Source organism: Mesorhizobium hawassense, assembly GCF_003289945.1.
GTDB classification, from domain to species: Bacteria; Pseudomonadota; Alphaproteobacteria; order Rhizobiales; family Rhizobiaceae; genus Mesorhizobium; species Mesorhizobium hawassense.
The window spans coordinates 170,968-227,389 of sequence record NZ_QMBP01000010.1 but is presented as its reverse complement, the minus strand read 5'-3'; the positions used below and the strand labels follow the sequence as shown (position 1 = coordinate 227,389).

The following is a 56,422-nucleotide window of genomic DNA, read 5'->3' as shown; positions in this document are numbered from 1 at the left end:
CTCCGGCGCCGACGACGGCGGCCATGCCGGTGGCTACATAGAGAAAATCGCGACGGTTGGGATCGTGGATGTCGGTTGCGCTCACGGGTGCCTGATCCTTTCGCCTCTTCCTAACCGGAGGCCGAGCCTTGTCCCCGCTCGATCGCACCTGCCCGACAGCGCATGGCGAACAGGCTAGCGAATTCCTCCGGCATTTGGATTTTCGGTTTATGCGTGAAGCCCGTTTTTGTCCAGCGGGGTGAGGCCACAAGGGCAGATTGTCGCGGGGATGCGCGGCAGCGGTCGCCGGCGCGTCCTTGCTCGACCGGCTGGCGGGGTGAAACGGCGCGAAATCCGGGGGAAATCGGGGCCGCGCTCGCCTCGACATCGGCTCCTAGCCCGGTCTATTCTGCCGCCATGGCGCATGTCATTGAACGCGAAAGCTGGGCCGAGGCCGCCGATCACTGGAAAGGCGAGCTGCAATGCGGCCAGTTCGGCGCCAATTCCTGCTTGATCTTCAACTATCAGCCGACCGTCGGCGGCGGCCCGCGCCTGCACAAGCATCCCTATTCGGAGATCTTCGTCATCCGTTCCGGCACCGGCCTGTTCACGATCGGCGACCGGGAAATCACGGCCACCGCCGGCCAGATCCTGATCGTGCCGCCCACCACGCCGCACAAATTCACCAATCTCGGCCCGGGTCCGCTCGAAAGCACCGACATCCACGAGAACGGCCACTTCATCACCGAGTGGCTCGAGTAGACCATTATTTGAAGAGCTCCTAGCTGGCACCAAGTCTAGCCAGCACCGCGCGCGGAATGTCGTATTCGCGGATCACGGCATCGTGCTTGCGCAAGCCGCAAAGCTCGCGCTGGATGAAATAGCCGTGGACGGCAGCCGCTGCTTCCTTGAGCAGCCGATTGCGATGCTCGCCGTCGCCGCCCTCGCGCAATTTGGCGAGGGTTTCCTCCACACGCTGGCCGGCGCGGCCGAGCGCCGCGGCTTTTTCGGCGAGGATTTCGTGGCCGAGCAGGTCGAGTGCGCCCTCCTGCGCGCCTGACCGTCCGAAATTCGTCGGCATTCTGAAGGACATAGTCTTGTTCTACTCCGCCGGCCGCGTCTCTTCCAGCGCGCTTTCCTCGTTGAACAGGAAGCCGCCGGACTGCCGTTTCCAGAGCCGCGCATAGAGCCCGTCGAGCGCCACCAGCTCGTCATGCGTGCCCTGTTCGACGATGCGGCCGCCGTCGAGCACCACCAGCCGGTCGAGCGCCGCGATCGTCGACAACCGGTGCGCGATGGCGATCACGGTCTTGTTTTCCATCAGCCTGGTCAGGTTCTCCTGGATCGCCGCCTCGATGTCCGAATCGAGCGCCGAGGTCGCTTCGTCGAGGATCAGGATCGGCGCATCCTTGAGGAAGACGCGGGCGATGGCGACACGCTGCCGCTGGCCGCCGGAGAGTTTGACGCCACGCTCGCCGACATAGGCCTCGTAGCCGCCGCGATCCCGGCTGTCGCGCAGTCCGAGGATGAAGTCATGCGCCTCGGCCTTCTTCGCCGCCGCGATCACTTGCGCATCGGTAGCATCCGGCATGCCGAGCTTGATGTTGTCGCGCAGCGAACGGTGGAACAGCGCCGTATCCTGGCTGACCACGCCGATATTGCCGCGCAGCGAATTCTGCGTCACTCCGGCGATATCCTGGCCGTCGATCAGGATCTGGCCGCCTTCCAGGTCGTAAAGGCGCAGGATCAGGTTGGCCAGGGTCGTCTTGCCGGCGCCGGACGGGCCGACCAGCCCCACCTTCTCGCCCTGACGCACGACGAGGTCGATGCCGTCGAGCACACCCCCGCCCTTGCCGTAGTGGAAAGTGACGTTCTTGACGTCGATGCGGCCGCCGGTGACGGCGAGTTCCCCGGCGCCCGGCGCATCGGTGAGGCCGAGCGGTTGCGTGATCAGCGCCTTGGAATTCTCCAGTACGCCGAGGTTCCTCAGAATGCCGTTGAGCTGCATCATCACCCGTCCAAGCAGCATGTTGAGCCTGAGGACGAGAGAGAGCGTGAAGGCGACGGCGCCGACCGTGATCGAGCCCTCGACCCACAGATAGATGGCGAAGCCGGCGATCACGGTGATCATGACGCCCGACAGCGTCGTCAGCGCCATGCGCACGCCGGTCAGCCGGCGCGTGAACGGACGAAGCGCATCGAGATAGATGTCGAAGCCGTTCCTGATGTAGCGGTCGTCGCCATCCGCCGAGAACAGCTTCAGAGTCTGCACGTTGGAGTAGGAATCGACGATCCGGCCAGTGATCATCGACCCGGCTTCGGCCGTCGCCTCGGCATGCTTGCGGATCTCCGGCAGATAGAGTTTGGCCAGCCAGCCGAAGATGGCGATCCAGATTACCACCAGCACCGCCAGCCTGAGGTCCAGGCCCGCGACCAGCGCCAGCGTCGTCACGGTATAGATGATCATGAACCAGATGACCTCGATGAAACTTTCCATCAGGTCGCCGGTCGCCTGCCCCGCCTGCCAGACCTTGGTGGCGATGCGGCCGGCGAAATCGTTCTGGAAGAAGGCGTAGGACTGGCGCGAGACATGCCGGTGCGCCTGCCAGCGCACCAGATTGTAGAAACCCGGCGTGATCGTCTGCTCGTCGACCAGCGCAGCGAGACCGACCACCAGGGTGCGGATGACAAGCACCACCGCGCCCATGAACACGAGCTCCGGACCGGCGGCGGCCCACAGCGCGTGCCAGCTGCGCTCTCCCGGCAACTGGTCGAGTATATCGACCAGCCTTCCGACGAAATAGAAGAGCCCGGCTTCGACCAGCGGCGCGATGCCGCCGATGATCAGCATGGCGAAGAAGGCGAATTTCGCCTGCCCGACATAGTGCCACAGGAAGCCACCGACGCTGGCGGGCGGCCGCAGATTCACCGGCTCGCGGAATGGGTAGACCCAGCGCTCGAACCAGCGATAGACGGCTTGCATCATTCCGCGGCTTCACCTTTTGTCGACAGATCCGCGGCGACCTGTTTTTCCTCAAGCAGGAAGCCACCCGACTGGCGCCGCCAGAGCTGGGCATAGAGCCCGCCCTTGGCGATCAGCGCCTCATGCGAGCCTTCCTCGATGATGCGGCCTTTGTCCATGACGACGAGCCGGTCCATCGCCGCGATGGTCGACAGGCGGTGGGCGATGGCGATGACGGTCTTGCCCTGCATGAGCTTGTAGAGGTTCTCCTGGATGGCCGCCTCCACCTCCGAATCGAGCGCGGACGTGGCCTCGTCGAGAATGAGGATCGGCGCGTCCTTCAGCATAACGCGGGCAATGGCGATGCGTTGCCGCTGGCCGCCGGACAGCTTTACGCCGCGCTCGCCGACCAGCGCCTCATAGCCGCTCCGCCCATGCGGATCGGTCAGTCCCGCGATCACATCGTCGATCTGCGCGGCTTTCGCGGCGCTGACCATGGCCTCGTCGCTGGCGGACTGGCGTCCATATTTGAGGTTCTCGCGAACGGATCGGTGCAGCAGCGACGTATCCTGGTTGACGAAGCCGATCGCCGCGCGGACGCTCTCTTGCGAGACGTTGCGGATATCCTGCCCGTCGATCAGCACCTTGCCGTCCTGCACGTCGAACAGCCGCAGCACGAGATTGACCAGCGTCGACTTGCCGGCTCCGGAACGCCCGATCAGGCCGACCCGCTCGCCCGGCGCGATTGTCAGCGACAGATTGTCGATGACGCCGCCTTTGCCGTCCTTGCGCCAGTAGTTGAAGTTCACCCGGTCGAACTCGATGCCGCCGGCGCTGACGACGAGAGCGGGCGCGCCAGGCTGGTCCTGCATGGTGATCGGCCGCGCGATCGTCGTCATCGAGTTGCTGGCGACGCCGATCTGTCGGAAGACGTTGGCCCCGACATCGAGGATCCGGCCGGAGATGTTGGCGATCTGCAGCGCGAACGGTATCGCCGTCGCCACGGCGGCGGTGGTCATGGCGCCGGCATTCCAGCCGGCGAGCGCCAGCCAGCTTATGGCGATAAGCAGCGCCGCGTTGAGCACGAACAAGGCCGACCACATCAGCGTGAAAACGCGCATCAGATGGTAGAACGTGTCCGCATGCTCGATCACCGCTTGCGAGACATATTTGTCTTCATGCTCGCCGGTCGAGAATGTCTTCAGCGTCAGGATGTTGGTGTAGCTGTCGACCATGCGGCCGCTCACCTGCGACCAGCGCTCCGACAATGCCGACGAGCGCCGCGTGATCCTGGGCATTGCGGACCAGAAGATCAGGCAATAGAACACCAGCCATACCGCCACGACCGCCAGCAGAAGCGGGTCGAGCCGCGCCAGCACCACGATCGCCACGGCGACGAAGACCAGCGCATACCAGACGGCATCGACGGTGAGATTGACGCTCATCTCTACCGAATCGCCGCTCTGCATGACCTTGGTTCCGATGCGGCCGGCGAAGTCGTTCTGGAAGAACGACCAGTCCTGGCGCACCACGTGCCAGTGGCTCTGCCAGCGGATGAGGTCGATGAGATTGGGCGCAATGGCGTGGTTGCGGATGAGCGCATCGACGACCATCGACAGCGGACGCAACAGCACCACGAACACCATCAAGGCGAGCAACGGCCCACGTGCCGCGAAGAAATCGCCGGGCTTGGCGTCGGTCAGCGCGCCGACGATCAGGCCGACGAAGATCGGCAGCATCGCGTCCGAAATGGCGGCGACGGCAACGATGACCATGCGCAATCGATAGGCGGCACGAAACTGGCTTATGAAATACCAGTAGAACCGCCAAAGCCCCATTGGCGGCTGCCGGTCGTCTGCCAGCGCCACCGGCGAATAGCGGCTTTCGAACCAGGTGAAGATGCGGTCGAACATTTTTCTCTCGTATGCGCCGGAAACCTGCCGGTCTGGGAGCTGGTCGGCCTCCGACCATGCCGTGGTTACGCCCGGGATCGATTCCTCGCAATCGTCGTAGCCACGGGTACCAATCGCGATCGCGTTACTCCGCCGCCATTCCGGTTTCAGGCGCCTTGGCATCGGACTCGGCCGGACCGTCATCGAGCAGGAAGCCGCCCGACTGACGCTGCCAGAGCTGGGCATAAAGCCCGCCCTTGGCGACGAGCTCCTCATGCGAGCCCTCTTCGATGATGCGGCCCTTGTCCATGACGACGAGCCGGTCCATCGCCGCGATCGTCGACAGCCGGTGCGCGATGGCGATCACGGTCTTGCCCTGCATCAGCTTGTAGAGGTTCTCCTGGATCGCCGCCTCTGCTTCCGAATCGAGCGCCGAGGTTGCCTCGTCGAGGATCAGGATCGGCGCGTCCTTCAGCATGACGCGGGCAATCGCAATGCGCTGCCGCTGACCGCCGGACAGTTTGACGCCGCGGTCGCCGACATAGGCATCGAAACTCTTACGCCCTTCGGAATCGGAAAGCTCGGAGATGAAGTCGAGCGCCTCGGCGCGCTTCGCCGCCTCCACCAGCATCTCGTCGGTCGCATCGGGCCGGCCATAGAGGATGTTCTCGCGCACGGAACGGTGCAGCAGCGAGGTATCCTGCGTCACCATGCCGATCCGCGCGCGCAGCGAATCCTGCGTCACCGCCGCGATCTCCTGGCCGTCGACGACTATCCTGCCGCTTTCCAGATCGTAGAAGCGCAGCAAAAGGTTGACCAGCGTCGACTTGCCAGCGCCGGATCGGCCGACAATACCGACCTTCTCGCCGGGCTTCACGGTCAGCGACAGGTTCTCGATGACGCCCTTCTGCTTGCCGTAATGGAAGCGTATGTCCTCGAAGCGGATCTCGCCATGGGCAATGGTGATGTCCCTCGCGCCAGGCCTATCCTCGACCAGCCGCGGCAGCGAAATCGACTGGATGCCGTCCTGCACCGTGCCGATGTTCTCGAACAGGCCCGACATTTCCCACATGATCCACTGCGACATGCCCCACATGCGCAGCACCAGGCCGATGACCACGGCGACGGCGCCGATCGTCACCGCATCGCCGAGCCACAGCCACAGCGACAGCGCGGTGACCGAAAACAGCAGCAGCGCGTTCAGGATATAGAGCAGGCCGTAGAGCACCGTCACCAGTCGCATCGAGCGGTAGACCGTCTCGAGGAAGCCCGCCATGCCTTCCCTCGCGAAGCCCGCCTCGCGGCGCGCGTGGGAAAACAGCTTCACCGTCTGGATGTTGGCGTAGCTGTCGACGACGCGACCCGTCATGGTCGAGCGCGCATTGGCTTGCTCCTCGCCAACCTTGCCGAGCCTCGGAATAAAATAGCGCAGCAGCGCGATATAGCCGAGCAGCCACACGCCCAAGGGCGCGGCCAGCCGCAAGTCCGCCGAGCCGACGATGAGCAGCATGCCGAGGAAGTAGACGATGACGTAGTTGAGGACGTCTATGACCTTCATGACGCAGTCACGCACGGCAAGTGCCGTCTGCATCAGCTTGGTGGCGATACGGCCGGCGAACTCGTCCTGGTAGAAAGCCATCGACTGTTTCAGCAGGTAGCGATGCACCTGCCAGCGGATGCGCATCGGATAATTGCCCATCGTCGTCTGCTGGTTGACCAGCGAACGCAACCAGACCGTGCCGGGCAGCGCAAACAGCACGATGAAAGCCATGCCGGCCAGCTTCCAGCTCTCGGTCTGCAGGAAGGTCTCGCGGTTCTGCGCCGACAGCCAGTCGACGATGCGGCCCATGAAACCGAACATCCACACTTCGGCGACGGCGATCGCCGCCACCAGCACTGCGTCGATGGCGATATAGGGCCAGGCGCCGCGCGTGTAATGCACGCAGAAGGCGATCAGCGTCTTCGGCGGTTCGACCGGCTCCTCGGCGGGGAACGGATCGAGCCTCTTTTCAAACCAGTGGAACATTCCGGGCACTCACAATGCTATGCGCGCTTCACGCGGCGCGGGATTGATGGGCTAGGCTTTGCGGCCGCGCGACGCCGCGGGCCGGCGATACGGAATCGTCCGCATCGCCGGCCCTGCTTCGCGCAATATAGGGTGTCGCGGGCTTTTCGCCGACAGGCTCGCTCGACGATCCGGACGGCACGCTCGAGCCGGCCCGGTTCTTGTCCCCGGGCCGGATCCAACGGATGATCCGGCGCACCAGCGTCGGCCGGCTGTGGTCGGGCACGGCGCGCGAGAAATCGACGTCCGGCAGCATGCCGCGATGCGGCCGGCGCCGTTCCTCGGCATGCACCGCCGACGAATAGGTCTCGCCGATCAGCAGCGCCCAGGTCGCCACCTTGCGCTCGTGCAGGCTTCTTGAACCGGGTATTTTGTAGGGATCGAACATCGGTCCGTCCTCCATGTGCAAATGCGTGAAAAAGGGTGATGCGACCTCGACCCCTGGCATTCGGCCGGAGGCGCGGATCGAATCGGTCGGGACGTGACGACAAACGTCGGTTGGGACACGACAAGTGTCGGTCCTGACACGTACGGCTGGAGCGCGGAGCCCCTTTGGCAGTTTGAAAAACATCGCAAGATTCCTTCGAAGGCCGAAAACTGGGTTCGGCGGGAATCGGTGCGATGAAGACTTAAAGTGTCAGAAGAATCGTCGTACCGAAACCGCCTGCGGGCATACGTGAGCCCCGGAGAGGAGCTGGAAGTGCATGGTGATCATGTGGTCCCCCTCCTGCGGTTTGGGTTGACGATGATGAGCATATACTCGACTTCGCAGAAAATGGCCACCCGCCAGTCCAGAAATCGCCGAAAGCCGGAGATGCCTGTGCCCGATCTGCCACTTATTAGCAGGACGCGGAAATGAACGATCGTCTCCGCATCGCGCTCTACCAGCCGGATATCGCCGGCAACACCGGGACAATCCTGCGCTTCGCCGCCTGCCTCGACCTTGGCGTCGACATCGTCGAACCGGCTGGCTTCCCGCTCTCCGACCGGGCGCTGAAACGAGCCGGCATGGATTATCTCGAAATGGCGGCGCTCACCCGTCATGCCGACTGGCACGCCTTCGAGGCGTGGCGCAAGGCGCATGCTCGCCGCCTGGTGCTGCTCACGACCAAGGCCACGACCGCCTATACCGACTTCGCTTTCGCCGCCGGCGACATTCTTCTGTTCGGCCGCGAATCCGCCGGCGTGACGCAGGAAGTCCACCAGGCGACGGATGCGCGACTGACCATTCCGATGCGGCCGGGCGCGCGCAGCATCAACGTCGCGCTCTCGGTCGCCATGGTCGCGGGCGAAGCGCTTCGCCAGCTCGGCTAGAACGCTCCACGCTTGCTCACTATCCCGAATTACCGCCCCGTTCGCCGTCATTCTTGCCCAGGCGCACATCGCCTTCTCCTGCATTTGCCATATCGTCCCCCTTTCGCTACAAGCTCAACTTAACTTGAGGTCAAGCGGGAATTCGAGTATGGCTCCGGTAAGGGAATTGACGGTCGGCCAGGTGGCGGCGCGCAGCGGCGTGGCGGTGTCGGCGCTGCATTTCTACGAGGCGCGCGGGCTGATCCGCAGTCACCGCACGTCGGGCAACCAGCGGCGCTACAGCCGTGATGTGCTGCGGCGCGTGGCAATCATCCGCGTCGCCCAGGAGGTCGGCATTTCGCTGGCCGGGATCGCCCAGGCGTTCCAGTCCCTGCCTGAAGAACGGACGCCGACGCGCGCGGACTGGAACCTGCTTTCGACGGCCTGGCGCGACGAGCTCGACCACAAGATCGCGCAAATGAAGAAATTGCGCGATGGCCTGACCGACTGCATCGGCTGCGGCTGCATGTCGATCGACAAGTGCCCGCTCCGGAACAAAGAAGATCGGCTGGCGCGGGAGGGAACGGGCGCGAGGCGGCTGGTGGTGAGCTGACGATCTAGCTCCAAGGCACCTCAATCGGCGGCAGGCAACCGCCGCATGGTGAACTCGATCACGTCGCCCGGGCGTTCGAACCAGCTTTCGATCTCGGTCCAGTAGGCCTGCTTGGGGAAGCGCTCGAACCACTCCTTGGCCTTGAGGCGCGCGGCGGGCCTCGGCAACACGAAGGTCTCGCGCAGGAATCCATCGCGCGGCTGGCCTGCGCGCTCGGCCCGCGAGCGTTCCAGCCTCTTCTTCAAGCCATCCAGCGGCGGTCTCGCCGGGGTGCGCACGAAGGGAGCTCCTTTGCACCTTGGTCAGACAGGACTTGACCCTTGCCCTCAAGAGATTAGGGATCGCGCGCAGAAAAAACTAGTGGTCCGATTCCAACACTCGCCCGCGTATCCGTAAAGCCGTTGCAAGTGTTGGAATCACAAGGGCCACTAGCAAGTTTATGTTTCTAGTGGAGTTTTCGAATTCGACATTTTCATCGTGCCCTGCGCCATGCGGTGTGCAAATGTCAAATTCACTCCACTAGGTCATTTGTCGGGCAAGTGCGCCTGTGGCTGGAGACTGAATTGGAAAGACCTGACCTTCCCGTGGGGCTGCCGGCCGACATCGAGCAGAAGAAGATGAAGGCCCGCCTCTGGTTCGAGGCTTTGCGCGAGCGCATCTGCGCCACCTTCGAGCAGATCGAGCAGGAACTCGCCGGACCGCAATCCGCATGGTCGCCCGGCCATTTCGAGAAGACTCCGTGGGAGCGCGATGAAGGCCGCGGTGGCGGCGGCACCATGTCGATGATGCGCGGCCGCGTCTTCGAGAAGGTCGGCGTGCACACCTCCACCGTCCATGGTGAATTCTCGCCCGAGTTCAGGAAGCAGATCCCCGGCGCCGAGCAGGACCCCCGCTTCTGGGCGAGCGGCATCTCGCTGATCGCCCATCCCTGGAACCCCAACGTGCCGGCCGTGCACATGAACACGCGCATGGTGGTCACCACCAGTCAGTGGTTCGGCGGCGGCGCCGATCTGACGCCGGTGCTCGATCGCCGCCGCGTCCAGGACGACCCCGACACGATCGCCTTTCACCGCGCCATGCAGTTCGCCTGCGAGAAGAACGCCGCGGTCGCCGACTATCCGAAATTCAAGGCCTGGTGCGATGAGTATTTCTTCCTGCCGCACCGCGATGAGGCGCGCGGCATCGGCGGCATCTTCTTCGACTGGCTGCATTCGGACGAGGACAAAGGCGGCTGGGACGCCGATCTCAATTTCGTCCAGGACGTCGGACGGTCTTTCCTCGTCGTCTATGCCCATCTGGTGCGGGGCAACTTCGACCATAACTGGACCGATGGCGAGCGCGACGAACAGCTCATCCGGCGCGGCCGCTACGTCGAATTCAACTTGCTTCACGATCGCGGCACCATCTTCGGCCTTAGGACCGGCGGCAATGTCGCCTCGATCCTGTCCAGCCTGCCGCCCGAGGTCAAATGGCCGTAACGATCCGGTGATCGCGGCCATGGTCGCATTGCCGTCCCATTCGCCGAATCTTGGCCGGCAATGTGGCGGGTCGGATTTCTTTTTCGTCTAATATCCTTTTGAAAAAATTGAGCTATTTAGGATCGTCGGGTCGGGAAGCGTCGGCGGTTCGTTATCGCTGCGAGCCGTGATCCGACGCGACTTGACGGCCCTGATCGAGAGGGGCGCCTTGCCTGACGGGCGCCCGCATTTCCAGGAGAGCATGCCATGCGCAAGCTTATCGTGACCGCGGCAGCCGCCGCCTTTCTCGCCTCCGGTGGCGCCGCGTTCGCGGCGGTCAAGCACACCACCGGCACCGTGAAGAACTTTGACGGAACGGCAATGAGCCTTGTTCTGGATGATGGATCGACCTTCACCCTGTCCAAGGCCTTCAAGGATCCCGGCATCCAGGCCGGCGAGAAGGTCCGCGTGTCCTGGGACATGAGCGGCAAGAACAAGATTGCCGAGGCCGTCAAGATCATGAAGTAACGGCCCTGCTCTGAAGGTCCAGTTCTCAGGCAGCAGGGAAAGGCGGGGCATCGTGCTCCGCCTTTCCTTTCCATTCCGAGACTGGACTTTCGATGCAACCGAACCGTCGGGCGCGTGTTATGGTAGTCCGGCAGAGCAACCGGAAGAGGCGCGTCGCCGTTTCTATTCCGGACTGCCAAGACAAAACATCAGGGGCCGGTCGGCCAAGGCCGAACCACCTGCGCTAGGAAAGGAAGGGCCATGAAGGAATTCCAATGCGGATCGCTGGTTCCCGGCTGTGATTGGCACACGCGCGCCGACGAGGAAGCGGAGGTCATGCGCCGGGCCGTCGAGCATATGCGCGAGACCCATGGCGAGACCGTCATCCGCGAGACGATGATCGAGGCGATCCGCTCGCGCATCCAGAAGGTCCGCGACGCCGCCTGAGCGGCTACGTCGCGGAATTCGAACCAGGCAAGCCGACAGGCAAGAGCGGAACGTTGCTTCCGGCACATGCGCTCTCTTTGCAGGTGGTCCTTTGGATCGCCGGCAGAGGCACTTTTTCCGCATAATCAAGCAAATTCTTATATTCGTAACGGCTTGGATAACCTCCCGGTAACGGTGCGCGTGCGACTCTGCCGCGTATGATCCGGCCAGAGGCGGCTGCCCGAGGAGCCCTTCGCCATCAAGGCGCTGTCCGGAATGGTGGGGCGAGGTGCTTCGCGCATGCGCGAGCGATCCAACATCCGGGGTGGTCTCTGCACGGCGGCACTGTTGTCGTGCACTCTGCTGTGCGCGTCCACGGCAGCCGCCCAGGAGTGGACCACCTCGCTCGTCGACGTTCATCAGGGCTCTCCGCTCAGCGACCGCGCCAGGGGCCTCGGCAACGGCGGCTACGAACTGCAGAGCGGAAGCTGGGTATCGTTCACTCGCTGGTACCATGCGAACTGGGTCGACATGCATATCGATCTTCTCACCCAGATCACGCCCGATACCGGCATTCTCTGGGGGTTTGGCACCGGAGAGCAAGCCGAGAAATACCGCATCGAGCCCAGCTTCAAGCTTGGTTTTCTCACGCAGATCCATCCGAATCCGAACAGCACCTTGTCGCTTTCGGTCACCTCGGTCATCGGCGGCAATCTCACGGAAAAGCCCTGCGAGGCCGACTATGGCGACCTGGGAACCTACAGCGTCAACTGCCGGCTGGCGGCGGGCGAGACCGCGCCCGAGGAAACGTTGAAATATCTGGTTAGCGCCAAGCCGGAGACCATGCATCTGTGGCTGAACTACCGTCTCACTTTCTGATCGGAGGCTCGAATGAAGAATCATTTCGCTCCGAAGTCGTCCGCCCTGGTTCTTTTCTGATTGGAGTATGAACATGTCGGCTAATTCCCTGAAGTTCGGCCTCGCTGCTGCCTTGGCCATCCTTTCGGCACCGATCGCGTCGGCGCAGGACGCTCTGAGCCCGGACGAGATGGCCGCGCTCTGCCATGGCGGCGGATCGATATGCGTGAGCGCAACGATCCCGGTCTCGCGGACGACACAGGCCGTCCAGAGCTGGATGAGCCCGGACGTCGGCGCCGCGTGGGCTGCCGGCTACAAGGGCAAGGGCGTCACCATCACCATGGTCGACGACTTCAGCAGCACATCACGCTTCTCCGGCAATTTCGGCATCGGCGTGCAGACGCAGCGGCATGGTGAATGGACGCGCGAGGAGGCAAGCATGATCGCTCCCTCTGCAACCATCCGCTCCAAGGATTTCTCGACGGGCTCGTACGTCCCGCTGGCGGGTGGCCTCAACGTGCTCAACCTCAGCTATGGCATGTATACGACCGCGGGCTACAGCGTGAACCAGATCGGCTGGGCCCCGGAAGAGGCGTCGATCATCTCTTACGCCACCAAAGGCTCTGCCATCGTCTCGAAGGCGGCCGGCAACGACGCCGTCGCCGTCGGCGCGGCCATCAACGGCCAACAGGACTATCTCGACCTCGCTTTGATCGGCAAATCGACGGCGATCTTCGCCGGCGCGCTGTCGACGAACGGCACCACGACCAACAAGGCTCAGCTTGCCTGGTATTCCGACTACGCCGGCTCCAATACGCAGGTGCAGAGCCACTTCCTCGTGGTTGGCGTCGAAGGCGACAAGACCGGTCTTTACGGAACGTCCTTCGCCGCGCCGATCATTTCCGGCTACGCCGCGATCATCGGCAGCAAGTTCACCAAGGCGACGCCGGTGCAGATAACCAACGACCTGCTCAACACGGCTCGCACCGATACGCTGGCCAATTACGACCCGTCCATCTACGGCAAGGGCGAGGCAAGCCTTTCGCGGGCGCTGGCTCCCGTCGCGATCCATTGACGGGCGACGGTCGCCTGACCGACTAAATCTCCAGGGCTTGCGCGGCGCGCTGCATCAGCGCGTCGCGTTCAAGGGTGAAGCCTGACCCGACCCACTCCTTCTCGAGGTTCTTCAGCGTGGCGCCGAGCTTCGGCCCCGGCGCCGCGCCAAGCCCGGTGAGGTCGGCGCCTTTGATCGGAAACACCGGCTTTTCCCATTTCAGCGTGAAATTGAGCAGGCGCGAAAAACCGCCGGCTTCCATCATCGCCTGATTGTCCTCGACCGCGCGCGTCCGCGCCGCGGCGAGCGCCAGCCGGATGCGATCGAGATAGCCATCGCGATCGCCATAATAGAGTTTTTTGGCCAGTTCGGTCTCGGTTACCTTCGCTTCCGGCGCGGCGGTGAGCGCCCAATGCCGCAGGCGACCCGCCTCTTCATTCGAAAGCCGCAGCCGTTCGCCAAGCGTCTTCATCCGCACGGCGTCGGGCGGGACGATCGCCTCCAGCCTCAGTATTGGATCGACGGCCCAGCCGAGATCCTTCCCGGTCCTGATCAGGCCGTGAATGGCATCGATGCCCCATTTCTCGCTTTCCGGCAGCGCCGCGGAAAGCACGCCCGCCTGACGCATCCACAGCAGCGCGCGCGAGGGATCCGGAGCCGACAGCAGCTTCTTCAGCTCGGACCAGACGCGTTCGGCCGAAAGCTGGGCAAGCCCTTCCTTCAATCTCGCGCAAGCCTTCAGCCCTTCCGCGTCAGGCCGTCCGTCGCCATACCAGGCAAAGAAGCGGAAAAAGCGCAGGATGCGCAGATAATCCTCGCGGATGCGCGCTTCGGCGCCGCCGATGAAACGCAGTCGCCGCGCCTCGATATCGGCGACGCCGCCGACGAGGTCGACGACCGTGCCATCGGCTTCGGCATAGAGCGCGTTGATGGTGAAGTCGCGCCGTTCGGCGTCGGCTTTCCAGTCGCGGCCGAAAATCACCTTTGCCCGCCGGCCGTCGGTCTCCACGTCGGCGCGCAGCGTCGTCACTTCATAAGGCTTGCCGCCCGCCACCACGGTGATGGTGCCATGCTCGATACCGGTCGGCGCCGTCTTGAAGCCGGCCGCCTCGGCGCGACGGATGATCTCGTCGGGCAAGGTCGTGGCGGCGATGTCGATGTCGGCAACGGGCTGGTCGAGCAACGTGTTGCGCACCGCGCCGCCGGCGACGCGCGCTTCCTCGCCGCCTTCCTTCAGCACGGCCAGAAGCCGCTGCAGATGCTCGTCGTGCAGCCAGTCGGCCTTGCCCAAAAGAGTGATGACGGCGCTCAAGCGTAGAGTCTCTCGTAAAGGGTGCGTACGATGCCTGCGGTGACGCCCCAGATGCGCTGGTCGCCATAGGGCATATCGTAGAAGAACCATTCGAGGTCGTTCCAGAAGCGGCTGTCGCGCTTGTGGTTGAAGGGGTCCATCAGGAAGCTCAGGGGCACCTCGAAGGCCGCGTCGACCTCATCGGTATTGAGCGTCAGCGAAAAGCCGGGACGCACCACCGAAAGCACCGGCACGATGCGATAGCCGCTGCCTGCAACATAATCAGGCATACGCCCTATGATCTCGATATGGTCGCGATCGAGACCGATCTCCTCGAAGGTCTCGCGCAGCGCCGTTCCTTCGGGGCCCGGATCGGTCGGGTCGATGGTGCCGCCTGGAAAAGCCACCTGGCCGGAATGGCTGCGCAATTTCTCGGCGCGCTTGGTGAGCAGCACCATGGCGCCCTCGGCACGGTCGATCACCGGTATCAGCACCGCGGCGTCGCGCAGCGGCTTGACGTGTTGGAGCCTCGGGTGGCCGGGGTTGAAGCGATGATCGCCGAAATCGTCGCCCGGGACGATCGCCGCCTGCGCCGCGACGCGGGCGCGAAAGTCAGCGATCGAGAACGGTGCCGGCGTCACCTGGTCCATCACAGGCTCAGCCGTTTCAGTTTCTCGGCCGGCATGATCGGAAAGACCTCGCCGCCCGAGCGGACGGCGAACATAGTCTTGCCGTCGATATCGATTTCCTCGCCATGCTCGACCAGTTCATACATCACCGGCCGCGCCACCAGTGCCTCCAGCCGGCCGCGCACCAGGAGATAGGGTTTCAGGCCGCCGGTTTCCTCTTCGTCGACGAAACGCAGCGGATGGCCGGGTCCGGCGGCGACGACATCGCCGACATTGGTGCGGAAGGTGATGACCTGGTCATGGCCGCTCCCGGAAACATTCATTTCGACGGCGATGAAGGGCGCATCGGCCACACGGATGCCGACCCGCTCGACCGGTGTCACCAGGTAGGTCTTGCCGTCCGCATCCTTGCGCAGCACGCTCGAAAACAGCTGCACCAGCGGCAAGCGGCCGATCGGCGTGCCGAGATAGAACCAGGTGCCGTCGGCCTTGATCTCCATATCGAGGTCGCCACAGAACTCCGGGTTCCAGCGCTCGACCGGCGCCGGCCCCTTGCCGGCGCGCGCAGCCCGCGAGATCAGCGCCTCCAGGCCCCGAGCCTCGGTGGCGCTGGTTAGGCTTTGTTCGCCCAGGCTTTGTTCACGATGTTCGCTGCGTTCGGCCATGGTCACGAAATAGTCACTGTTGTCCCGATTGTCAGCCTTGTCCGCCTAAGTCTGTGATTTAAGTTCGAATAGAGGCGCCAGGCGGGGGCGAATCGCGGCATTCTGCGACATTGAGAATGCAGGCCGGTATTTCCAACCACAAGGATCGAAACGGCATGAGCGTGATGATCAAGGAAAGCCCGATCAGCGAAACCGCGATGATCGAGGAAGCCGAAAAGGCGCTGGCCGATATCTCCAGGGTCCGCGACGCGGTCGGCCGGGTTATCTTCGGCCAGGAAGCCGTTGTCGAACGCACGCTGGTGGCGCTGCTCGCGGGCGGCCACGCGCTGCTGGTCGGCGTGCCGGGCCTCGCCAAGACCAAGCTGGTCGAAACGCTCGGCATCGTGCTCGGCCTCGATTCGCGCCGCGTCCAGTTCACGCCCGACCTGATGCCGTCGGACATCCTCGGCTCCGAAGTGATGGAGCAGGACGAATTCGGCAAGCGCTCCTTCCGCTTCATTTCCGGGCCGATCTTCACGCAATTGCTGATGGCGGACGAGATCAACCGCGCCTCGCCGCGCACGCAATCGGCGCTGCTGCAGGCGATGCAGGAATATCACGTCACCATCGCCGGCGCCCGCCATGACCTGCCCTCGCCTTTCCATGTGCTGGCGACGCAGAACCCGCTGGAACAGGAAGGCACCTATCCGCTCCCCGAAGCGCAGCTCGACCGCTTCCTGATGCAGGTCGACATCCTCTATCCGGAAATCGAGGCGGAGCGCCGCATCCTGCTTGAGACGACTGGCGTCGACGAGGCCAAGGCCGACAACGTGCTGCAGCCGGCCAGACTGAGGGAAATCCAGACGCTGATCCGCCGCATGCCGGTGCCGGAAAGCGTCGTCGAGGCGATCCTCAGGCTGGTGCGCTCGGCCCGGCCCGGCCAGGGCAACGCCGAGACCGACAAGCATGTCGCCTGGGGACCGGGTCCGCGCGCCAGCCAGGCGCTGACCCTGTGCGCCCGTGCCCGCGCCCTATATGATGGCCGGTTGGCGCCTTCGGTCGACGACGTTCGCGCCCTGGCCGAACCGGTGCTGCAGCATCGCATGGCGCTGACTTTCGCCGCCCGCGCCGAAGGCACTTCTGTGCGCGACGTGGTGGCGAAACTGGCAAAAGGCATCTGATGGGTCGAATAGGCGAGGTCCAGGCTCCGGTTGCGACGCGCGACGCGCTCGCCCGTGGCCGGTTGCGGGCTTCACTGGTGCCAGATCTGCTGGTCGAGGCGCGCCGCATCGTCAACACGGTGATCGCCGGCTGGCACGGCCGCCGCAAGCGCGGCATCGGCGAGAATTTCTGGCAGTTCCGGCCCTATGTCGAAGGCGATTCCTCGCGCATCGACTGGCGCCGCTCGGCCAGGGACGACCACACCTATGTGCGCGACCGCGAATGGGAAGCGGCTCACACCGTCTGGCTCTGGGCCGACCCTTCGCCTTCCATGCTCTATAAATCTGCCGGAGCCGGCGTTTCCAAGGAATCGCGCGCGCTGGTGCTGGCCCTGGCCCTGGCGGAGCTTTTGTCGCGCAGCGGCGAGCGCATCGCCTGGCCGGGCCTGACCGACCCGTTCACCGCCCGCAACGGCGCCGAGCGCATCGCCGCCCAGCTCAGCCATGCCGGCGCGCTGCCCGCCAAGCCCGACCTGTCGGCCATCCGCCGCTTCTGCGACATCATCCTCGTCAGCGATTTCCTCGATCCGGTCGAGGAGACGATGACCTGGCTCGACGTGCTCGCCCGCCACGGCGTGCGCGCGCATCTGATCGAGGTCGCCGACCCGGCCGAGGAAACCTTCCCCTATGCCGGCCGCACCGAGTTCACCGATCCAGAGACCGGCGACAAGCTGACCGCCGGCCGCGCCGAGACACTGGCCGATGAGTATCGCCTGCTCTACAGGGCTCGCCGCGAGGAACTGGCCGCCTGGTGCAAGCGTCTCGGCTGGAGCTACACCGTCAACCACACCGACCGCCTCGCCTCCGAGGCGCTGGTGCGCGTCCACATGGCGATGACCGTGGAAGGCGGGCACGCAGCGTCAATTGCCAATCGAGCTGGAAAGGCGGTCGCATGAGCTGGCTGCCGCTTTCCTTCGGGGCGCCCATGGTGCTGTGGGGGCTTCTGGCGCTGCCGGTGATCTGGTGGCTGCTCAGGCTCACCCCGCCCAAGCCGCAGACGGAGGTTTTTCCGCCGCTGGAAATCCTCGCTCGCGTCCTGAGGCGCGAAGAGACCCCGCAACAGAGCCCTTGGTGGCTGACACTGCTCCGGCTGCTGATGGCCGCACTTGTGGTGATGGCTTTGGCCGAGCCGGTCTTCAATCCGCGCGAAAAACTGCCGGCGGAAGGCGCTGCCCTGGCGCTCGTCATCGACAATGGCTGGGCAAGTGCCGCCGACTGGGGTAAGCGCGTCGCCACAGCCGAGCGGCTGATCGGCGATGCAGGCTCGAACGGGGTACCGGTCGTCATCGCCTTCACCGCCGAGAAGCCGAACGCCGAGATCGGTCCTTTCGACGCCTCGGCCGCGCTCGATCATCTGCGCGCCGCCAAGCCGCGGCCGGTCCCGACCGACCGGCCGGCCGTCTACGCCCGCGTCGCCGCCGCGCTGGAGCGCCTGCCCGGCGCCAGTGTTGCCGTGCTGGCCGACGGGCTTGCCGCCAAGGGCGACGACATCGCTTTCAGGACGCTGCTCGCAAAGAACGCGACGCGGCTGGTCTGGGCGACGTCCGACCGGATGCCGCTGACCGGGCTCATCGGCGCGGACAACCAGGTCGACGGCTTCGCGCTGACAGCCATCCGAGCGCCGGGCGATCCGGCGCCGGCGCAGGTCACCGCGGGCGCCTTCGACGACAAGGGCCGCCGCATCGCCGATGCGATGCTGACCTTCGCGCCCGGCCAAGCCGCCGCCACGGCGACGATGACGGTGCCGTTCGAATTGCGCAACGATTTTGCCTCGATCGCGCTCGACGGCGAGCACCAGGCCGGCGCCGTGCGCGTGCTGGATGAAAGCTCGAAGCGGCGGCGCGTCGGCCTGCTCTCGCAGGCCGAGGCCGACCAGGCGCAACCGCTTCTGTCGCCGCTCTACTATATCCGCCGCGCCCTGCAGCCCTTCGCCGACCTTGTCGAGCCCTCGAGCGCCGATCTCGCCGACGCCATTCCGCAGCTTCTCGACCAGAAGCCGGCGATGATCATCATGGCCGATGTCGGCACCATTCCTGAGCAGGTCAAGCAGCGGCTGGTCGACTGGGTCGACAAGGGCGGCACGCTGGCGCGTTTTGCCGGGCCGCGCCTTGCCGCGGCCGGCAATGACGACGACCTTTTGCCGGTCCGGCTACGGAGCGGGGAACGCGCGCTCGGCGGCGCGCTGTCGTGGACGACGCCGCAGGCGGTCACGGAATTCCCGAAGAACGGACCCTTCGCCGATCTTTCCCCGCCCTCCGAGGTGACGGTGAGCCGGCAGGTTCTGGCCGAACCGACGCCCGACATCGTCGAGCGCACCTGGGCCACGCTTGCCGACGGCACGCCGCTGGTGACGGGCATGAAGAAGGACAAAGGCACGCTGGTGCTCTTCCATGTCACGCCCGAGGCGACCTGGTCGAACCTGCCGATCTCGGGCACCTTCGTCGAGATGCTGCGGCGCGTCGTGCAGCTGTCGCGCAACCAAGGCGCCGCGATCGCCAATGCCGAAGCCGCCGCCGCGTCGCTGGCACCCTATCGGATGATCGGCGCCGACGGCCTGCTGACGCCGCCCTCGCCCGATGCGCGGCCGCTCGTGCCCGGCGCCGGTCCGCTCCCTGTGACGCTGGAAAACCCGCCCGGCCTTTACGGCTCGGAGACCGGCGTCTTTGCGCATAATCTTCTCAACGCGTCGAGCACGTTCGCGCCGCTGACGCGGCCGCAGGTCTCCCTGCCGGTGACCGCCATCCCCTATGCCTTCGACGAATCGGAGAACCTCAAGGGTCCGCTGGTCGCCATCGCGCTTTTGCTGATGGTGCTCGACACTTTGGCCGTGTTCTGGATGGGTGGCCTGTTGGCGCGCCGGCCGCGCCGAACGGCCGTGGCGACCTCCGCGGCCGTTCTGGTCGTGCTGGGCGGCCTCTTCGGCCACGCCGATCTTGCCCGCGCCGACGATTCCAAACCCGGCGACGCCCAGGCGATCGAGGACATTTCGAAGACCCGCATCGCCTATGTGATCACTGGCGAGCCCGGCGTCGATTCGATCAGCCGTGCCGGCCTCGAAGGCCTGACCCGCTTCCTGATCGAGAAAACCGCGCTCGAACCCGGCCCGCCGGCCGGCGTCGACATCGCCAAGGACGAACTGTCCTTCTTTCCGCTGATATATTGGCCGATCGATGCATCGGCGCCCATGCCCAGCCAGGCGGCGATCGCCCGCATCGATGCCTATATGCAGCAGGGCGGCACGGTTCTGTTCGACACGCGCGATCAGTTTTCGAACGGCATCGGCGCCGGCGCGGCGGGCCCCGCGACCGAGAGGCTGCGCGACATTCTCGCCAATCTCAACGTGCCGCCGCTGGAACCGGTGCCGTCGGACCATGTGCTGACCAAATCCTTCTTCATCCTTCCGGAGTTCCCCGGCCGCTTCAACGGCAGCCCGCTTTGGGTCGAGGCCTCGCTTGAGGCAAGCAACACCGAGAACCGGCCCGTGCGCACCGGCGACGGCGTCTCGCCGATCATGATCACCGCCAATGATTTCGCCGGTGCCTGGGCGATCGACGAGAACGGAGATCCGATGCTGCCGACCGTGCCGCCGGACCCGATGCAGCGCGTCTACGCGCTGCGCGCTGGCGTCAACATCATGATGTACATGCTGACCGGCAACTACAAATCCGACCAGGTGCATGTGCCCGTGCTGCTCGAACGGCTGGGGCAGTAGCGCATGAACTGGTCGATCTCCTTCGAACCGCTCGTCTCCTGGCCGCTCTTCGGCCTGCTCTCCGTGCCGTTGCTGCTGCTGGCGCTGGTCGGTTTGTGGTTTCGCCAGCGCGGCTCGGCGCTGCGCTTCATCGCGCTGCTCGCGCTCGCCGCGGCGCTGCTCAACCCGGTGTTCCTCGCCGAAGAGCGCGAGGCGCTGAAGAGCGTCGTCGCCCTCATCGTCGACCGCAGCCAGAGTCAGGACATCGGCGACCGCGGCAAGCAGACCGACGAGGCACTGGCCGGAATGCAGCAACGGCTCACCCGCTTCAAGCAGTTCGATGTCCGTGTCGTCGAGGCCGGCAAATCGGAGGCCGCCGACGAGCGCACCGAGACCAAGCTGTTCAGCGCGCTGGAGGGCGCCTTCCGCGACGTGCCGCCGTCGCGCATCGGCGGCGCCATAATGATCACCGACGGCGAGGTGCACGATGCGCCCGCCGGCGCACCGGAGTTCAACGCGCCGCTGCATGCGCTGATCACCGGCAACGAGCACGAGAAGGATCGCCGCATCCGCTTCGAGAACGCGCCGCGCTTCGGCCTCGTCGGCAAACCGCTCGACATGACCTACCGCGTCATTTCGACGGAAGGTGATGGCGCGCCGGTGGATGTGCGGGTCTCGGTGAACGGCGAGCAGATCTCGGTCGAGCACGCGACCGTCGGCCAGCCGATGAAGCTCTCGGTCACCATCCCCAATGCCGGCCGCAACATCGTCCAGCTCGGCATCGACCGCGAGCCGGGCGAACTGACCGACGCCAACAACCGGGCGATCGCCCTGGTCGATGGCATCCGCGAAAACCTGCGCGTGCTCTTGGTTTCCGGCGAACCGCATGCCGGCGAGCGCACATGGCGCAATCTGTTGAAATCGGACGCCTCTGTCGATCTCGTCCACTTCACCATCCTGCGTCCGCCGGAAAAGCAGGACGGCACGCCGATCAACGAATTGTCGCTGATCGCCTTCCCGACACGCGAGCTGTTCGTCGAGAAGATCAAGGATTTCGATCTGATCATCTTCGACCGCTACCAGCACCGCGACGTGCTGCCGATCCTCTATTACGACTACATCTCCGAATATGTCGAAAAGGGCGGCGCGCTGCTGATTGCCGCCGGTCCCGAATATGCCGGCGAGAATTCCATTGCCCGCACGCCGCTCAACGCCGCGCTGCCGGCCATGCCGACCGGCGAGGTGGTGGACAAGGCGTTTTATCCGCGCCTGACGGATCTCGGCCAGCGCCATCCGGTGACGCGCGGGCTCGACGGCTCGGCGAGCGAGCCGCCGCATTGGAGCCGCTGGTTCCGCACCATCGGCGTCAAGAATCCGGAAGGCGAAGTGGTGATGAAGGGCGCCGACGACCGGCCGCTGCTTCTGCTCGACCGCAAGGGCGAAGGCCGTGTCGGCATGTTGCTCTCCGACCAGGGCTGGCTGTGGGCGCGCGACTTCGAGGGCGGCGGACCGCATGTCCAGCTCTATCGCCGCATCGCCCACTGGCTGATGAAGGAACCGGAGCTGGAAGAGGAACGGCTGACCGCCGACGGCCGCGGCATGATGCTTGAAATCCGCCGCCAGACGATGAGCGACGATCCCGGATCCGCGCAGGTGATCACGCCCTCCGGCAAAGCCGTGACGGTGAAACTCGAAAAATCGGAGCCCGGCATCTTCACCGGCAGCCTGCAGACCAGCGAGATCGGCCTTTACCAGATCGGCAATGGCGACTTGACCGCGCTAGCCCATGTCGGTCCGATCAATGCGCCGGAATTCGCCGACGTGGTCTCGACCGAGGACAGGCTGAAGGCGCCTGCCGAGGCGACCGGCGGCAGCGTGCGCAGGCTTGCCCCTTCCTCCGCGCTCGGCAATCTCGCCGGCGGCGTCGCCTTGCCGTCGATCGTGCCGGTTCGCTCCTCGGCCGCCGCTTCCGGCGACGACTGGATCGGCCTGCGCACCACCGACGACAGCGCCCTCGAGGCCGTGTCGCGCGTGCCGCTGTTCGGCGGCTTCCTCGGCCTCGGCCTGCTGCTGCTCGCCATCGGCTCGATGTGGTATCGCGAGGGGCGGTAAGCGCCACCTCTTCCTTCTCCCCGTTCCACGGGGAGAAGGTGCCCGAAGGGCGGATGAGGGGCGGCGCCAACGCCTGCGATTAAAGATCAGTGCTTGCCTCACCCCTCACCCTGCTCGACCGGCAAACGGGGCGAGGGAGAGCCCCTACTCTTCCGGCTCGACGGTGAACAGCAGCGGATAGCCCTTGGCCTTGCCGGCATCGGTCGCCCGCGTCGCCTTGGTTTCCGCGATATCCCTGGTGAACACCGCGACGACGCACACACCGCGCGTATGCGCGGTGATCATGACGCGGTGCGCCTGGTCCTCGCTGAGCTTGAACTCGCCCTTGAGCACGGTCACCACGAACTCGCGTGGCGTGAAATCGTCATTGACCAGGATGACCTTGTAGAGCTTCGGCCGCTCGGTCTTCGGCTGTGTCTTGACGCGGGGTTTGATGACGGTTTCAGGCATCGGATCCAGCAGCGAGAGGAGTTCGACTCCCGCTCTCATTTTGTCACGCAGGAAATCACACGTCCAATTGCGCGCGGGTAACAACGGAGCTGGACGATCGACACTATGTGGGGAAGCGCTGCTGGCGGGTCAACGGCCCTGGCGCCCGACCGGGCGGCGCATCGCGGTGCCCGATCTGCCCGAACCGGCGCCGCCATCCATGCCCGAGCCGCGTTCCTTGAAAGCGAAGAATATCCAGCCGACCAGGCCGATCACCGTTATGCCAGTCAGCACGATCAGGATCCAGGATTGTGCCGGGGTGATGTAGTCGAAACTCGATGAGATAGCGGGCGCGAACAGCTCGGGTTCGGTCCTGCCGCTAGCGGGATCCGGCACCGGGCTTGCTTTAAAGATGATCAACGATCGTGCGGCCGCGGTGGCGATCAGACCGCCGAGGGTCAACGAACGCATCAGGGACGAAAACCGCTTCTTCATGCGGATTGTCCTACAGCACCGGCATTGCGATCGGGTTAAGGATTGAACTTGGTGCGGCTGTAACCTGCCGGTTTCAGGCTCCCGCCGCCGATAAGCCGCCCCAGCCGAAATCGGCTGGAGCGGCCTTCGTCAAAAGTGATGCCGAACTCTGGATCAGGGCTTCTTGGCAGCCGGCTTCGCAGCAGCGGGCTTCGCAGCCGGCGCCTTCTTCGGAGCCGGGCACTTGTGCTTCTTGGTCGGCTTGCAGACCTTCTTGGCCGCTACCTTCTTCGGCGCGGGCTTGGCGGTCGCGTCGGCTGCCGGAGCGGTCGTGGTCGTCGTGGTGGCGGCGGCCGGAGCAGCGGTCGTGGTGGCGGCGGCGTTGCCGAGAGCCGGCATCGAGAAGGCCAGGGCGACACCGAGACCGAGGGCGGAGAGAAGGGACTTTTTCATGGCTTGCTTCCTTTTTTGTGCGGGTCGGGAGTCGAGCGTCACTGATCTGGGTCGACCGGTGTCACTCCAAGCAGCTTCAAAGCGTTTGCGAGCATCCGGATTCCCTGCGCCTGTTTCTTGTTGGCGCAGAACCGGTCTCCCTTTCTTTGCAGTGCTTTCGCCGCGGTGACCTGCGTTGCCGCGGCATGGGTTTCGAGGGCTTCGTCAACTTGACGGCTGAGATTCGTGCAGCGCTCCGTCCGGGTGAGCGGCGGCGCGACCTTTGCGGGGGTGGAGGCACCGGCCGCTGCTGTGATGAGCGATATGCTGAGCAAAGCACCCGTCACGCTGATCCAGAACCTCTGCATTGGTCTTGCCCGTTACTCCGGAAACTTGCGTCGCAGCCATCACCTGACCGCCACGGGACCGGTTATGGCCTTTAAATTTTTCACCAGTTTTTCCCGACTGTAGAATTTTGTTTCTGGATTGTTTCTGGGGAAGCCGGCCGCGGCGCCGGTCGCGGCCACTGGCCAAGATGTGGCCCGAATTCTATCGTGTGGGTGGTCGACGAAGGGATTGCTTGGCTAACAAATGACAGGGTTCCAGTGAAATCCGACGCACACATTCTGATCGTCGACGACGACAAGGGCATACGCGACCTGCTGCAGGAGTTCTTCCAGAAGCGCGGTCTGCACACCACGGTGGCCGGCGACGGCGTCGAGATGGAGGCGATCCTGCGCCGTACGCCGGTCGACCTGATCATTCTCGACGTGATGCTGCCCGGCAAAAGCGGGCTCGAGCTTTGCCGCGAGATCCGCGCCAATTACACCACGCCGATCATCATGCTGACCGCGGTCACTGAAACGACCGACCGCGTGGTGGGTCTCGAAATGGGCGCCGACGACTACGTGCCCAAGCCCTTCGATCCGCGAGAGCTTCTGGCCCGCATCCGCGCCGTCTTGCGCCGCAACGGCAGCGCCGAGCCGCGTCGCCCGAGCGCCAAGCAGGTCTATCGCTTTGCCGGCTGGACCATGGATTGCGCGCGCCGCCGCCTGACGGCGCCCGACGACGTCCGGGTGGAGCTGACCATGGCCGAATTCAACCTTCTGCAGACCTTCGTCAAGAGCGCGCAGCGCGTGCTGACCCGCGAGCAGCTGATCGAGCTCTCGGGCGGCGACACCGGCTACAGCTTCGACCGCAGCGTCGACATTCTGGTGAGCCGGCTTCGCCGCAAGATGGAAGACGATCCGAAGATGCCGAAACTGATCCTGACGGTGCGCAGCGGCGGCTATCAGTTCCTGCCCGAAACGACGTCCGAATGAGACGCTTCCTGCCGCAGACCCTGCCTGTCTGGGTGCTGCTGATCGTCATTGCCGGCCTGATGATCAGCCAGGTCGCCACGCTTTACATCGTCGCGCGCGACCGCGCCGCCTCAAACGGTGTCGTCGATCTCTACCGGCTCAACGATCGCGCCTATTCGCTAGTGCAGCTGATGCATGACGCCACGCCTGAAGAACGCAAGGCGACCGCGTCGGGTCTGTTCAACTCGACCTATGCGCTGACGGTTTCGGACACGCCCGCCGTCACCTCTTCGATCGCCGGCGACGACCAACTGGCCGAGCTGGAAGACATCCTCGTCGGCCGCCTGTCCAAGTTCGGCATCACCGACGCGCGCGTGCGGCGCGATCCGGCCACGCAGGAGTCCGACGTTCCGGATGGCCAAGCGGTGAACAAGGATGTCGGCCAGGTCGAGCGCGACCTGCTGGTGCTGGCCGCGGATTTCGCCCAGAGCGACAAGCTGACGGCATCGTTGCGCTTTTCCGATGGACAGTGGTTGAATTTCACCGAGCCGATCACCCCGCCAGGTCCGATCCTCAGCCTCGACAGCCTGCCGCTCTATTCGCTGATCGCCGGCTTGGTCGTCATCATGTCGATCTGGTCGTTGCGCCGGCTGACCGCCCCCTACCGGATGATGGAAAGGGCGGTGACGCGCATCGGCAACGACCTCAAAAGCCCGCCGATCGCCGAAACCGGCAGCCGCGAGATCCGCGCCGCGGCGAAGGCGATCAACGCCATGCAGACGAGACTGCGCGACTATGTCGAGGACCGCGAGCATCTGGCCGCCGCGCTTGCGCATGATCTGCGCACGCCGCTGACGCGGATGCGCCTGCGCCTCGAACTGTTGCGCAGGTCGCCGGCGCGCGAGGCGCTCGCGCACGATCTCGCCGACATCGAAAGCATCGCCAGCTCCGTGATCGACTTCGCCAAATTCGAGGTGACGGAGGAGAAGGCCGAGCGCATCGATTTCTGGTCGCTGGTCGAATCGGTCGCCGACTCCTTCGACGGCGCATCCTTCGACGAGGATGCGGCCCCTTCGCGCGGCCTGATCTGCATCGCGCGGCCGGTGGCGCTGCGCCGCTGCGTCACCAATCTCATCCAGAACGCGGTGACCTACGGCAAGAAGGCGCATCTCGGCGTGCGGCGATCGGGCGACACGATCACGCTTTCGATCCGCGACGAGGGCCCCGGCATCCCGCAGGCGAAACTGGACGCGGTGTTCGGCTCCTTCGTGCGCCTGGAGGAATCGCGCAACCGCACGACCGGCGGTCTTGGCCTCGGCCTGACCATCGCCCGCAACATCGCGCGCGGCGCCGGCGGCGAGGTCAATCTTTCCAACTACCCGGGCGGTGGCCTGCTGACGGAGCTGAGGCTGCCGGTGGCAGCTTGAGTCAGGAGCCGGTGCGGTCCGCCGTCGACGCCTCTGGATCGGTCGAACCATCCTTGTGATAGTGCGGCCCGCCTGGTCACGAGGGAAATCCACCCATGTTTTACGCCGTCCTTGCCTATCACGTCGAAAACACTGTGCAGTCCTGGACGCCCGACGAGGATGCGGCGCTGATGAAGGACCTGCTCGATGTCAACACCAAGCTGACCCGGGAGGGCAAGCTTGGGCCTGCGGCAAGGCTTGGCCCGACGGCGGAGGCGGTAACTTTGCGCGGCCCGGCCGACGCCATGGTGATCGATGGCCCGTTCGCGGAGACCAAGGAGCAGCTGCTGGGCCTCTATGTGCTTAACTGCGCGAGCCTGGACGAGGCGATCGCCGCCGCCCGTGACCTCAAACGCGTCAATCCCACCGCCGTCTACGAGATCCGGCCGATCATGCTTTATAAGCCTGGCGCCGCGCTGCCGGCCGGTTGAGATACGCTTCGGCCCGCGTTTCACATTGGTGTCGCGGCAGCCTCGATTTCCCGTCCCAGGCGCAGCGTCTCGCGCACCAGAAGATCGAGATCCTCGCGCCGCGTGCGATGATTGGCGATCGCCACCCTCAGGCAATGTTGGCCATGCACTGTGGTGTCGGATAGCGCCGCGCTGCCCTGTTCCTGCAACCGCAGCATGATCTCGGTGTTGAGCGCCTTGATCAGCTCCTCGGACGCGCCTTTGGGCTTGTAGCGAAAAGAAACGATGTTGATCGTTGTCGGCGCCGTCAGTTCGAATGCCGGCTCCGCCTTGATCAGCGCAGTGAGATAATGCGCCTGGGCGATGTTCTGGTCGATCAGCCGGCCGAACTTCTCGACGCCATGCTCCTTCAGTGCCATCCAGATTTTCAGCGCGCGGAAGCCACGCGACGTCTGCAGGCCGTAGTCGTGCAGCCATTCTCCGGAGGCAAGGCCGCGCGGCGCCGATTCGAGATATTCCGGCGTCACCGCGAAGGTGCTGCGATGCGCCGATGCGTCCCGCACCAGCGCGCAGCCGGCCTCGAACGGCGCATGCAGCCATTTGTGCGGATCGAGCGCGATCGAATCCGCCTGCTCGATACCAGCAACGAGCGGCCTGTTCTCAGGAGCAATCGCGATCAGCGCCCCGATGCAGCCATCGACATGGAACCAGAGGTCTTCCGCGGCCGCGACGGTCGCCAGCGCCTGAAGATCGTCGACGGCGCCGGTGTTGACGGTGCCGGCGGTGCCGATCACGCAGGCCGGCTTGAAGCCGGCCTCTCGATCCTCAGCGATTGCCGCCTTGAGCGCGGCGATATCGATGCGCAATCCGTCATCGGTCGGGATCCGTCGCAGCGCCCGATTGCCGAGACCCAGCGCCTCCATGCCCTTGCGATGGCAGGAATGGACCTGGTCCGAGGCGTAATAGCGCAGCGGCTTGGGGATGGCGCCGACGCCGCGCTCGCGCACGTCGACGCCCGCCTTGACGTTGCGCGCCACCGTCAGCCCGATGATGTTGGCCATCGAGCCACCGCTGACCAGCGTGCCGCTCGCCGTTGCCGGAAGGCCCACCATCTCCTTCAACCAATTGACCACCTGGCTGTCCATCAGCCCGGCGGCATGGTTGCCGCCGCCGAGATTGGAACCCTGGATCGCCGCCAGGAAATCGCCGAGCGCGCCGGTGAAATTGCTCGAGCCCATATACCAGGCCCAGAAGCGCGGATGGATGTTGCCCATCGGATAGGCCATGACGTTGCGGGCGACGTCACCATAGACGTCTGCCACCGGCGCCGGTGAGCGTGGCATCGGCGCGCTGAAGAATGATCGCACCTCGGCCGGCATCTCGCGCCAGGCCGGACGCTCACGGACATCCTTGAGATAGCTGATGGCATCGTCGACGATCCGGTGCGACAGCGCTCCCATATCCGTCCAATCCTGCGGATCGAGCGTTTCTTCCGTAGTCACCGCTTCCCGAAAAGTGTCCATCCGTATCTCCCGCCGGCATCTGGGTGATCATGTGGAAAAATGGCGACGCCGCCGTTTAGATAGCGGCGTCGCGTCGTCTACCGTCAGACGTCGAACTGACAGCTCGGCGTCGAGCGCGATAGCGCGGTTTCCTCGGCGTCCATCTCGGCCTCGATACCGTCGAAGAGCGGCGTCGACATGTAGCGCTCGCCGGTGTCGGGCAGCATGCACAGGATCACCGAGCCGGCCGGCGCGGTGCCCGCGATCTGGCGCGCCACGGCGAAAGTGGCGCCGCCGGAGATGCCGGTGAAGATGCCTTCCTGCTGCGCCAGCGCCTTCGCCCATTTGATGCCCTCGGGGCCTGGGATCGGCACCACCTGGTCGTAATAGCGCTGGTCGATCGCCTCCTGCAACACGTTGGGGATGAAGTCTGGCGTCCAGCCCTGGATCGGATGCGGCTCGAAGGCTGGATGGCTGGCGGCCGGCGCGCCGCCGGCGCCGCGCTCCTGTACCTTGCCGCTGCCGATGAGCTGAGCGTTCGCCGGCTCCGCAAGCACGATCTTGACCTCCGGCCGCTCTCGGCGAAGCACCCGGCCGACGCCGGCGACGGTGCCGCCCGTGCCGTAGCCGGTGACCAGATAGTCGAGACGGGAGCCTGCGAAATCATTGACGATCTCGCGGCCGGTGGTCGCCTCATGGATGGCGGCGTTGGCCTCGGTCTCGAACTGGCGCGCCAGAAACCAGCCATTGGCTTCGGCGATCTCGACCGCCTTCTTGTACATGCCGAAACCCTTCTGCGCGCGCGGCGTCAGCACCACCTTGGCGCCCAGCATGCGCATCAGCTTGCGGCGCTCGACCGAGAAGCTGTCGGCCATCGTCACCACCAGCGGATAGCCCTTCTGCGCACAGACCATGGCAAGGCCGATGCCGGTGTTGCCGCTCGTTGCCTCGACCACCGTCTGGCCGGGCTTCAATTTGCCGCTGCGCTCGCCTTCCTCGATGATGTTGAGCGCCAGCCGGTCCTTGACCGAGGCGGCCGGATTGAAGAACTCGGCCTTCACATAGATCGTCGCATGACCCGGACCGAGATTGTTGATACGGATGACCGGCGTGTCGCCGACCGTGTCGAGAATGCTTTCGAACAGCCGGCCGCGACCGGTTGTGGTTCTGATTTTCAATTGCTGCAACATGGGCTTTTCTCCTCGATATCTCACGCGCCGGTTACAGACCGGCGGCTTGGGCGGCGTGGTTTCGACACCTTGCCGCGTTAGTTGCATGTGACTTGCCGGCAATTCGGCAAAGGCCGCGTCCGGCGCGAGAATTCGCCGCCGGATGCGCCCTGTCGTGTTTGGTGATAGAACATGGACCAACTGGTCAGCGTGGGAGCGAGCGTGGAAACGGACGTGGAATCCGTTCGATCGGCCCTGAAAGGCGATGCCGCCGGCCTGTCGATCCGGCTGCTCGGTCCGCTGGCGATTGCACGCGACGACGTTCCGGTCGCGCTGCCCTCGTCCCGCAAATTGCGTGCACTGCTCGCCTATCTGGCGCTCGCGCCCCACCCCGTCAGCCGCAGCCGGCTCTGCGAGCTTCTCTGGGATGTGCCCAACGACCCACGGGGCGAGTTGCGTTGGTGTCTGAGCAAGCTGCGTGCCGCGCTCGACGAGCCGGGCCTTCACCGGATCGAGACCGAAGGCGACACCGTGGCGCTGCGCCTTGGCGATACGAGCGTCGATGCCACGGAAGCCGCCGCCGCGGTGGCGGAAGGGATCGAGACGCTTGGCCTCGAGCGTCTGCGGGCGCTTGCGCAACTGTTCACCGGCGATTTTCTCGATGGGCTGGAGCTTGACCGGAGCCCGCATTTCGGCAGCTGGCTGACGGCGCAGCGCCGTCGTTTCAGCGCATGCCATGTCGCCGTCCTGGAGCACATCATCGGCCTTGTCCCGCAGGGAGTCGACGAAGCAGGCGCCTATATCGACAAATGGCTGGAGCTCGCGCCGTTCGACAGGCGCGCCCATGTGGCGCTGCTGGAAAACCTGGCCGGGCGCGGACAGATCGGCGCCGGCGAGGAGCATCTTGCCACCGCAGCGGAGCTCTTCCACTCGGAAGAGCTAGATTTCACCCCGCTGCGCGAAGCATGGCAGGAGATACGAGCCCGACACGCCAGCGCAACGCCATGCACACGATCCGGGCCGGGTTTCCCGATGCCGGAGTCGCCGGTCGCCACGCTCGAATCCGAGCCAGCAGCGACGCGCCGGGCTTCGCTTGCGGTGATGCCGTTTGCGGAGAGCGCCGGCAATGGCGGCTTCCGCGGCGGGCTGGCCGATGGCCTGACGCACGACATCATCACCCGGCTAGCCAAGCTTCGAGATTTCTTCGTGATCGCCCGCGGCTCTGTCTTCGCGCTCGCCGAGAAGGACATTGCGCCGGACGACGCCGGACGCAGGCTGAATGTCGACTATGTCGCAACGGGCTCGGTGCGCAGCCAGCCGGGCCGGGTCGTCGTGTCCGTCGAACTCGTCGAGGTGCGCACGGCACGGATCGTCTGGGCCGAGACCTTCGAGCACAAGCCCGACGACATCTTCATTGTCATCGAGGATATCGGCAACAGCATCGTCTCTTCCATCGCCGCCGAGATCGCCACGGTGGAACGCAACCGCGCGCTGCTGAAGGCGCCCAACTCGCTCAATGCCTGGGAGGCCTATCATCGCGGCCTCTGGCACATGTACCGCTTCACCCGCCAGGAGAACGAGCTGGCGCAGCATTTCTTCGGCGAGGCGTTGAAGCTCGATCCCACTTTCGCGCGCGCCTATGCCGGCATGTCCTTCACCCACTGGCAGAATGCTTTCCAGCGCTGGGGCGACCGCGACCGCGAGACCGCCCTTGCCTTCGAAAGTGCCGGCCAGAGCCTGCTGGTCGACGACCGCAACCCTGCCGCCCATTGGGCGATGGGTCGCGCCTTGTGGCTGCGCGGCGAACAGGACGGCTCGCTGCTCGAACTGGCGAACGCCGTCGACCTCAGCCCAAACTTCGCGCTCGGCCACTACGCGCTGTCCTTCGTCCATTCGCAGTCGGGCGACCCGCAATCGGCGATCGGCTCGTCCGATCATTCGCGCCATCTCAGCCCCTTCGATCCGCTGCTGTTCGGCATGATGGGCGCGCGCGCCATGGCGCATGCAAGGCTCGGCGAATTCGAAGCGGCCGCCGAATGGGCGCTCAAGGCCGCAGCGCGCCCGAACGCCCATGTCATCATCCTGGCGATCGCCGCGCACTGCCTGGCGCTGGCTGGCCGGCAGGACGAGGCGCGCAGCTTCGCCGCCAAGATCCGCAACACGTTGCCCAACTATCGCGCCGACGATTTCATCGCCACCTTCCGCTTCGACCGTGACGGGGAGGCTCTGTTCCGGAACGGCTCGAAGTTGATCGGGCTGAACTGAATTCTACGTTCCGGCTAATGCATGAGCGGTCCGCTGGCCTTCCGCCACGCATCGATGCCGCCCTGGATGTGGCGGGCGCTGGCGATACCGACATCCTGCGCTGCCTGCACCGCCATCGCCGAACGCTCGCCGAAGGCGCAGTAGAACAGGATCTGCTTGCTGGTCGACTTCGCCAGTTCGTGCAGCATGCCGCCGGCAGCGATGTTTTCCTGCAGCCGCGCATAGGGCAGATGGATCGCGCCGGGGATGACGCCGTGGCGCTCGCGTTCGGTCTGCTCGCGCAGGTCGATCAGCGCCACATCGGGCCGACCGACCAACTCCAGCGCCTGTTCGGCGGTCACAGACCAGCCGCGGCTGGCGATATCGTCCTGGTGCAGGCCGACCCTCATATTGGCGGGCACCGCGACATCCATCATCTTCGGGTTGGCCAGCTTCAGATTGTTCATGATGTCGACATACTCGTCGACCGACTTCACCTGCAGGCGCGGATTGAAGGCCTTCTCCTCGCCGATCGTCGACACGGTCTCGCCCTTGTAGTCGTGCGCCGGGAAGATCATCGTCTCGTCGGGCAGCTTGAGCAGGCGGCCGAAGATCGATTCATACTGCTGGCGCGGATCGCCGTTCTGGAAGTCGGTGCGGCCAGTGCCGCGGATGAGCAGCGTGTCACCGGTGAAGACCCGGTCGGGCAGGATGAAGCTGTAGGAATCGTCGGTGTGGCCGGGCGTATATATGACATCCAGCGCCAGCCCCTCGATGCCGAGCTTGTCGCCGTCGGAAAGCCGCATCGAAACGACATCGGCCTTGGTCTGTTCGCCCATCACGGTCACGCAATGCGTCTTGTCGCGTAGCGCACCGAGGCCGGTGATGTGATCGGCATGGAGATGCGTGTCGACCGCCTTGACCAGCCTGAGGTCGAGTTCGTTGACCAGTTGCAGATAGCGCTCGACCTTCTCCAGCACCGGATCGATGATCAGCGCCTCGCCGCCATGGCGGCTGGCGAGCAGATAGGAATAGGTGCCAGAGACGGAATCGAAGAGCTGGCGGAAGATCATTTCTACTACCCCGCTGCATGTTCGCACCGCGGACGTCATCCGCGCTGTCGCAGCAATATCCTACTGCACTGGTCATCGGAATCGGAACGGATTTCGAAAAATATATGTGACGGTATATGGCTTTACCCACGCCCACGGGGAGCCAACCTTCAAATGTGGCACCGGGGTTCGTCGAGCAGCTTTCTCAAAAGGCCTTGCTGAGGCGAGCCTGGCCCCGGACGGTGAAGGCATCGTCGCTTCCATAGCCGGCCTCGAAGCCGGCATTCAGGGTCATGCCGGCGCCCACCTCCGCCGCGACGTCCGCCCCGGCAAAACCGCGTACGATCATTTTTTTGCCGCCGGCGCCAAAGGAGATGTCCTGGCCAAGCAGTGTCGCCGACACCTCACCGCTGTCTTGCGCTATGGCATCGATCCCGGTACGCAGCGTGGTTTGCCAGGCTTGGCTTGGCGTGCTAACGGGCGCCAGGGCCAGCGCGACCTCGCCCCGCGCCTCGAAGATGTTGGCGTCACGCCGCGAAACGGCGAGATCGCCGTCCGAACCGGTCTCCGCATAGTCATCGATGAAGAGCCCGGCGTAACGCAGCCGCACGCTGGGTATCAGCGTACCAGTCGCGACGGGCAGCCGCATGCCGAGCGTGACCGACGGGCTGAGGAAAATGCCGTTGAAATCTGCCCGGGCCGTCTCGATGCCGTCGAGCGCCAGATTGTTCGCGACGCGGCGGCGGCTGCGCTCCTGGAGCACGCCGGCGACGAAGTTCGCCCCGGCAAAACGCGCTCCTGCGTCATAGCCGAGATAGCCGCCTGCAAATGCGCTGCGATGAACGATCTCCTGCGCGTCGTCCTCGACCTGGGTCGATCCGGCGGCGCCGCCCAGCAGCAGGCCGCCCAGGAAACCGTCGCCAGAGCGCCTTTCAGCGCCAGCGACGATGCCGCCCAGCCCCTCGCTGAACCCGGCCGATGCGCCGGAGCTGCCTTGGGAGCGTATCCCGCCAAAGGTGGATATCCAGGCGTTCCGACCCCGGTTCGGCAAGTCGTCGTTCGGGGCGGCCATACGCGCTTCGGCGGTGCCGACTATGCCGTCTACAAGGTCCTCGATCAGCGGCGCGCTGCTCGCAAATCCGGTGATGTCGACCACCGCCACGCTTTCGCCGCTCGTCGCGAACGGCCTGCCGCCGGTCAGGACGGTTTGTGGCAGGCCAGTTCCCGAAAAACTCGTGACGGCGCTGAGTGCCGGGCCGAAGGTCACGGTGTTGCCGCTACCTGAAAAGACGATCGGCCCTTGAATGGCCGTTCCGCCCAGAAGGTTCAGCGTCGCGTCTGGCGCACCGAAATAGATGGCGACGCTCTGGTCACTGAAGACGCGGCCGGAATTGGTGATGACGGAGTTGCCGCCCTGGGCGGCAATGCCCACGGCGCCCACGCCTTCAACGATGACCGAACCGGAATTGGTGATGGTGGCGTTGCCGAACAGCGTGCCGATGCCGGTCGAGGCTGTCCCGAAGACGTTGACCGTACCGCTATTGGCAATCGCGACATCGTTGCCGCTGGCGCCGATGCCGACGGAAGCCGGCCCCGACACCGTGATCGACCCGGAATTGTCGAGCCGCAGGCCATTGCTCTGCCAGAGGATCCCCCCGGCGGCGATCCCGTACGCCTCGATCGCGCCGCTGTTGGAGATCGTCAGGTCCGGCCCATCGCCGATGAGGCCGGCGGCGGCGGTGCCGGAAACACCGATAAAGCCATGATTGTCCACACGCCCGCCTGCGGCGTCGCTGATGATGCCGTATGTCGCGACGCCCAGCGCTTCGATCGAGCCGTTGTTGACGACGTCCACATCGTTGCCCTCGGACAGGACACCGATGGAGCCGTCACCTATGGCGAGGGTGGCCCCGTTGTTGAGGATGGTAGCGTCCGCACCTTGCGAATGCACATTGGCGGCGGCACCGCCCAAGGTTTTGATCAGTCCGTTGTTTGTGAGCCTCTGATCCGCGCCAAGCATCCGCACGGCGTCGGCCCCCGTACCCGTTGTTTCGATCACGCCCGTTTGGCTGACGACGCCGGTATCGCCGGTATTGCTCATCGTCTGCTGGCCGGCAGTGACGCCGTTGCCGATGACAAAACTTTGGGCATACGCCGGGCCGCTTCCAAGCGGAACCGCAACGAAAATCGACAGCGCAATCGCGCCTGGAACCCTTGTGCGCGGCGTCGGCATCACCCCCTTGGCGCATGGGTACGCAACAAGCGGAGTCTGCACTCGAAGGAAGCGAAAGACAAGCCGCAGGCAGCGCCCGGATCGGGGACCTGGGCGCCTGCGAAGGCTTATCGCCTCAACACCGCGCTCAGCACGTCGCGGATGCCGATCGCACCGACGAAGCGCGAGCCTTCGTCGAACAGCGCCACCGGCGCCGTCTGCGAGCGGTGCATGGCGAGCATCACCGTTTTCAGCGGCGTGCCGGGATTGGCCCAGAACACCTGGGACCCCTCCTCCGGCTGCCTCTCGACGTCGGCGCAGGAGACCCATACCGCCGGCTTGCCGTCACGCTCGGCGGCGGCCACCAGGCCATGGGCATCGATCTTGAAGCGCGTCGTCTTGCGCCGGTCGAGCCACACCCAGCCGTCGTCGCCCTGTTCGAGATCGCGACGGTCCCGCATCACGTTCCACGCCGTCAGCACCGACAGCGGGTTAACATTGGCGATGAAGTCGCGGACATAGTCGTTGGCGGGTCTGAGAACGATGTCCTCCGGCGCGCCGGTCTGCACGATGCGGCCGCCTTCCATGATGGTGATGTGGCTGCCGATCTTCAGCGCCTCCTCGAGGTCGTGGCTGACGAAGATGATGGTCTTCTTCAGCTCCGCCTGAAGCTGCAACAATTCGTCCTGCAGCTTGGTTCGGATCAGCGGATCGAGCGCCGAGAACGGCTCGTCCATCAGCAGGATCGGCGCCTCGGTCGCGAAGGCTCGGGCGAGACCGACGCGCTGCTGCATGCCGCCCGAAAGCTCATGCGCGTATTTCTTCGACCATTGGTCGAGATGGACGAGCTGCAGCTGCTTTTGCACGCGCGCCTTGCGTTCCGCGTCCGGCACGCCGGCAAGCTCGAGGCCGAAGCCGACATTTTCCTCGACCGTGCGCCACGGCAGCAGGCCGAACTGCTGGAACACCATCGCCACCTGCTTCTGGCGCAGCCGCCGCAAGGTCGCCTCGTCGCAGGTGACGACATCGACGGTGCGGTCGCCGTCCTTGACCAGCACCTGGCCGCGCGACACGACGTTCAGCCGGTTGACGGCTCTCAGCAGCGTCGACTTGCCGGAGCCGGACAGGCCCATCAGCACCGAGATCTCGCCCTCATGCACGGTGAGGCTGGCGCCGGCGCAGCCCAGCACGTTGCCGGTTTTTTCGAGGATCTCGGCGCGGGTGGCGCCCTTGTCGATCAGCGCCAGCGAACCGGACTGATCGGCGCCGAAGACGATGTCTACGTTCTTGAAATCCACCGCGACGGTCATTTCTTGCCTCCAACGCCGATGCGGGTCATTCGGTCGAGTACGATGGCGAGCACGACGATCGCGAGGCCGGCCTCAAGCCCGAGATCGATGCGCCGCGAGCCGAGCGCGCGGTTGATTTCCGTGCCGAGGCCGCCGGCGCCGATCAGGGCGGCGAACACGACCATCGACAGCGACAGCATGATCGATTGCGTCAGGCCCGCCATGATGGTCGGCAGCGCCGATGGCAGCTCCACCTTCCACAGAAGCTGGCGCTTGGTGGCGCCGAACGCCTCGCCCGCTTCGATGATCGCCTTGGGCACCGAAACCACGCCGAGATGGGTGAGCCGCACGGCCGTCGGGATGACGAAGATGATGGTGACGATGAGGCCCGGCGCGTTGCCGAGGCCGAACAGCGTCAGCACCGGGATCAGGTAGACGAAGGTCGGCAGCGTCTGCATCAGGTCGAGCACCGGCAGCATGACGCGGTAGACCTTCGGCTTGTGCGCGGCCCAAATGCCGAGCGGCACGCCGATCGCCATGGCCGCCGCGGCGGCGGCAACCACCAGCACAAGCGTTTGCACCGTCTGCTTCCACAGGTTCTGGTTGATGATGAAGATCAGGCCGAGGAAGACGCCGATGGCGAGCGGCCGCGAACGCTGCAAAAACCACGCGATGATCGCGATGACCAGCGCCAGAAGCACCGGCGGCACCATCAGCAGAAGGTTCACCGCCCCGTCGAGGATGAAATTCAGCCCGTTTGAGAAGGCCCGGAAGATGGTGTCGAAATTGTCGGTCAGGAAGCCGAAGAAGGCCTTGCCCCACGGCCCGATGGGGATCTTGTAGTCGGTCAGGAGTTTCGAAATCGGATCCATCTTTCCCCTCTCGGCTTCGCCGCACTTTCCGTACGGTCATCTTCTCGCAGCTTAACGCATGTCACCCAAAAGTGTGCAGCGGTTTTGGGAAAACGACATCCGTGAAAACAGAGACTTAAGGCGCGGCGCGCTTTAAGAAAAAGGGCAGCCTTTTCTACTGGCTGCCCTCTTCCGGATGATCATTCCGGACTCAAAACCGGCTCAGCTCCCGAGCGCCGTCTTGACGGCAGCCGCCGCGTCGCCGCCATCGAAGGTGGTGACGCCGGCAATCCACGGCGCAACGGCGTCGGGATGCTTCTTCAGCCAGTCCTTCGCCACCGTCTGGGCATCGCCGCCCTTCAGGATCGCGTCCATCATCTCGCCTTCCATGTCGAGATTGAACTTCAGGTTGGCGATGAACTTGCCGGCGTTCGGGCATTCAGTGGTGTAGCCCTTGCGCACATTGGTGTAGACGGTGGCGGCGCCGAAGCCGCTATCGCCCATGCCGTCGAGGTAGGTGATCTTCATGGCGCCCATCACCGGATGCGGCGTCCAGCCGAGGAAGGCGATCCACTCATTGCTCTTCATCGACTGCTCGGCCTGCGTCAGCATGCCGGCTTCCGACGACTCGACCAACTCGAAGCCGGCGAGGTTGTCGGCCGGGTTCTTGATCATGTCGAGGATGATGCGGTTGCCGTCATTGCCGGCCTCGATGCCGTAGATCTTGCCGTTGAACTTGTCCTTGAACTTGCCGAGGTCGGTCAGCGACTTGACGCCGGCATCCGCGACATAGGTCGGCACGACGATGCCGTAGCCGGCGCCGGTGAGATTGGTGCTGATCGTCTCGACCGAGCCATCGGCGGTGTAGTCTTTGATGTCGTTGGTCATCGACGGCATCCAGTTGCCGAGGAAGACGTCGAGGTCCTTGTTCTTCAGCGAGGCCATGGTTACCGGCACCGAAAGCTGGATCGTCTGCGGCTCGTAGCCGAGCGCGGTGAGCAGCACCGATGCCAGGCCCGTCGTGGCCTGGATGTCGGTCCAGCCGACATCGGACAGGCGAACCGCCTTGCAGCTCGCCGCATCGCCGGCATAAGCGGCGGTCGTGGCCATAAGCGCCGCCAGGCCGAGGCCCGCGGCGATGGATTTCATACGCGACATGAACTTTCTCCCATTGCAATTGTCAGGCGATGCGAAGTTACGGTTCTTGCGCCCGCCTTGTTTCGTCAGCCAAACACCATTTTGAAGTTGTTTCAAGCGGTTCAACGTCCCGATGAACGGCGCGCACTGGCCATTAAGCGACATGACGGGTTTTTGAACGACATCGAGTTTCTGGGGACGGAGCCGGCGCCCCCTCCCCGCGACGCGCGAACTCGGCTTAAAAGCACCTATGGCCAAGCTCTACTTCCACTACGCCACGATGAATGCCGGCAAGACGACCATGCTGTTGCAGGCGTCCTACAACTATCGCGAACGCGGCATGTCGACGATGCTGTTCGTCGCCGGCCACTATCGCAAGGGCGACAACGGGTTGATCTCGTCACGCATCGGGCTCGAATCGGAGGCCGAGATGTTCCGCGACGGCGATGATCTCTATGCCAGGGTCGCGGAGCATCACCAGCATGCCCCCGTGCATTGCATCTTCGTCGACGAGGCGCAGTTCCTCGAGGAGGAGCAGGTCTGGCAGCTCGCCCGGATCGCCGACCGTCTCGGCATTCCGGTGATGTGCTACGGCCTGCGCACCGATTTCCAGGGCAATCTGTTCCCCGGCTCGCGCGCGCTGCTCGCCATCGCCGACGACCTGCGCGAGGTGCGCACCATCTGCCGCTGCGGCCGCAAGGCGACGATGGTGGTGCGCCTGGGGCCTGACGGCAAGGTGGCTAGGCAGGGCGAGCAGGTGGCGATCGGCAAGGACGTCTATGTTTCGCTCTGCCGCCGCCATTGGGAAGAGGAGATGGGCAGGGCCGCGCCTGACGACTTCATCGGTTTTGTCAGGGCATGAGCAGCTTCAGGCGGCGGAAACACGCCACACTGGGAACCGCCAGCCAAGCCGCACGCCAAGCGTTGCCAGCGCGATGAGCAGCATGCCGGCGGCCTGTGCCGGCCCGAGCGGATGCGCGTACAGGGCCCAGTCGATGATGATGGCGACGACGGGATAGATGAAAGTGATGACGCCGATCACCGGCGTCGTAAGGCGCGGAAAGGCCGAATTCATCAGCACATAGGCGATGCCTGTATGCAGGACGCCGATGCCGGTCAGCCAGCCCCATGACGCCAGCGGGATGGGATGGCCGATATCGGCGAACGGGGCGAGCAACACGACACCGACCAGCGTCTGGCAAAGCACCGTGATCTCCGCGCGCTGCTGCCCGAGACCCTTGGCGAGCATGGTAGCCACCGCATAGAGCAGGGCGGCGCCGAGCGTCAGCGCGATGCCAAGCGCCCAGCCCGCATCGACATGGCCGTGCGTGACGACCAGGCCGCTGGCGAGCACGACGCCGAGAAACGCGCCGAGCATCCACAGCATCTGGTCGAGCGAGATGCGTTCCTTGAGGACCGTGACGCCAAGCAGCACCACGAAGAACGGCTGGACATGGTAGACGATCGTCGTCGTGGCGATCGACGTCATGGCGAAACCGGCGAAGAAGGCCGTCCAACTCAGCACCATGCAAACGCCGGCGAGGGCCGCGAGGGCAAGCCGGGATACGGACAGCGTCCGGTCCGGCAAGTAGCCTCGCAGCAGGCACCATGCGGCGAGGAACAGCGCGCCGAACACGCATCGCCAGAAGACGACGGTGACGGGATGCTGTCCCGATTCCGTCACGAAGGCGCCGACCGTGCCGGCGATCACCATCGCCGAAGCGAGGCTCGCGGCAGGAAACCGGTCGGTCGGTATGGTCCTCATCGCAGCGCTCTCCAGCGGGTCGAAATCCATCTGACCCCTCGCGGCGATTTCAAACAAGCGAATAGATTTGTGAGGATCTATTCGATATGCTGATAGCGCCATGGCCGCTCCACTCGACCTCAACCTGCTGAAAACCTTCGTCGCCGTCGTCGAAACCGGCAGCCTGTCCAATGCGGCGCCTCGTGTTGGCCGCAGCCAGTCGGCGGTCAGCATGCAGATGCAAAGGCTGGAGGACATGGTGGGCAACCAGCTTCTCGTGCGCGGCCCGAGAACGGTTACTCCTAATGCGATCGGCGAGGATTTCCTCATCTACGCGCGCCGGCTGTTGAAGCTTTCTGACGAAGCCTGGGCCAGCGTCACCCGGCCGAAAGAAACAGGCAGTGTGCGCCTTGGCGTGCCGGACGATTACGCCGCGTTCCTATTGCCGCCTGTCCTGTCGCGTTTTGCCGAGGATCATCCGCTGGTCACCGTCGAACTGGTCTGTGAGCAATCGACCGCGCTGGTGAAAACCCTGGCGGAAGGCAGGCTTGACCTGGCGATCGTCACCCGCCTGCCGGAGCAGCCGCTCGACGTGGTCCGGCTGGAGCGATTCGTCTGGGTCGCCTCGCCCAACCATGTCGCCTGGCAGACCAATCCCTTGCCCGTCGCGCTGTTCGAACCGGGCTGCGCGGCGCGGATGAATGTCCTGCAGGCGCTCGGCAGTGCCGACAGGTCCTATCGCTGTACCTATTCCAGCGCCTCGCTGCTCGGTCTGGTCGCCGTGGTGCAGGCCGGGCTCGCGGTCGCCGGGCTGGCGCAGCGAAGCGTGCCTCCGTCGCTGCGCGTCGTCGGCGTCAATGAGGGGCTTCCGGCGCTGCCGGATCTCGAGATCGGCATCCTGCGCAACCCGCTGTCGGCGACGCCGGCGGTTGAACGGCTGAACGACTTCCTGCGCCGGGACCTGGCACAACGGGCCTGACCGCGGATATCTGGACGAGGAGGCCGGATCCGGCGCAATCTTCGCGTCACGCCACCGTCTTTGTTAAGCCCTGCGCCCTACTTTTCTGTCGTCAGCCAAAACCAGCCGGAGACCCCGCCATGCTTCGAGCCACTTCGTCCGCCGCGCTGTTCCTGCTTGCGGGCGGTCTTGCCGCGCATGCCGATGGCGATGCCGCGCTGGGCAAGAAGGTCTTCAACCGTTGCATCGCCTGCCACGAAGCGGCAACGGATCGCGACAAGGTCGGCCCGCATCTGCTGGGTGTCGTCGGCCGCAAGGCCGGCTCGGCGGAAAGCTTTGCCGACCACTATTCGCAAGCCATGAAGGATGCCGGTGCCGCCGGCCTCGTCTGGGACGAAGCCAACCTCGCCGAATATCTCAAGGCGCCCCGGCAGAAGGTTCCCGGCAACAGAATGGCCTTTACCGGCCTGACCAGCGACGACGACATCGCCAACGTGATTGCCTATCTCAAAGCCGACCCCAAGCCCTGATCGATGCCGCACGAACCGGTATTGTCGTCGCAAGAGATTTGCCGGCGCTGTTTCATGGCTGTTCGCAAAAACAAGAGCTTAGAGCATATGAGCTAAAGCTGTTCGAATTCGGCGCGCGTTAATCGGCGCCTTACGCATGCTTGCCTTGTCTTTCAAGCACCTGAGCAATTCTTTTGTTTTGACGCCTCTCCTTGTCTTCCTTCTTTCAATCCCTTGAAGCCCCACATATATTCGCCGCCACGACACGGAAAACGGATGCCGAAGCGGGAGGCCCCAATGGCGACATTGCAGAATTTCGATGCCGAAATTGCCAAGACCAAGCAGGTCGTGCAGGACATGCGCGCCAAGATCGAGCAGTCCGGTACGGTGCTCGACACGCTTGCTCAGGCCGACAAGAAGATCGGCGACGCCAATTTCGACATCGAGAACGCCCGCATCGAGGACGTGCTCAAGCAGCAGAAGGTCATGGAAGGCAATATCGCCGACCTGATCATCGGGCTTGAGGACGCCACCAATGTCTTCGGCGCCGAATTCGAGAGCATGAAGAACTACACCGGCTGGGAAAACTTCGTCGGCGTGTTTTCGGCGCAGCGCAAGCAGCGCATGCGCACCGACCGCGTCCGAAACATGTCGCTCGCCGGCAATCTGCAGGAACTCTTGGCGAAGTCGGACACCATCGTCGGCATCCTGAAGGCGCAGAAGCAAGTCCTCGACCAGCGCTACAAGACTTCCGAAACGAGTCTTTCGCAGGTGATCGAGCGCCGCAAGGTGACGATGACCAATCTCGAAACGGTGCAGAAGCGCATCGAGGAATTGAATCCTTTGCTGCTCGACATCGAGAACAAGATCGCCGCCTCCACCACCCAGAAGGAGCGCACCGAGCTCGAGGGCGAGCGCTCGAAAATGGCGACCGAATACAATGAAAAGCAGGCCAAGGAGCAGGAACTGCTGGCCGAAAGCCAGACGCTGGAGCGCTATACCTCGATGTTCCAGACATTCGTCGATTCGCTCAACAACCAGATCGCAGCGCAGTCGACGCTGATCAACAAGCTGACCATCGACACGGAGCAGCGCATCGTTCTCTACAAGGCGCTGGAAGATTCGCTGAAAACCGCCGCCCAGCAGGACGTCGCCCACAAGATCAACACGTTGGGCAGCCAGGTCGACAACACGGCCGAGGAGACGATGGCGGGCATCGGCGCCGCTTCGCAGAAGCATATCGGCGACCTGCTGGAGATGCATGAGAAGAACATGGTCGCCAGCGCCGATATCCAGCGCCGCAAGAAGCTTGCCGACGATGCATTCGCCCGTCGATTCGACGAGGTGATGAAGAAGCACAATTCCGCCAACTACGTGCAGTCGTAGGCGGCGTCGCCGACTTCATTTTAACGGCAGCTCCATGACACCTGAAAACGACGCGGCGGCACGCTATTTTTCCGCCATCACGGCGGCGCTGAGCGGGCTGGAAGTGTTCATGCGCGACGACCGCTCGCCGCTCTACCGGCACGGCATCGTCGCCAAGATCGTCGCGGAATATATCGCGCGGCTGGACAAGTCCTTCGGCTGCTGGCGCAACCGGCTGGGCTTCATTGACACGTTCCGCATCTCGCGCGCCGACAGCGGCTATCCCGTTTTCCAGAACCTGCTCGAGCTGGAAAACGACCGCCAGCAGGCCGATGCCCGGCTGGCCAACATCCCGCTGGCTGGCGAGCTGCGCGAGGAGATGGCCGACTTCATCCTGCGCCACAAGGAATTTCCCGAAGCACTGCAGAAGTCGATGGCCGAGCGGCTCTATCTCGAGGACGTCAAGAGTGAGGCGACCTTCGGCCCTTTCACGCTCGCGCAGACGGCCAAGGTCTCGGTCAACCCGAAGACCATGCGGCCCTATTATCTCGTCCATTGGGCGACGTTCGACGGCAGCGCCAACCTGCCGCTGGTCTACATGGTGACGGTGGAGGATTCCTCGGAGAGCATGGTGCGCCAGCTTGTCGACGGCAACGGCAAGCTGAATGAGAAGGTCGATATCCCGCTTCCAGTCGACGGCCTGCTCAACCCGGAGCTCGCGCATCGCTTCGACGATTTTACCGAAAAGAATTCGGCCTACACGCTCTCGCCGGCGACGATCGCAGTCAATCTCGACAAGGATTTCGAGCCGTTGCATCCCAAGCAACTGCGGCGCGTCGTGCTCGGGCCATTCTATTCGGCCGGCATCACCGACAACAACACGACCGTGGCCGAGGTGCTGGCCAAGGTGCGCAAGCCGGAGAATGCCTGGCTGCTCACCTGGACCATCCAGGAGGTCTTTTCCAAGAGCGAGAAGCCCAGCCGCAAAGGCCTGTTCTCCAGCGAGAAGACGACGCAGGAATTCTTCATCAACACCGACGATCTCGAAGCCGCGCGCCAGGGCGTATCGAGCTATGAGAACCATGCGCTGATCCCGCACGAGGCCTACCAGGCGCTCTACGCCGCGGGCGAGGCGCAGAAGATCTTTTCCGGCTACAAGGTCCACATCCTGTCCAACGGACAGGTGATCTCAGATGTCTGACAACGAGACGACAATACCAGCACACACATCTTACCGTGGCACCGCCGTGGTCATCGTCAATGTGGCAGCGTGGTTATTTGCTTTTTTGTTGCAGCATTTCGTTCCGGAACAAACTTCCACCGCCGTCGCAGGCGCAAGTGTTTTGTCAGGAACGATCGGCGGCGGATGGGCATCGGCAAACTCGCTCAAAAATGCCGGTGCTACGGCATTGGCCGGAACGGTCTCGACTATTCTGCTACTGTCGTTATTTGTGCAGCTCACAGGCTTTCGCCTTGGCATGGCCGTTGGCGGGATAGGGACTTCTTCTGACGCGATTTTGTCTTTTACCGGCTTCTATTCACTGATGTTTCTGGTCATTTTCGCAATCACGTCCGCCGGCAATTGGCTCACTCAAAGATTTGAAAAGCACAAGGCAGGGCACGATTGACGTGAGGTACACATGGACACCGGCCTGACCACGATCTCGGAAGCGGCAATCGACAAGCACCGCGCGATCGCGCAGAGCTTCATCACCCGCATCGTCGTGCTGGAGGACCCCTCGCGCGAATCCGGCACCGCGCTTGCCGGCACCAACCGCCGCTTCGTCTCGACGGTGTCGGTCGGCTCGGTCCGCCGCACGCGCGAGGTCGAGCTCTCGAAGACGGTCGCGGCCATCCACCCCGACGACCAGTTGATGAGCATCCCGCAGCACACGCTGCTCTATCGCGCCCGCCGCGGGCTGGCGATCGCGCTGGCCGTATCGGATGTCTTTGCCGAAGGCTCCGACCTCGAAAGCCTGCAGGCGAAAAACGCCCGCGCGCCGCTGGAAGGCGACGAAGCGTCGACCTTCAAGAAGCTTCTGTCGGCTTCGGCTTACGTCTCCGCCTTCAGCTTCGCCTCTTATTTGTTCCAGCTGATCGACAGCGACGGCGAGGCGCCGAACGACATTGCCGAGCCCGATTTCCTGTTCGACACGCCGCAGGATGCGGTGAAGTCGATCGTCGCCGGCCTCGACAAGGCGATTGCCGGCTCCAAGGATGACACCGATCTGACGATACGCGCCCGCGCCTTTGCCCGCGTCGCCATCGACGGGCTGGTGGCGCGCAAGGGCCGCTTCGACGGCATCGGCCCGTTCGAGAACGCGCATATCCGCATCGATGTCGACGATTTCACCCTCGATGGCTTCGACGTCGCGCCTGGCAAGCGTTCCAAGCCGCTGGTGATGACCTTCAAGAAACCGGAGGAGGTCGTCGGCAACCACATCGCCAAATTCCAGTCGGTCAGGCTCGCCAAGATGCTGATGGCCTACGACTTCGAACGCGAGCTGAACCCGTTCGTCGAGCTCGGCGGCTTCCTCTTCACCTTCATCGGCGACGGCGCGCCAGGCACCGGCAAGACGACGCTGATCCAGATGATCGCCGGCCTCGTCAACGGCTATTGCCAGGTCGGCGGTTATCCCTTTGCATACGAGAATTTCGGCGTCGACCAGATCTCGTCCTACCAGGGCAAGTCCGGCCAGAACTGCCGCCAGTTCATCAACAACGTGCTCAATCCGCGCGTCATCGGCTTCGGCACCATCGACGACATCGACCAGGTGGCGGCGCGCCGCTCCGACGACCGCGCATCGGCCGGCCAGCAGGAGATCACTGGCGTCCTGATGGACGCCTTTGCGGGTGCTTCGACGGTGGTGCGCGGCAACTGCTCCTTCGGCATGTTCTCCAACTATCCGGAAAATGTCGACGACGCGCTGCGCCAGCGCGCCGGCGCGCGCTGGCTGGTCGACGGCCCGCAGACCCGCGACGACTATATCGACATCTTCGTGCTGCTCGCCGGCAAGAACCACGAGATCCCTCTGGGCAAGCACGAGCTCTATGCCGCGCAGGAGATCCAGCGTGCCGTGACCGAGGCTTATGAAGAGCACGAGAAGCCGCAGGAAGACGGGCTGATGAAGGTCTATGAGCGCTACATGAAGGAGAATGGCGCGCCGAAGACCATGGCCGATGTCGGCACCTACCTGCACATGATCAAGGACGCCGAACCGCGCTTCACCGGCCGCGCCATCAAGAACGTCACCGACGCGATAAAAATGCGCGCCATGGATATCGAGCTGCCGGACGACTGGTTCGAGAAGCCGGAAGCCTTCATGCACAAGAGCTACGACGACAAGAAGGCGATGATCGAGGAACTGCGCGGGCCATTTTCGATGGACATGGTCATGCAGGAGATCAACCGCTACGCCGATTCCGAGTTCCGCTATTCCGACAAGTCCGACGACGCCGCGGTGGAGAAGCTCCTGCGCGACGCAAGGCTGCGCGAGAGGGCGGCGCGGGAAATGGAGGAATTAAAGAAGAAGGGGCTTTGGAATGCGTAGACCCTCGCCGGCGGCACCCGAGGTGCCGCCCGCCAAAAAGCCCGACCTTCTGCGCGACAACGAGCTGATCTACGGCCGGCTGCTCACGGTCGATGAATCGCATCTCATCCAGCGCTACAACAAGGCGCTTGCCGCCTTCGGCCTCGAGCCCACCAAGCTCGAGAGCTTCCAGATCGACCGCACCGGCTTCTCGCCCGAAATCGCAGAGGAGTGTGGTGACTTCGACTATCTTGATCCCAATGAGGTCAACCGCCGCTTCATCATCCTGACCCCGTCGCAGATCGACCTGCCGGTGGTCCACACCGCCTTTTCCAACACCTCGCAGCTGATGTTCGAGTTCATGTCCAAGAACCAGCGCGCCATCGACGCGCTGACCATCAAGGACGTCATCTACGGTGAGATCGAGGACGCCGTCCCAAAGGTCAACGATATCGAGGACCTGCTGTCGATCAACCAGGTCGAGTTCAAGGTGCTGTCGGCCGAGGACGTGCTCGGCAAGGCGGCCGAGCTTGGCAAGCTGGTCGACCGGCTGAAGCAGGAGCCGGACGCCTGGCGCGACAATGCCATGCTCGAGCGCATGGTCGATCTCGCCAAGGTGTGCGGCGACATCCGCGAGAACGCGCTGGTGCCCGACCAGGTGATCTTTCGCCACAACGCCTACTGGACCAGTCATTTCGGCGGGCTCTACGTGTTCGTCGATCCCGACATGACGACAGTGATCAGCGACCCGTCGGCTCCCGGCTTCCGCCGATCGCGCCCCTGGCAGGTGAACTATCTGTCGATCAACGACGCCGACAAGGTGTTCGGCTTTCTTGCCGGCACCGGCCGCCTCGACCTGCCGCGGGCTTCATGGATAGAAGCTTCCGGTTATCTCGAGCATCGCGCCGAGATGGTCGTACGCGCGTTGATCCGGGACGCCGAGCCAAACCGCAATCTGACCGACGTCGACAAGGTCTGGCTGCAGACCTGGATCCTCGGCCATGCCGACCTGATCGCAAGCGACGGCAACTTCCCGTTCCTCAACGCCGCCAAGCGCGAGATCGCCCAATTCGGCCATCTCAAGATCGAGGATGTGCCGCCGCGCCAGCGCTTCCTGGTCGTGCGCGCCAAGCCCGATCAACCCGATGCCTGGCTGACCAACCAGCTGATCTCGGATTTCGTGCCGCAGGACTTCGTTTCGCGCTACGTCTTCAACAAGCCGGGCTTCTACAAGGACTATGACGGCTACAGCGACGCCTGGCGCTCGCATGTTGTGGACGTTCTGAAAACCACATATTTGAAGGACAAGGTTGCGTTTCGCACGCGCCTTTACGGTCTGACTGACTAGAGCATGATCCCGAAAAGTGGAAGTCGGTTTTCGGAGGAAGATCATGCTCCAACAAAGAGTTGGATCAGGATGACGTTTCAACGAAACGTCATGCTGATCTAGAGCAATTCCAGGAAAAGTGCGGGCGGTTTTCCGCTCGGAATTGCGCCAAAACAAAGGGTTAGGGCAGATCGCCGTTTCCCTTGAAACGGTGAAATGCTCTAAGGGGGTGCCACAGCCATGCTCGACCCGATCGTGAACTTCTTCAGCCAGATATTCCAATGGATAGGCCGCGGCATCGGCTTTATCATCGGCGTGATCCTGTGGCCGTTCGTGTGGGTCGGCCGCTGGTATGGCCAGCGCGGCTGGATCCTGAAGGCCGTGGTCGGGCTTGCCATCGTCGTGCTTATCGGCCTTTACGCGAATTTCTTCTACGCCACCCAGTGGTGGAATAATTTCAACCCGAACTATCCCGACACCTACACGTTCGAGAAGCGCAACGTGTCGGCCGGCGAGCAGGTTTCAGCCGGCGCCGGCACCGATACGGCCAAGACCTGCGGCAATTCGGCGATCGCCCAGGTGGCGGCCGATCTGACGGACTTCAACGTCAACCAGAATGCCTGGATCTCGTCGATGATCCTCTACAAGGTCGGCCTGTTCGGCATCGACTGGGACAACACACCGTGGATGGACAACAAGGCGTCCTTCCAGCGCGGCATCAATCAGGCGGTGCGGCGCACTGCGACCGAGCTTGCCGACAATCTCGGCCGCGTGCGTACCACCTCGCAGATCGACGCCGACCTGCAGGACGCGCGTGGCAATCTGCAGTTCGACGAGTACACTTGGTATTTCGGCCTGAACCCGTTCGGCCCCAAGACGCCGACTCCCAGCTATTATCGCGATGCTGTGCGCAAGTTGCGGTCCTTCAACGCCCGGCTCGCCACCTGTCAGGCGACCTTCGACGCCCGCGCCGACAATCTGAAGCAATATATCGACCGCATCGCTAGCGATATCGGCTCGACCTCGGCGATCCTCAAGGAGCGCGCCGAGAACCACAATGACGGCTGGTTCGACTTCCGCGCCGATGACCGCTTCTGGTTCGCCTATGGCCAGCTCTACGCTTATTACGGCCTGATGAAGGGCGCCCAGGCCGACTTCGAGGACGTGATCAAGGAAAAGCACCTGCAGAGCCTGTGGGACACGATGGACGCGCAATTCGTCTCGGCATTGCGCATCCAGCCTTTCATCATCGCCAACGGCCGCGAGGATGGCTGGCTGTTGCCGACGCATCTGACGACCATGGGCTTCTATATCCTCAGGGTCCGCTCCAACATGGTCGAGATCAGTAACGTGCTGACGCAATAAGGCTGGCGCCGGTCAGTCAGGGCGATGGCGGATTTGCGCCGTCGCCTCTGTCGCTTTTCGCGTATTCAGCGGCTGTTTTGAGACGGCGGAGCGGCCGCCGCTCTGGCTTCTATACGCCGCAAGCGACCGGGCGCCCAAGACCCGAAGCGGGGCGAACCGGGAACAGCAATATTCTTTCTTTACAGGAAACATAGTTGCATGAAAGTTGACGCCTAGGCCGCGACAGGGTTAGAAAATGCCCTCTGCGCCGATGTGGCGTTCCGAACATGCACAATTGATCAAAACCGTCCCTTCCAACGCCCAATCCAGAGGAAAGCCGTCATGGCCGAAGTGAAGTCCGACATCGAGATCGCCCGCGCCGCGAAGAAGAAACAGATCCAGGAGATCGGCGCCAAGATCGGCATCCCGAACGAGCATCTGCTCCCCTATGGCCATGACAAGGCGAAGGTCTCGGCCGAGTTCATCAGGTCGGTGAAAGGCAACAAGGACGGCAAGCTGATCCTGGTCACCGCCATCAACCCGACGCCGGCCGGCGAAGGCAAGACGACCACCACCGTTGGCCTCGGCGACGGCCTGAACCGCATCGGCAAGAAGGCGATCGTCTGCATTCGCGAAGCCTCGCTTGGCCCGAATTTCGGCGTCAAGGGCGGCGCCGCCGGAGGCGGCTATGCCCAGGTGGTGCCGATGGAGGACATGAACCTCCATTTCACCGGCGACTTCCATGCCATCACGACGGCGCACAACCTGCTTTCAGCGCTGATCGACAACCACATCTACTGGGGCAACGAGCTTGGCATCGACACCCGCCGCGTCGCCTGGCGCCGCGTCATGGACATGAACGACCGGGCGCTGCGCGAGATCATCTGCTCGCTCGGCGGCGTCGCCAATGGTTATCCACGCGAGGCCGGCTTCGACATCACCGTCGCCTCGGAAGTCATGGCGATCCTGTGCCTCGCCACCGACCTGAAGGACCTCGAAAAGCGCCTCGGCGACATCATCGTCGCCTATCGCCGCGACAAGACGCCGGTCTTTGCCCGCGACCTCAAGGCCGACGGCGCCATGGCGGTTCTGCTCAAGGACGCCATGCAGCCGAACCTCGTGCAGACGCTGGAGAACAACCCCGCCTTCGTCCATGGCGGCCCGTTCGCCAACATCGCGCATGGCTGCAACTCGGTCGTCGCCACCACGACGGCGCTGAAGCTTGCTGACTATGTGGTGACCGAAGCCGGCTTCGGCGCCGATCTGGGCGCTGAAAAATTCTTCGACATCAAGTGCCGCAAGGCGGGGCTGAAGCCGTCGGCGGCCGTCATCGTCGCCACCGTGCGCGCCATGAAGATGAATGGCGGCGTCAAGAAGGAAGAGCTCGGCAAGGAAAACATCGAGGCGGTCAAGAAGGGCTGCCTCAACCTCGGCCGCCACATCGAGAACGTGAAGCAGTTCGGCGTGCCGGCGGTGGTGGCGATCAACCACTTCACCACCGACACCGACGCCGAGATCCAGGCGATGAAGGATTTCGTCAGGGCGCAGGGCGCAGAGGCGATCCTGTGCAAGCACTGGGCGCAAGGCTCGGCCGGCATCGAGGATCTTGCCAGGAAGGTCGTCGAAATCGCCGAATCCGGCGCCTCGCAGTTCTCGCCGCTCTATCCGGACGAGATGCCGCTGTTCGAGAAGGTCAACACCATCGTCAAGCGCATCTACCGCGGTGACGAGGCGATCGCCGACAAGTCGGTGCGCGACCAGTTGCACGCCTGGGAACAGGCCGGCTACGGCAATCTGCCGGTCTGCATGGCCAAGACCCAGTATTCCTTCTCGACCGACCCGAACCTGCGCGGCGCGCCGACCGGCCACACCGTGCCAGTGCGCGAGGTCAGGCTTTCGGCCGGCGCCGGTTTCGTCGTCATCATCTGCGGCGAGGTCATGACCATGCCCGGCCTGCCGAGCAAGCCGTCGTCGGAGAAGATCTTCCTGAACGAAGCCGGCCAGATCGAAGGCCTGTTCTGATACAGGCTAAACAAAGAGGGCGCCGCAGCGATGCGGCGCCCTCTTCGTTTGCGCGGATCGCTCAGGCCACCGTCGAGGTGCCGAACTTCTTGATGCCGGCGACCGACATCGAGACGAACTGGTCGAGGATGGTGAAGAAGATATCCAGGCTGAAGCCGAACAGGAAAGCGAAGGTGAACAGGCTGAAGCCTATGCCGGTGACCTCGCCGCCGAGCTTGGTGCCCGGCGCCATGAACCAGGCGAGTATCATGCCGGCAAGCCCGCCGAGCGCGATGCGGTGGATGAGCCTCGCCAGCGGCGGATTGGGCAACAGCGGATTGAGGATCATGCGCATGTGGAACATGATGCCGCCAAGCGCGCCGTAGAGCGCCGGCAGAATCCACAGCGCATAGGGGCTTAGCACCTCGCCCAGCGTCTTGGCCTGCAAAGTCAGCGTCGAGATCGAGTTCGGCGTGATCGTGATCACGCCTTCGCATTGCAGGTTGCGCGTCGCCTCGTCGAAATCCGCGTTCACGTCCTCGACCTCGCCTGCCGTGCCGGTGGCGCTGACGACCTGGGTGCCCCCTTGGCCGTTGTCGCCGTTCTTGCAGTCGAAATCCGACTGTTTGAGCGGCTGGGGGCTCTCTGTCCCGCTTTGCTGCTGCGCCAGCGCGACCTGCTGGTTGCAGAACTGGTTTATCGCCATCTGCCTCGGATTTGAGAAATCGAGCGGCGCGCCGGCCTTGGCGGCGGAGGCGGAGAGCCTGCAATAGGTCCATTGCATGCCCCAGATCGGGAACGGCGCCTCCTGCGTCATGAACCCTTGCGCCCTCACCAGCAGCGAGGAAAAGCGCTGGTCGAGCGAATGCAGGCTGTCGACGGAATTGTAATAAGCGTCCTTGAGCAGCGTCAGATCGGTCGTCGACGCCTGCCGCGCCGTGGCCGAACTCAGCTGTTTCTTCGTTGCCCAGACCTGCCGGATCGATTGTCCGAACCGGGCGCTGAAATCGTTGTTGTCGATCTCCTGCAGCTCGGCGCTGATCGACACGCCTCTGTTGTACACGTAGGTCAGCTTTCCGATGATGATCATCATCGTCACCGACAGCGCCACGAGGAAATAGGTCGCAAGCGCGGTCCGGCGCGACATGTCGCCCGGCGACCAGCCGGTGCGCAGGGCAGCCAGCGTCGAGAACGGCACGGTGTTGGAACAGTCGTTGAGCACCGATTGCAGTTTCACGACCTCGGGCCGGCTTGCCGTCACATCGGTCAGCTTTTCCGCATCGCCGATCGCCGCGAACAGCGCGCTGTCCTTGAACACGCCGTAGCGGCCATAGCCGGCGACCAGCTTCGCATCGGCAAGCAGCCCGGAGACGAGAGGATCGTGGGATGCCGTCATCTCGAGCCCTCCGATGACTAGCCCAGGTAGCCCGGCACGAAGCCATATTGCGACGGGCACCCGCAAGGATAGCCGGGAGGCCCGGGCGGCTGCGCCCAGCACCAGAAGAATTGCGTGAAGCAGATCGTTCCCGGCGCGTGCGGCGGTACCTGCGCGAAGGCGGGCCAAGGCAATAGCGCGGCGCTGGCAGCGAGAGCCAGAACGAGGACAGTTCTTGCGACGCGCGCTTTCACTTCAGCCCCCAGCCAACCGCGCTAAGACTTCAGAGCAGCGTGACTCTTCGAAAGAATAGGACCGATTTCTGTGAAATGGATCACGTCTTCTTGGATTATGGTTAAGCTCAAAGCAGAGGGCGCCGCATCGCTACGGCGCCCCGCTCTGGCCCGGAGCCGCGCGGTTCAGGCAGCGTTTCGCTTCAAGGCCCGCTGGTTCGATGCATAGATCGTATCGCGCTCAGGCAACTTGCCGGTCTTCAGGCAATCGATCCAGTCGGCGGTTTTCAGCACCGCGGCGAAGCGCGACTGCAAAACGATGCTCACCACCCGATGGACATCCTCGGCCGAGGCATAGCCGGCGTTGTTCGAATAGGGCACCGAGCCGCTGGCGTCGGAAAGGAACTCGACGGCAAAGCCCATATGGACCGCGTGGATGATGGTCGACAGATCGCAATTGTGGGTCATGTAGCCGACGACCGCGATCGTATCGATGGCATTGGCGCGCAGCCAAGCCTCCAGATCGGTGCCGGTGAAGGCCGAGGGCAGCATCTTTTCGACATAGTGGTCGCGTGCGCGCCTGGCGATCTCGGGATGCAGCTCGCCGCCATGGCTGCCCTTGGCGAAGATCGGCGAGGTCTCGGGCGCCATCTGCTTGACGACGACGATCTTGATGCCGGTCGCCGCCGCGGCATCCATGGCGCGCGCCACGTTGGCGACGCTGTCGGCGAAGGGCGGATGCTGGATGGCGAGATTGCCGCCATTGTAGTCGTTCTGGACATCGACGACGACAAGCGCGCGGTGTGGCTGGTTGGCTGGTGCTGACATGGCGGTTTTCCTTTCGGCTGTTTTGACGTGGCGAAGCTAGGCGGACGCTTCGGGTGGAGAAAGTGGCCCGATTGACATCATTCGAAAGAATTGGGACATTCGCCGTCCAAACCCAAAACGATGTCAGTCATGAAGAACCCAATCATCGCCGCCGTCGCTTTCGACGGCATCAGCCCCTTCCACCTCTCCGTACCTTGCCTGGTGTTCGGCGCGGACCGCACGAAACTTGGCCTGCCGCGCTTCGATTTCCGCGTCTGCGCGATGGAGGAAGGACCCATTCACACCGATGCCGGTCTGAGCATCGTCGTGCCGCATGGGCTTGCCGCGCTCGACGAGGCCGACATCGTCATCATTCCGAGCTGGAAGGATCTCGATGCACCCCTGGCGGCGCCGTTCAAGGATGCGCTGCGACGCGCCCATCGGCGCGGCGCGCTGATCGTGGGCTTGTGTCTCGGCACCTTCGCCATCGCCGGCGCCGGCCTGCTCGCCGGACGAAGGGCGACGACCCACTGGGCCTATACGGACCAGTTGCAGGCGCTGCATCCGGACCTCGCGATCGACGCGGACGTTCTCTATGTCGACGACGGCGACATCATCACCTCCGCCGGCGTCGCCGCCGGGCTTGACTGCTGCCTGCACATCGTGCGTGCCCGCTATGGCGCCGAGGCAGCGCTTCGGCTTGCCCGCCACGTCGTGCTCTCACCGCACCGGCAGGGCGGTCAGGCGCAGTTCATCGAGCGTCCGGTTGCGCCGACGCCAAATGCGGACCGGTTCACGCGCACGCTCGACCAGGTACGCGCGACACTCGACGAACCGCACAGTCTCGACAGCGTCGCCGATATGGCCGGACTTACCCGCCGCACCTTCACGCGCCGCTTCCTGAAGTCGATCGGCACCAGTTTCGGCGACTGGCTTGCCGACCAGCGTGTCGCGCTGGCGCAAAGGCTGCTGGAGCAGACGGACAAGTCGATGGATATGGTGGCCTTCGAAGCCGGATTCGGCAGCGCCACCTCGCTGCGCCAGCATTTTGCCGCGCGGCTTCGGATCTCGCCGGTGCAGTACCGGCGCGAGTTTTCCAAAACCGGTGGCGCGCTCAGCGCGGCGTGACCACCCGCGCCGGGTTGCCGACCACCGTCGCGTTCGCCGCCACGTCGCGCGTCACCACGCTGCCGGCGCCGACGATGGCGCCGTCGCCGATGCTGACCCCGGCGAGGATCACCGCGCTGCCGCCGATCCAGGCATAGTCGCCGATTGAGACCGGCTTGGCGATCTCCAGCCCTGCCTGCCGGCCGGCGGCCTCCCGGTGATGCTCAGCGCAGTAGATCTGAACATTGGGTCCGAGCAGCGTCCCCTTGCCGATGCGTACCGGCGCGGTGTCGAGCACGGTGCAGCCGGCGTTGAGGAAGGCGCCGTCGCCGAGGAAAAGGTTGAAGCCATAGGCGCAGTGGAACGGCGCCTCGATGCGCGCCCCCTCACCCGCGCCGCCGAGCAGCGCCCACAGGGCCGGACCGATATTGCCGCGCTGCCGGGGCGGCAGGCTGTTATGCTCGAACACCGCGTCGCGCGCGGCGACGCGCAACGCCTCTAGCTCGTCGTCGATGCAGGTGTACCATTCGCCCGCCGCCATCTTTTTTCGTTCGCTTGTCGTCATGGCCGCGCCTCCAGATCCGTCCGCTGCCAAAGCATAATCCATCCCTGAGCATGATGCCGAAAAGTGTGAAGCGGTTTTCGGATGACATCATACTTCTTGCCTTTGACTCCAAAAGCCCGTGGCCAAACGCCTGGCCTATGCTAGCCTGCCTTGCTGGAACCCTGCGAGGTTCCGATTTTGAGGGGGTCGAGCATGCTTTACATCCTCGCATTGCTGATAGGCGTCATTGCCGGCCTGCGCGCCATGACCGCGCCCGCCGCCGTCGCCTGGGGTTGTTATGTCGGCTGGCTGCCGGTCACAGGCACCTGGGCGAGCTTCATGGGCCACTGGGTTGCCGTCGGCATATTCACTATCCTCGCCATCGTCGAATTGGTCACCGACCAGTTGCCGTCGACACCCAGCCGCAAAGTGCCGCAGCAATTCGGCGCCCGTATCGTTTTGGGCGCCTTCACCGGCGCGGTGATCGGCGCGACCGGCGGCGCCACCATCGGCGGCCTCGTTGCCGGCGTCATCGGCGCGGTGATCGGCACGCTGGGCGGCGCCGAAGCCCGCGGCCGGCTGGCCGCGGCCTTCGGCAAGGATCCGCCCGCCGCCTTCATCGAGGACGCTGTTGCGATCATCGGCGGCCTGCTGATCGTGGCGGCCGTCGCATGACAGCCCCACCCTTGGACGCAAAGAGCTTCGATGCCATCGTCATCGGCGCCGGACAGGCCGGCACGCCGCTCGCCGGCCGACTGAATGCCGCCGGCATGAGCGTGGCGCTGATCGAGCGTAAGCTGGTCGGCGGCACTTGCGTCAACACCGGCTGCATCCCGACCAAGACGATGGTGGCGAGCGCCTATGCCGCCCATCTCGCCCGCCGCGCCGCCGACTACGGCGTGACCGTTTCCGGTGCG

At 64.1% G+C, this 56,422-nt stretch carries 54 protein-coding genes (2 of these 54 running past the window's edge); 29 read left to right on the top strand and 25 right to left on the bottom strand.

Translation table 11 applies throughout. The annotated features are described in order from the left end of the window. Positions 1–85: the 5' portion of a ubiquinol-cytochrome c reductase iron-sulfur subunit gene (gene petA / locus DPM33_RS21440; RefSeq protein WP_112099424.1), read on the bottom strand. Its footprint begins 476 nt before the window's first position; only the first 85 of its 561 coding nucleotides appear in the window; the start codon lies at positions 83–85; its stop codon lies off the left edge, out of view. A 311-nt stretch (positions 86–396) separates the two neighbouring features. On the opposite strand from petA, the gene DPM33_RS21435 reads away from it, so the two are divergent. Next, complete coding sequence (locus tag DPM33_RS21435; RefSeq protein ID WP_112099423.1) at positions 397–741, top strand: cupin domain-containing protein; 345 nt, start codon at positions 397–399, stop codon at positions 739–741. 19 nt (positions 742–760) lie between these two features. Here the strand turns inward: DPM33_RS21435 and DPM33_RS21430 are convergent, their stop codons facing one another. The 5 genes from DPM33_RS21430 to DPM33_RS21410 form a co-directional block, all read right to left on the bottom strand. Continuing rightward, entirely contained in the window at positions 761–1,072 is a 312-nt protein-coding gene (locus DPM33_RS21430; protein WP_112099422.1) for a DUF6665 family protein, read from the bottom strand. 9 nt (positions 1,073–1,081) lie between these two features. After that, a complete protein-coding gene (locus DPM33_RS21425; protein ID WP_112099421.1) occupies positions 1,082–2,965 on the bottom strand; it encodes an ABC transporter ATP-binding protein in 1,884 nt (627 codons plus the stop codon). Continuing rightward, on the bottom strand, positions 2,962–4,854 hold the full coding sequence (locus DPM33_RS21420) for an ABC transporter ATP-binding protein (RefSeq protein WP_112099420.1): 1,893 nt from the start codon (positions 4,852–4,854) through the stop codon (positions 2,962–2,964). The genes DPM33_RS21425 and DPM33_RS21420 overlap by 4 nt, the downstream gene beginning before the upstream one ends. A gap of 124 nt (positions 4,855–4,978) precedes the next feature. Beyond that, a complete protein-coding gene (locus tag DPM33_RS21415; RefSeq protein ID WP_112099419.1) occupies positions 4,979–6,859 on the bottom strand; it encodes an ABC transporter ATP-binding protein in 1,881 nt (626 codons plus the stop codon). A 28-nt stretch (positions 6,860–6,887) separates the two neighbouring features. Continuing rightward, positions 6,888–7,286: a hypothetical protein gene (locus DPM33_RS21410; protein ID WP_245442301.1), complete on the bottom strand. Its 399-nt coding sequence runs from the start codon at positions 7,284–7,286 to the stop codon at positions 6,888–6,890. A gap of 467 nt (positions 7,287–7,753) precedes the next feature. Here DPM33_RS21410 and DPM33_RS21405 point away from each other — a divergent pair, with 467 nt between their 5' ends. Together DPM33_RS21405 and soxR are read left to right on the top strand one after the other, a co-directional pair. Then, on the top strand, positions 7,754–8,212 hold the full coding sequence (locus DPM33_RS21405) for a tRNA (cytidine(34)-2'-O)-methyltransferase (protein WP_112099417.1): 459 nt from the start codon (positions 7,754–7,756) through the stop codon (positions 8,210–8,212). Between the two features lie 148 nt (positions 8,213–8,360). Beyond that, positions 8,361–8,804: a redox-sensitive transcriptional activator SoxR gene (gene soxR, locus DPM33_RS21400; RefSeq protein WP_112099416.1), complete on the top strand. Its 444-nt coding sequence runs from the start codon at positions 8,361–8,363 to the stop codon at positions 8,802–8,804. 20 nt (positions 8,805–8,824) lie between these two features. Here the strand turns inward: soxR and DPM33_RS21395 are convergent, their stop codons facing one another. Beyond that, positions 8,825–9,082, bottom strand: a complete 258-nt coding sequence (locus tag DPM33_RS21395; protein ID WP_112099415.1) for a hypothetical protein — start codon at positions 9,080–9,082, stop codon at positions 8,825–8,827. 285 nt (positions 9,083–9,367) lie between these two features. On the opposite strand from DPM33_RS21395, the gene hemF reads away from it, so the two are divergent. The 5 genes from hemF to DPM33_RS36680 all read left to right on the top strand — a co-directional run bounded on the left by hemF (position 9,368) and on the right by DPM33_RS36680 (position 13,127). After that, on the top strand, positions 9,368–10,282 hold the full coding sequence (hemF, locus tag DPM33_RS21390; protein ID WP_112099414.1) for an oxygen-dependent coproporphyrinogen oxidase: 915 nt from the start codon (positions 9,368–9,370) through the stop codon (positions 10,280–10,282). A 246-nt stretch (positions 10,283–10,528) separates the two neighbouring features. Next, positions 10,529–10,789, top strand: coding sequence for a DUF1344 domain-containing protein (locus tag DPM33_RS21385; protein ID WP_112099413.1), 261 nt, complete (start codon positions 10,529–10,531; stop codon positions 10,787–10,789). A 240-nt stretch (positions 10,790–11,029) separates the two neighbouring features. Then, the gene (locus tag DPM33_RS21380; RefSeq protein ID WP_008877709.1) at positions 11,030–11,215 is read left to right on the top strand and encodes a DUF1059 domain-containing protein; all 186 of its coding nucleotides are present in this window, start codon (positions 11,030–11,032) and stop codon (positions 11,213–11,215) included. A gap of 279 nt (positions 11,216–11,494) precedes the next feature. Next, positions 11,495–12,073 (top strand): hypothetical protein, encoded by a 579-nt coding sequence (locus tag DPM33_RS21375; protein ID WP_112099412.1) that lies wholly within the window; start codon positions 11,495–11,497, stop codon positions 12,071–12,073. A 73-nt stretch (positions 12,074–12,146) separates the two neighbouring features. Beyond that, positions 12,147–13,127 (top strand): S8 family serine peptidase, encoded by a 981-nt coding sequence (locus DPM33_RS36680; protein WP_112099451.1) that lies wholly within the window; start codon positions 12,147–12,149, stop codon positions 13,125–13,127. Positions 13,128–13,149: 22 nt separating this feature from the next. Here the strand turns inward: DPM33_RS36680 and DPM33_RS21365 are convergent, their stop codons facing one another. The 3 genes from DPM33_RS21365 to DPM33_RS21355 are packed head-to-tail and all read right to left on the bottom strand — an operon-like array spanning position 13,150 to position 15,691. After that, positions 13,150–14,418, bottom strand: coding sequence for a CCA tRNA nucleotidyltransferase (locus DPM33_RS21365; RefSeq protein ID WP_245442300.1), 1,269 nt, complete (start codon positions 14,416–14,418; stop codon positions 13,150–13,152). Beyond that, entirely contained in the window at positions 14,415–15,047 is a 633-nt protein-coding gene (locus DPM33_RS21360; protein WP_112099410.1) for a CoA pyrophosphatase, read from the bottom strand. The genes DPM33_RS21365 and DPM33_RS21360 overlap by 4 nt, the downstream gene beginning before the upstream one ends. After that, positions 15,047–15,691, bottom strand: a complete 645-nt coding sequence (locus DPM33_RS21355; protein ID WP_112099409.1) for a DUF1285 domain-containing protein — start codon at positions 15,689–15,691, stop codon at positions 15,047–15,049. Before DPM33_RS21355 ends, DPM33_RS21360 begins: the two co-directional genes overlap by 1 nt. Positions 15,692–15,846: 155 nt before the next feature. Here DPM33_RS21355 and DPM33_RS21350 point away from each other — a divergent pair, with 155 nt between their 5' ends. From DPM33_RS21350 to DPM33_RS21335, 4 genes are read left to right on the top strand one after another with little or no spacing between them, the layout of a single operon-like run. Further along, positions 15,847–16,851, top strand: a complete 1,005-nt coding sequence (locus tag DPM33_RS21350) for an AAA family ATPase (protein ID WP_112099450.1) — start codon at positions 15,847–15,849, stop codon at positions 16,849–16,851. Then, positions 16,851–17,786, top strand: a complete 936-nt coding sequence (locus DPM33_RS21345; protein ID WP_112099408.1) for a DUF58 domain-containing protein — start codon at positions 16,851–16,853, stop codon at positions 17,784–17,786. The genes DPM33_RS21350 and DPM33_RS21345 overlap by 1 nt, the downstream gene beginning before the upstream one ends. Beyond that, complete coding sequence (locus DPM33_RS21340; RefSeq protein ID WP_112099407.1) at positions 17,783–20,602, top strand: DUF4159 domain-containing protein; 2,820 nt, start codon at positions 17,783–17,785, stop codon at positions 20,600–20,602. Before DPM33_RS21345 ends, DPM33_RS21340 begins: the two co-directional genes overlap by 4 nt. Before the next feature lie 3 nt (positions 20,603–20,605). Next, entirely contained in the window at positions 20,606–22,693 is a 2,088-nt protein-coding gene (locus DPM33_RS21335) for a hypothetical protein (protein ID WP_112099406.1), read from the top strand. A 144-nt stretch (positions 22,694–22,837) separates the two neighbouring features. On the opposite strand, the gene clpS is transcribed toward DPM33_RS21335, so the two are convergent. The 4 genes from clpS to DPM33_RS21315 all read right to left on the bottom strand — a co-directional run bounded on the left by clpS (position 22,838) and on the right by DPM33_RS21315 (position 24,396). Next, positions 22,838–23,143 carry an ATP-dependent Clp protease adapter ClpS gene (gene clpS / locus DPM33_RS21330; protein WP_112099449.1) on the bottom strand — a complete coding sequence of 102 codons (306 nt, stop codon included), beginning with the start codon at positions 23,141–23,143 and terminating at the stop codon, positions 22,838–22,840. A 129-nt stretch (positions 23,144–23,272) separates the two neighbouring features. Continuing rightward, the gene (locus DPM33_RS21325) at positions 23,273–23,617 is read right to left on the bottom strand and encodes a hypothetical protein (RefSeq protein WP_112099405.1); all 345 of its coding nucleotides are present in this window, start codon (positions 23,615–23,617) and stop codon (positions 23,273–23,275) included. 153 nt (positions 23,618–23,770) lie between these two features. Then, positions 23,771–24,049, bottom strand: coding sequence for a hypothetical protein (locus DPM33_RS21320; protein ID WP_112099404.1), 279 nt, complete (start codon positions 24,047–24,049; stop codon positions 23,771–23,773). Between the two features lie 38 nt (positions 24,050–24,087). Further along, on the bottom strand, positions 24,088–24,396 hold the full coding sequence (locus DPM33_RS21315) for a hypothetical protein (protein WP_112099403.1): 309 nt from the start codon (positions 24,394–24,396) through the stop codon (positions 24,088–24,090). Positions 24,397–24,633: 237 nt separating this feature from the next. On the opposite strand from DPM33_RS21315, the gene DPM33_RS21310 reads away from it, so the two are divergent. The 3 genes from DPM33_RS21310 to DPM33_RS21300 all read left to right on the top strand — a co-directional run bounded on the left by DPM33_RS21310 (position 24,634) and on the right by DPM33_RS21300 (position 27,226). Further along, positions 24,634–25,350, top strand: a complete 717-nt coding sequence (locus DPM33_RS21310) for a response regulator (protein WP_112099402.1) — start codon at positions 24,634–24,636, stop codon at positions 25,348–25,350. Then, positions 25,347–26,756, top strand: a complete 1,410-nt coding sequence (locus DPM33_RS21305) for an ATP-binding protein (RefSeq protein WP_112099401.1) — start codon at positions 25,347–25,349, stop codon at positions 26,754–26,756. The genes DPM33_RS21310 and DPM33_RS21305 overlap by 4 nt, the downstream gene beginning before the upstream one ends. Before the next feature lie 95 nt (positions 26,757–26,851). Continuing rightward, the gene (locus DPM33_RS21300; protein WP_112099400.1) at positions 26,852–27,226 is read left to right on the top strand and encodes a YciI family protein; all 375 of its coding nucleotides are present in this window, start codon (positions 26,852–26,854) and stop codon (positions 27,224–27,226) included. A 20-nt stretch (positions 27,227–27,246) separates the two neighbouring features. Here DPM33_RS21300 and DPM33_RS21295 read toward each other — a convergent pair whose 3' ends face one another. Both DPM33_RS21295 and DPM33_RS21290 read right to left on the bottom strand, forming a co-directional pair. After that, positions 27,247–28,728: a pyridoxal phosphate-dependent decarboxylase family protein gene (locus DPM33_RS21295; RefSeq protein WP_112099399.1), complete on the bottom strand. Its 1,482-nt coding sequence runs from the start codon at positions 28,726–28,728 to the stop codon at positions 27,247–27,249. Positions 28,729–28,811: 83 nt separating this feature from the next. After that, positions 28,812–29,897: a PLP-dependent cysteine synthase family protein gene (locus DPM33_RS21290; protein ID WP_112099398.1), complete on the bottom strand. Its 1,086-nt coding sequence runs from the start codon at positions 29,895–29,897 to the stop codon at positions 28,812–28,814. 171 nt (positions 29,898–30,068) lie between these two features. Here DPM33_RS21290 and DPM33_RS21285 point away from each other — a divergent pair, with 171 nt between their 5' ends. Next, positions 30,069–32,141 carry a transcriptional regulator gene (locus DPM33_RS21285; protein WP_245442299.1) on the top strand — a complete coding sequence of 691 codons (2,073 nt, stop codon included), beginning with the start codon at positions 30,069–30,071 and terminating at the stop codon, positions 32,139–32,141. Positions 32,142–32,155: 14 nt separating this feature from the next. Here the strand turns inward: DPM33_RS21285 and DPM33_RS21280 are convergent, their stop codons facing one another. The 5 genes from DPM33_RS21280 to choX all read right to left on the bottom strand — a co-directional run bounded on the left by DPM33_RS21280 (position 32,156) and on the right by choX (position 38,682). Then, a complete protein-coding gene (locus DPM33_RS21280) occupies positions 32,156–33,193 on the bottom strand; it encodes an MBL fold metallo-hydrolase (protein WP_112099397.1) in 1,038 nt (345 codons plus the stop codon). 184 nt (positions 33,194–33,377) lie between these two features. Continuing rightward, positions 33,378–35,405: an autotransporter outer membrane beta-barrel domain-containing protein gene (locus DPM33_RS21275; protein ID WP_112099396.1), complete on the bottom strand. Its 2,028-nt coding sequence runs from the start codon at positions 35,403–35,405 to the stop codon at positions 33,378–33,380. Positions 35,406–35,512: 107 nt separating this feature from the next. Beyond that, complete coding sequence (choV, locus tag DPM33_RS21270) at positions 35,513–36,694, bottom strand: choline ABC transporter ATP-binding protein (RefSeq protein ID WP_112099395.1); 1,182 nt, start codon at positions 36,692–36,694, stop codon at positions 35,513–35,515. Then, entirely contained in the window at positions 36,691–37,545 is an 855-nt protein-coding gene (gene choW, locus DPM33_RS21265) for a choline ABC transporter permease subunit (RefSeq protein WP_112099394.1), read from the bottom strand. The genes choV and choW overlap by 4 nt, the downstream gene beginning before the upstream one ends. A 201-nt stretch (positions 37,546–37,746) precedes the next feature. Continuing rightward, the gene (choX, locus tag DPM33_RS21260) at positions 37,747–38,682 is read right to left on the bottom strand and encodes a choline ABC transporter substrate-binding protein (protein WP_112099393.1); all 936 of its coding nucleotides are present in this window, start codon (positions 38,680–38,682) and stop codon (positions 37,747–37,749) included. Between the two features lie 229 nt (positions 38,683–38,911). Here choX and DPM33_RS21255 point away from each other — a divergent pair, with 229 nt between their 5' ends. Then, positions 38,912–39,523 carry a thymidine kinase gene (locus DPM33_RS21255; protein WP_112099392.1) on the top strand — a complete coding sequence of 204 codons (612 nt, stop codon included), beginning with the start codon at positions 38,912–38,914 and terminating at the stop codon, positions 39,521–39,523. A gap of 6 nt (positions 39,524–39,529) precedes the next feature. Here the strand turns inward: DPM33_RS21255 and DPM33_RS21250 are convergent, their stop codons facing one another. Beyond that, positions 39,530–40,456, bottom strand: coding sequence for a DMT family transporter (locus tag DPM33_RS21250; protein WP_245442298.1), 927 nt, complete (start codon positions 40,454–40,456; stop codon positions 39,530–39,532). A 70-nt stretch (positions 40,457–40,526) separates the two neighbouring features. Between DPM33_RS21250 and DPM33_RS21245 the strand changes: the two genes are divergently transcribed. From DPM33_RS21245 to DPM33_RS21205, 9 genes are all read left to right on the top strand, one after another. After that, complete coding sequence (locus DPM33_RS21245; RefSeq protein ID WP_112099391.1) at positions 40,527–41,384, top strand: LysR substrate-binding domain-containing protein; 858 nt, start codon at positions 40,527–40,529, stop codon at positions 41,382–41,384. A 119-nt stretch (positions 41,385–41,503) separates the two neighbouring features. Further along, positions 41,504–41,893, top strand: a complete 390-nt coding sequence (locus DPM33_RS21240) for a c-type cytochrome (protein ID WP_112099390.1) — start codon at positions 41,504–41,506, stop codon at positions 41,891–41,893. Between the two features lie 276 nt (positions 41,894–42,169). Beyond that, positions 42,170–43,258, top strand: a complete 1,089-nt coding sequence (locus DPM33_RS21235; protein ID WP_112099389.1) for a hypothetical protein — start codon at positions 42,170–42,172, stop codon at positions 43,256–43,258. Between the two features lie 34 nt (positions 43,259–43,292). Further along, positions 43,293–44,438, top strand: coding sequence for a hypothetical protein (locus DPM33_RS21230; protein WP_112099388.1), 1,146 nt, complete (start codon positions 43,293–43,295; stop codon positions 44,436–44,438). Continuing rightward, on the top strand, positions 44,431–44,865 hold the full coding sequence (locus tag DPM33_RS35905; protein WP_146770301.1) for a hypothetical protein: 435 nt from the start codon (positions 44,431–44,433) through the stop codon (positions 44,863–44,865). Before DPM33_RS21230 ends, DPM33_RS35905 begins: the two co-directional genes overlap by 8 nt. 12 nt (positions 44,866–44,877) lie before the next feature. After that, on the top strand, positions 44,878–46,788 hold the full coding sequence (locus DPM33_RS21220; protein WP_112099386.1) for an ATP-binding protein: 1,911 nt from the start codon (positions 44,878–44,880) through the stop codon (positions 46,786–46,788). Further along, positions 46,781–48,115 (top strand): DUF6638 family protein, encoded by a 1,335-nt coding sequence (locus DPM33_RS21215; protein ID WP_167449163.1) that lies wholly within the window; start codon positions 46,781–46,783, stop codon positions 48,113–48,115. The genes DPM33_RS21220 and DPM33_RS21215 overlap by 8 nt, the downstream gene beginning before the upstream one ends. Before the next feature lie 219 nt (positions 48,116–48,334). Continuing rightward, complete coding sequence (locus DPM33_RS21210; RefSeq protein WP_112099385.1) at positions 48,335–49,459, top strand: DUF2333 family protein; 1,125 nt, start codon at positions 48,335–48,337, stop codon at positions 49,457–49,459. 321 nt (positions 49,460–49,780) lie between these two features. Continuing rightward, positions 49,781–51,460 carry a formate--tetrahydrofolate ligase gene (locus DPM33_RS21205; protein WP_112099384.1) on the top strand — a complete coding sequence of 560 codons (1,680 nt, stop codon included), beginning with the start codon at positions 49,781–49,783 and terminating at the stop codon, positions 51,458–51,460. Between the two features lie 61 nt (positions 51,461–51,521). On the opposite strand, the gene DPM33_RS21200 is transcribed toward DPM33_RS21205, so the two are convergent. Continuing rightward, positions 51,522–52,835 (bottom strand): hypothetical protein, encoded by a 1,314-nt coding sequence (locus DPM33_RS21200; RefSeq protein WP_112099383.1) that lies wholly within the window; start codon positions 52,833–52,835, stop codon positions 51,522–51,524. A 398-nt stretch (positions 52,836–53,233) separates the two neighbouring features. Further along, positions 53,234–53,875 carry a cysteine hydrolase family protein gene (locus tag DPM33_RS21195; protein WP_112099382.1) on the bottom strand — a complete coding sequence of 214 codons (642 nt, stop codon included), beginning with the start codon at positions 53,873–53,875 and terminating at the stop codon, positions 53,234–53,236. A gap of 129 nt (positions 53,876–54,004) precedes the next feature. Here DPM33_RS21195 and DPM33_RS21190 point away from each other — a divergent pair, with 129 nt between their 5' ends. Continuing rightward, the gene (locus DPM33_RS21190; RefSeq protein WP_112099381.1) at positions 54,005–54,982 is read left to right on the top strand and encodes a helix-turn-helix domain-containing protein; all 978 of its coding nucleotides are present in this window, start codon (positions 54,005–54,007) and stop codon (positions 54,980–54,982) included. On the opposite strand, the gene DPM33_RS21185 is transcribed toward DPM33_RS21190, so the two are convergent. Beyond that, positions 54,969–55,526, bottom strand: a complete 558-nt coding sequence (locus DPM33_RS21185) for a sugar O-acetyltransferase (protein WP_112099445.1) — start codon at positions 55,524–55,526, stop codon at positions 54,969–54,971. The genes DPM33_RS21190 and DPM33_RS21185 overlap by 14 nt on opposite strands. Before the next feature lie 192 nt (positions 55,527–55,718). Here DPM33_RS21185 and DPM33_RS21180 point away from each other — a divergent pair, with 192 nt between their 5' ends. Continuing rightward, on the top strand, positions 55,719–56,180 hold the full coding sequence (locus tag DPM33_RS21180) for a DUF4126 domain-containing protein (RefSeq protein WP_112099380.1): 462 nt from the start codon (positions 55,719–55,721) through the stop codon (positions 56,178–56,180). Between the two features lie 11 nt (positions 56,181–56,191). After that, positions 56,192–56,422, top strand: partial view of an FAD-containing oxidoreductase gene (locus tag DPM33_RS21175; RefSeq protein ID WP_112099379.1) — the 5' portion only. The gene runs 1,146 nt beyond the window's last position; the window shows 231 of its 1,377 coding nt (coding positions 1–231); it begins with the start codon at positions 56,192–56,194; its stop codon lies beyond the right edge, outside the window.

Coding starts and splice junctions, on each gene's coding strand:
- DPM33_RS21215 (WP_167449163.1), top strand. CDS start 46,781: ATGCGTAGACCCTCGCCGGCGGCACCCGAGGTGCCGCCCGCCAAAAAG.
- DPM33_RS35905 (WP_146770301.1), top strand. CDS start 44,431: ATGTCTGACAACGAGACGACAATACCAGCACACACATCTTACCGTGGC.
- DPM33_RS21350 (WP_112099450.1), top strand. CDS start 15,847: ATGAGCGTGATGATCAAGGAAAGCCCGATCAGCGAAACCGCGATGATC.
- DPM33_RS21235 (WP_112099389.1), top strand. CDS start 42,170: ATGGCGACATTGCAGAATTTCGATGCCGAAATTGCCAAGACCAAGCAG.
- DPM33_RS21185 (WP_112099445.1), bottom strand. CDS start 55,526: ATGACGACAAGCGAACGAAAAAAGATGGCGGCGGGCGAATGGTACACC.
- DPM33_RS21195 (WP_112099382.1), bottom strand. CDS start 53,875: ATGTCAGCACCAGCCAACCAGCCACACCGCGCGCTTGTCGTCGTCGAT.
- DPM33_RS21430 (WP_112099422.1), bottom strand. CDS start 1,072: ATGTCCTTCAGAATGCCGACGAATTTCGGACGGTCAGGCGCGCAGGAG.
- DPM33_RS21300 (WP_112099400.1), top strand. CDS start 26,852: ATGTTTTACGCCGTCCTTGCCTATCACGTCGAAAACACTGTGCAGTCC.
- DPM33_RS21240 (WP_112099390.1), top strand. CDS start 41,504: ATGCTTCGAGCCACTTCGTCCGCCGCGCTGTTCCTGCTTGCGGGCGGT.
- DPM33_RS21200 (WP_112099383.1), bottom strand. CDS start 52,835: ATGACGGCATCCCACGATCCTCTCGTCTCCGGGCTGCTTGCCGATGCG.
- DPM33_RS21205 (WP_112099384.1), top strand. CDS start 49,781: ATGGCCGAAGTGAAGTCCGACATCGAGATCGCCCGCGCCGCGAAGAAG.
- DPM33_RS21190 (WP_112099381.1), top strand. CDS start 54,005: ATGAAGAACCCAATCATCGCCGCCGTCGCTTTCGACGGCATCAGCCCC.
- DPM33_RS21355 (WP_112099409.1), bottom strand. CDS start 15,691: ATGGCCGAACGCAGCGAACATCGTGAACAAAGCCTGGGCGAACAAAGC.
- DPM33_RS21220 (WP_112099386.1), top strand. CDS start 44,878: ATGGACACCGGCCTGACCACGATCTCGGAAGCGGCAATCGACAAGCAC.
- DPM33_RS21280 (WP_112099397.1), bottom strand. CDS start 33,193: ATGATCTTCCGCCAGCTCTTCGATTCCGTCTCTGGCACCTATTCCTAT.
- DPM33_RS21210 (WP_112099385.1), top strand. CDS start 48,335: ATGCTCGACCCGATCGTGAACTTCTTCAGCCAGATATTCCAATGGATA.
- DPM33_RS21295 (WP_112099399.1), bottom strand. CDS start 28,728: ATGGACACTTTTCGGGAAGCGGTGACTACGGAAGAAACGCTCGATCCG.
- DPM33_RS21230 (WP_112099388.1), top strand. CDS start 43,293: ATGACACCTGAAAACGACGCGGCGGCACGCTATTTTTCCGCCATCACG.
- DPM33_RS21245 (WP_112099391.1), top strand. CDS start 40,527: ATGGCCGCTCCACTCGACCTCAACCTGCTGAAAACCTTCGTCGCCGTC.
- DPM33_RS21320 (WP_112099404.1), bottom strand. CDS start 24,049: ATGAAAAAGTCCCTTCTCTCCGCCCTCGGTCTCGGTGTCGCCCTGGCC.
- DPM33_RS21180 (WP_112099380.1), top strand. CDS start 55,719: ATGCTTTACATCCTCGCATTGCTGATAGGCGTCATTGCCGGCCTGCGC.
- DPM33_RS21340 (WP_112099407.1), top strand. CDS start 17,783: ATGAGCTGGCTGCCGCTTTCCTTCGGGGCGCCCATGGTGCTGTGGGGG.
- choX (WP_112099393.1), bottom strand. CDS start 38,682: ATGTCGCGTATGAAATCCATCGCCGCGGGCCTCGGCCTGGCGGCGCTT.
- DPM33_RS21360 (WP_112099410.1), bottom strand. CDS start 15,047: ATGGACCAGGTGACGCCGGCACCGTTCTCGATCGCTGACTTTCGCGCC.
- choV (WP_112099395.1), bottom strand. CDS start 36,694: ATGACCGTCGCGGTGGATTTCAAGAACGTAGACATCGTCTTCGGCGCC.
- DPM33_RS21410 (WP_245442301.1), bottom strand. CDS start 7,286: ATGTTCGATCCCTACAAAATACCCGGTTCAAGAAGCCTGCACGAGCGC.
- DPM33_RS21285 (WP_245442299.1), top strand. CDS start 30,069: ATGGACCAACTGGTCAGCGTGGGAGCGAGCGTGGAAACGGACGTGGAA.
- DPM33_RS21255 (WP_112099392.1), top strand. CDS start 38,912: ATGGCCAAGCTCTACTTCCACTACGCCACGATGAATGCCGGCAAGACG.
- DPM33_RS21325 (WP_112099405.1), bottom strand. CDS start 23,617: ATGAAGAAGCGGTTTTCGTCCCTGATGCGTTCGTTGACCCTCGGCGGT.
- DPM33_RS21380 (WP_008877709.1), top strand. CDS start 11,030: ATGAAGGAATTCCAATGCGGATCGCTGGTTCCCGGCTGTGATTGGCAC.
- DPM33_RS21415 (WP_112099419.1), bottom strand. CDS start 6,859: ATGTTCCACTGGTTTGAAAAGAGGCTCGATCCGTTCCCCGCCGAGGAG.
- DPM33_RS36680 (WP_112099451.1), top strand. CDS start 12,147: ATGTCGGCTAATTCCCTGAAGTTCGGCCTCGCTGCTGCCTTGGCCATC.
- soxR (WP_112099416.1), top strand. CDS start 8,361: ATGGCTCCGGTAAGGGAATTGACGGTCGGCCAGGTGGCGGCGCGCAGC.
- DPM33_RS21420 (WP_112099420.1), bottom strand. CDS start 4,854: ATGTTCGACCGCATCTTCACCTGGTTCGAAAGCCGCTATTCGCCGGTG.
- DPM33_RS21290 (WP_112099398.1), bottom strand. CDS start 29,897: ATGTTGCAGCAATTGAAAATCAGAACCACAACCGGTCGCGGCCGGCTG.
- DPM33_RS21375 (WP_112099412.1), top strand. CDS start 11,495: ATGCGCGAGCGATCCAACATCCGGGGTGGTCTCTGCACGGCGGCACTG.
- clpS (WP_112099449.1), bottom strand. CDS start 23,143: ATGCCTGAAACCGTCATCAAACCCCGCGTCAAGACACAGCCGAAGACC.
- DPM33_RS21435 (WP_112099423.1), top strand. CDS start 397: ATGGCGCATGTCATTGAACGCGAAAGCTGGGCCGAGGCCGCCGATCAC.
- choW (WP_112099394.1), bottom strand. CDS start 37,545: ATGGATCCGATTTCGAAACTCCTGACCGACTACAAGATCCCCATCGGG.
- DPM33_RS21385 (WP_112099413.1), top strand. CDS start 10,529: ATGCGCAAGCTTATCGTGACCGCGGCAGCCGCCGCCTTTCTCGCCTCC.
- DPM33_RS21335 (WP_112099406.1), top strand. CDS start 20,606: ATGAACTGGTCGATCTCCTTCGAACCGCTCGTCTCCTGGCCGCTCTTC.
- DPM33_RS21305 (WP_112099401.1), top strand. CDS start 25,347: ATGAGACGCTTCCTGCCGCAGACCCTGCCTGTCTGGGTGCTGCTGATC.
- DPM33_RS21405 (WP_112099417.1), top strand. CDS start 7,754: ATGAACGATCGTCTCCGCATCGCGCTCTACCAGCCGGATATCGCCGGC.
- DPM33_RS21275 (WP_112099396.1), bottom strand. CDS start 35,405: ATGCCGACGCCGCGCACAAGGGTTCCAGGCGCGATTGCGCTGTCGATT.
- DPM33_RS21315 (WP_112099403.1), bottom strand. CDS start 24,396: ATGCAGAGGTTCTGGATCAGCGTGACGGGTGCTTTGCTCAGCATATCG.
- DPM33_RS21345 (WP_112099408.1), top strand. CDS start 16,851: ATGGGTCGAATAGGCGAGGTCCAGGCTCCGGTTGCGACGCGCGACGCG.
- DPM33_RS21250 (WP_245442298.1), bottom strand. CDS start 40,456: ATGGATTTCGACCCGCTGGAGAGCGCTGCGATGAGGACCATACCGACC.
- DPM33_RS21425 (WP_112099421.1), bottom strand. CDS start 2,965: ATGATGCAAGCCGTCTATCGCTGGTTCGAGCGCTGGGTCTACCCATTC.